The organism is Streptomyces sp. NPDC020917, from assembly GCF_044333795.1.
In the GTDB taxonomy this organism is placed as follows: domain Bacteria; phylum Actinomycetota; class Actinomycetes; order Streptomycetales; family Streptomycetaceae; genus Actinacidiphila.
The window spans coordinates 1-57671 of the sequence record NZ_JBIRRR010000005.1; the positions used below are offsets into that span (position 1 = coordinate 1).

44 protein-coding genes (1 of these 44 running past the window's edge) are annotated in these 57671 nt (G+C 71.9%); 21 read left to right on the forward strand and 23 right to left on the reverse strand.

The window, feature by feature from the left end; genetic code table 11:
* Positions 1 to 146 precede the first annotated feature (146 nt).
* Positions 147 to 479, reverse strand: coding sequence for a DUF6191 domain-containing protein (locus tag ACH4TG_RS12330; protein ID WP_398242149.1), 333 nt, complete (start codon positions 477 to 479; stop codon positions 147 to 149).
* Between the two features lie 183 nt (positions 480 to 662).
* Between ACH4TG_RS12330 and ACH4TG_RS12335 the strand changes: the two genes are divergently transcribed.
* On the forward strand, positions 663 to 3296 hold the full coding sequence (locus tag ACH4TG_RS12335; protein ID WP_398242150.1) for a glycoside hydrolase family 9 protein: 2634 nt from the start codon (positions 663 to 665) through the stop codon (positions 3294 to 3296).
* A gap of 93 nt (positions 3297 to 3389) precedes the next feature.
* Here the strand turns inward: ACH4TG_RS12335 and ACH4TG_RS12340 are convergent, their stop codons facing one another.
* Positions 3390 to 4217, reverse strand: a complete 828-nt coding sequence (locus ACH4TG_RS12340; RefSeq protein WP_398242151.1) for an alpha/beta fold hydrolase — start codon at positions 4215 to 4217, stop codon at positions 3390 to 3392.
* Between the two features lie 170 nt (positions 4218 to 4387).
* Positions 4388 to 4756: a hypothetical protein gene (locus ACH4TG_RS12345; protein WP_398242152.1), complete on the reverse strand. Its 369-nt coding sequence runs from the start codon at positions 4754 to 4756 to the stop codon at positions 4388 to 4390.
* 138 nt (positions 4757 to 4894) lie between these two features.
* Between ACH4TG_RS12345 and ACH4TG_RS12350 the strand changes: the two genes are divergently transcribed.
* Positions 4895 to 5236, forward strand: coding sequence for a DUF5713 family protein (locus tag ACH4TG_RS12350; protein ID WP_398242153.1), 342 nt, complete (start codon positions 4895 to 4897; stop codon positions 5234 to 5236).
* A 23-nt stretch (positions 5237 to 5259) separates the two neighbouring features.
* Here ACH4TG_RS12350 and ACH4TG_RS12355 read toward each other — a convergent pair whose 3' ends face one another.
* A complete protein-coding gene (locus ACH4TG_RS12355) occupies positions 5260 to 6270 on the reverse strand; it encodes a hypothetical protein (RefSeq protein ID WP_398242154.1) in 1011 nt (336 codons plus the stop codon).
* Positions 6267 to 6842 carry a GNAT family N-acetyltransferase gene (locus tag ACH4TG_RS12360; protein ID WP_398242155.1) on the reverse strand — a complete coding sequence of 192 codons (576 nt, stop codon included), beginning with the start codon at positions 6840 to 6842 and terminating at the stop codon, positions 6267 to 6269. Before ACH4TG_RS12360 ends, ACH4TG_RS12355 begins: the two co-directional genes overlap by 4 nt.
* A 230-nt stretch (positions 6843 to 7072) precedes the next feature.
* Here ACH4TG_RS12360 and ACH4TG_RS12365 point away from each other — a divergent pair, with 230 nt between their 5' ends.
* On the forward strand, positions 7073 to 7615 hold the full coding sequence (locus ACH4TG_RS12365; RefSeq protein WP_398242156.1) for a GNAT family N-acetyltransferase: 543 nt from the start codon (positions 7073 to 7075) through the stop codon (positions 7613 to 7615).
* Here ACH4TG_RS12365 and ACH4TG_RS12370 read toward each other — a convergent pair.
* On the reverse strand, positions 7599 to 8111 hold the full coding sequence (locus ACH4TG_RS12370) for a universal stress protein (RefSeq protein ID WP_398242157.1): 513 nt from the start codon (positions 8109 to 8111) through the stop codon (positions 7599 to 7601). The genes ACH4TG_RS12365 and ACH4TG_RS12370 overlap by 17 nt on opposite strands.
* A gap of 334 nt (positions 8112 to 8445) precedes the next feature.
* On the opposite strand from ACH4TG_RS12370, the gene ACH4TG_RS12375 reads away from it, so the two are divergent.
* The gene (locus tag ACH4TG_RS12375; protein WP_398242158.1) at positions 8446 to 9585 is read left to right on the forward strand and encodes a universal stress protein; all 1140 of its coding nucleotides are present in this window, start codon (positions 8446 to 8448) and stop codon (positions 9583 to 9585) included.
* 112 nt (positions 9586 to 9697) lie between these two features.
* Complete coding sequence (locus tag ACH4TG_RS12380) at positions 9698 to 10057, forward strand: DUF6204 family protein (protein ID WP_398242159.1); 360 nt, start codon at positions 9698 to 9700, stop codon at positions 10055 to 10057.
* A gap of 16 nt (positions 10058 to 10073) precedes the next feature.
* Here the strand turns inward: ACH4TG_RS12380 and ACH4TG_RS12385 are convergent, their stop codons facing one another.
* The 3 genes from ACH4TG_RS12385 to ACH4TG_RS12395 form a co-directional block, all read right to left on the reverse strand.
* Positions 10074 to 10406 carry a DUF4253 domain-containing protein gene (locus ACH4TG_RS12385; protein ID WP_398242160.1) on the reverse strand — a complete coding sequence of 111 codons (333 nt, stop codon included), beginning with the start codon at positions 10404 to 10406 and terminating at the stop codon, positions 10074 to 10076.
* Positions 10407 to 10498: 92 nt separating this feature from the next.
* Positions 10499 to 14041 (reverse strand): alpha-N-acetylglucosaminidase TIM-barrel domain-containing protein, encoded by a 3543-nt coding sequence (locus tag ACH4TG_RS12390; protein ID WP_398242161.1) that lies wholly within the window; start codon positions 14039 to 14041, stop codon positions 10499 to 10501.
* A gap of 270 nt (positions 14042 to 14311) precedes the next feature.
* The gene (locus tag ACH4TG_RS12395; protein WP_398242162.1) at positions 14312 to 16636 is read right to left on the reverse strand and encodes a glycosyl hydrolase family 18 protein; all 2325 of its coding nucleotides are present in this window, start codon (positions 16634 to 16636) and stop codon (positions 14312 to 14314) included.
* 338 nt (positions 16637 to 16974) lie between these two features.
* Here ACH4TG_RS12395 and ACH4TG_RS12400 point away from each other — a divergent pair, with 338 nt between their 5' ends.
* Entirely contained in the window at positions 16975 to 17460 is a 486-nt protein-coding gene (locus tag ACH4TG_RS12400; protein WP_398242163.1) for a hypothetical protein, read from the forward strand.
* 23 nt (positions 17461 to 17483) lie between these two features.
* Here the strand turns inward: ACH4TG_RS12400 and ACH4TG_RS12405 are convergent, their stop codons facing one another.
* Complete coding sequence (locus ACH4TG_RS12405) at positions 17484 to 18371, reverse strand: helix-turn-helix domain-containing protein (protein ID WP_398242164.1); 888 nt, start codon at positions 18369 to 18371, stop codon at positions 17484 to 17486.
* Between the two features lie 75 nt (positions 18372 to 18446).
* Between ACH4TG_RS12405 and ACH4TG_RS12410 the strand changes: the two genes are divergently transcribed.
* On the forward strand, positions 18447 to 19340 hold the full coding sequence (locus ACH4TG_RS12410; RefSeq protein WP_398242165.1) for an alpha/beta fold hydrolase: 894 nt from the start codon (positions 18447 to 18449) through the stop codon (positions 19338 to 19340).
* Positions 19341 to 19560: 220 nt separating this feature from the next.
* Positions 19561 to 20118 carry a hemerythrin domain-containing protein gene (locus tag ACH4TG_RS12415; RefSeq protein ID WP_398242166.1) on the forward strand — a complete coding sequence of 186 codons (558 nt, stop codon included), beginning with the start codon at positions 19561 to 19563 and terminating at the stop codon, positions 20116 to 20118.
* Between the two features lie 13 nt (positions 20119 to 20131).
* Here the strand turns inward: ACH4TG_RS12415 and ACH4TG_RS12420 are convergent, their stop codons facing one another.
* Positions 20132 to 21025 carry a helix-turn-helix transcriptional regulator gene (locus ACH4TG_RS12420; RefSeq protein WP_398242167.1) on the reverse strand — a complete coding sequence of 298 codons (894 nt, stop codon included), beginning with the start codon at positions 21023 to 21025 and terminating at the stop codon, positions 20132 to 20134.
* Between the two features lie 135 nt (positions 21026 to 21160).
* On the opposite strand from ACH4TG_RS12420, the gene ACH4TG_RS12425 reads away from it, so the two are divergent.
* Both ACH4TG_RS12425 and ACH4TG_RS12430 read left to right on the forward strand, forming a co-directional pair.
* Positions 21161 to 22033 carry an oxidoreductase gene (locus ACH4TG_RS12425; protein WP_398242168.1) on the forward strand — a complete coding sequence of 291 codons (873 nt, stop codon included), beginning with the start codon at positions 21161 to 21163 and terminating at the stop codon, positions 22031 to 22033.
* Positions 22034 to 22182: 149 nt separating this feature from the next.
* Positions 22183 to 25041 carry a discoidin domain-containing protein gene (locus tag ACH4TG_RS12430; protein ID WP_398242169.1) on the forward strand — a complete coding sequence of 953 codons (2859 nt, stop codon included), beginning with the start codon at positions 22183 to 22185 and terminating at the stop codon, positions 25039 to 25041.
* Between the two features lie 106 nt (positions 25042 to 25147).
* Here the strand turns inward: ACH4TG_RS12430 and ACH4TG_RS12435 are convergent, their stop codons facing one another.
* Entirely contained in the window at positions 25148 to 28270 is a 3123-nt protein-coding gene (locus ACH4TG_RS12435; RefSeq protein WP_398242170.1) for a GH92 family glycosyl hydrolase, read from the reverse strand.
* 425 nt (positions 28271 to 28695) lie between these two features.
* Here ACH4TG_RS12435 and ACH4TG_RS12440 point away from each other — a divergent pair, with 425 nt between their 5' ends.
* A complete protein-coding gene (locus ACH4TG_RS12440; protein WP_398242171.1) occupies positions 28696 to 29247 on the forward strand; it encodes a GNAT family N-acetyltransferase in 552 nt (183 codons plus the stop codon).
* 92 nt (positions 29248 to 29339) lie between these two features.
* A complete protein-coding gene (locus tag ACH4TG_RS12445; protein ID WP_398242172.1) occupies positions 29340 to 29723 on the forward strand; it encodes a VOC family protein in 384 nt (127 codons plus the stop codon).
* Positions 29724 to 29830: 107 nt separating this feature from the next.
* On the opposite strand, the gene ACH4TG_RS12450 is transcribed toward ACH4TG_RS12445, so the two are convergent.
* The gene (locus tag ACH4TG_RS12450; RefSeq protein ID WP_398242173.1) at positions 29831 to 30286 is read right to left on the reverse strand and encodes a VOC family protein; all 456 of its coding nucleotides are present in this window, start codon (positions 30284 to 30286) and stop codon (positions 29831 to 29833) included.
* Positions 30287 to 30349: 63 nt separating this feature from the next.
* Between ACH4TG_RS12450 and ACH4TG_RS12455 the strand changes: the two genes are divergently transcribed.
* Together ACH4TG_RS12455 and ACH4TG_RS12460 are read left to right on the forward strand one after the other, a co-directional pair.
* Positions 30350 to 31096, forward strand: coding sequence for a VOC family protein (locus ACH4TG_RS12455; protein ID WP_398242174.1), 747 nt, complete (start codon positions 30350 to 30352; stop codon positions 31094 to 31096).
* 56 nt (positions 31097 to 31152) lie between these two features.
* Complete coding sequence (locus ACH4TG_RS12460) at positions 31153 to 31641, forward strand: nuclear transport factor 2 family protein (protein WP_398242175.1); 489 nt, start codon at positions 31153 to 31155, stop codon at positions 31639 to 31641.
* A 53-nt stretch (positions 31642 to 31694) separates the two neighbouring features.
* Here the strand turns inward: ACH4TG_RS12460 and ACH4TG_RS12465 are convergent, their stop codons facing one another.
* The gene (locus tag ACH4TG_RS12465) at positions 31695 to 32150 is read right to left on the reverse strand and encodes an SRPBCC family protein (protein ID WP_398242176.1); all 456 of its coding nucleotides are present in this window, start codon (positions 32148 to 32150) and stop codon (positions 31695 to 31697) included.
* A gap of 46 nt (positions 32151 to 32196) precedes the next feature.
* Here ACH4TG_RS12465 and ACH4TG_RS12470 point away from each other — a divergent pair, with 46 nt between their 5' ends.
* Entirely contained in the window at positions 32197 to 32811 is a 615-nt protein-coding gene (locus tag ACH4TG_RS12470; protein ID WP_398242177.1) for a TetR/AcrR family transcriptional regulator, read from the forward strand.
* 181 nt (positions 32812 to 32992) lie between these two features.
* On the opposite strand, the gene ACH4TG_RS12475 is transcribed toward ACH4TG_RS12470, so the two are convergent.
* From ACH4TG_RS12475 to ACH4TG_RS12500, 6 genes are all read right to left on the reverse strand, one after another.
* Positions 32993 to 33730, reverse strand: a complete 738-nt coding sequence (locus tag ACH4TG_RS12475; RefSeq protein ID WP_398242178.1) for a FadR/GntR family transcriptional regulator — start codon at positions 33728 to 33730, stop codon at positions 32993 to 32995.
* A 201-nt stretch (positions 33731 to 33931) separates the two neighbouring features.
* Positions 33932 to 36280, reverse strand: coding sequence for a right-handed parallel beta-helix repeat-containing protein (locus ACH4TG_RS12480; protein ID WP_398242179.1), 2349 nt, complete (start codon positions 36278 to 36280; stop codon positions 33932 to 33934).
* Positions 36281 to 36392: 112 nt separating this feature from the next.
* Entirely contained in the window at positions 36393 to 37325 is a 933-nt protein-coding gene (locus tag ACH4TG_RS12485) for a carbohydrate ABC transporter permease (protein WP_398242180.1), read from the reverse strand.
* Positions 37326 to 37327: 2 nt separating this feature from the next.
* Positions 37328 to 38230 (reverse strand): carbohydrate ABC transporter permease, encoded by a 903-nt coding sequence (locus ACH4TG_RS12490; protein WP_398242181.1) that lies wholly within the window; start codon positions 38228 to 38230, stop codon positions 37328 to 37330.
* Positions 38231 to 38234: 4 nt separating this feature from the next.
* Positions 38235 to 39626: an ABC transporter substrate-binding protein gene (locus tag ACH4TG_RS12495; protein ID WP_398242182.1), complete on the reverse strand. Its 1392-nt coding sequence runs from the start codon at positions 39624 to 39626 to the stop codon at positions 38235 to 38237.
* Between the two features lie 36 nt (positions 39627 to 39662).
* Entirely contained in the window at positions 39663 to 40751 is a 1089-nt protein-coding gene (locus tag ACH4TG_RS12500; protein ID WP_398242183.1) for an enolase C-terminal domain-like protein, read from the reverse strand.
* Between the two features lie 289 nt (positions 40752 to 41040).
* Here ACH4TG_RS12500 and ACH4TG_RS12505 point away from each other — a divergent pair, with 289 nt between their 5' ends.
* The 3 genes from ACH4TG_RS12505 to ACH4TG_RS12515 all read left to right on the forward strand — a co-directional run bounded on the left by ACH4TG_RS12505 (position 41041) and on the right by ACH4TG_RS12515 (position 47718).
* Positions 41041 to 41922 carry an amidohydrolase family protein gene (locus ACH4TG_RS12505; RefSeq protein WP_398242184.1) on the forward strand — a complete coding sequence of 294 codons (882 nt, stop codon included), beginning with the start codon at positions 41041 to 41043 and terminating at the stop codon, positions 41920 to 41922.
* 72 nt (positions 41923 to 41994) lie between these two features.
* Complete coding sequence (locus ACH4TG_RS12510) at positions 41995 to 44298, forward strand: right-handed parallel beta-helix repeat-containing protein (protein WP_398242185.1); 2304 nt, start codon at positions 41995 to 41997, stop codon at positions 44296 to 44298.
* A 264-nt stretch (positions 44299 to 44562) separates the two neighbouring features.
* Positions 44563 to 47718, forward strand: coding sequence for a discoidin domain-containing protein (locus ACH4TG_RS12515; protein WP_398242186.1), 3156 nt, complete (start codon positions 44563 to 44565; stop codon positions 47716 to 47718).
* A 66-nt stretch (positions 47719 to 47784) separates the two neighbouring features.
* On the opposite strand, the gene ACH4TG_RS12520 is transcribed toward ACH4TG_RS12515, so the two are convergent.
* Together ACH4TG_RS12520 and ACH4TG_RS12525 are read right to left on the reverse strand one after the other, a co-directional pair.
* Positions 47785 to 48186, reverse strand: a complete 402-nt coding sequence (locus tag ACH4TG_RS12520; RefSeq protein WP_398242187.1) for a PPOX class F420-dependent oxidoreductase — start codon at positions 48184 to 48186, stop codon at positions 47785 to 47787.
* Positions 48187 to 48344: 158 nt separating this feature from the next.
* The gene (locus ACH4TG_RS12525) at positions 48345 to 52034 is read right to left on the reverse strand and encodes a discoidin domain-containing protein (RefSeq protein ID WP_398242188.1); all 3690 of its coding nucleotides are present in this window, start codon (positions 52032 to 52034) and stop codon (positions 48345 to 48347) included.
* A 395-nt stretch (positions 52035 to 52429) separates the two neighbouring features.
* Between ACH4TG_RS12525 and ACH4TG_RS12530 the strand changes: the two genes are divergently transcribed.
* Together ACH4TG_RS12530 and ACH4TG_RS12535 are read left to right on the forward strand one after the other, a co-directional pair.
* Entirely contained in the window at positions 52430 to 53602 is a 1173-nt protein-coding gene (locus ACH4TG_RS12530; RefSeq protein ID WP_398242189.1) for a UDP-N-acetylglucosamine--N-acetylmuramyl-(pentapeptide) pyrophosphoryl-undecaprenol N-acetylglucosamine transferase, read from the forward strand.
* 421 nt (positions 53603 to 54023) lie between these two features.
* Positions 54024 to 54491 (forward strand): SAM-dependent methyltransferase, encoded by a 468-nt coding sequence (locus ACH4TG_RS12535; protein ID WP_398242190.1) that lies wholly within the window; start codon positions 54024 to 54026, stop codon positions 54489 to 54491.
* 389 nt (positions 54492 to 54880) lie between these two features.
* Here the strand turns inward: ACH4TG_RS12535 and ACH4TG_RS12540 are convergent, their stop codons facing one another.
* Positions 54881 to 55522 (reverse strand): methyltransferase domain-containing protein, encoded by a 642-nt coding sequence (locus tag ACH4TG_RS12540; RefSeq protein ID WP_398242191.1) that lies wholly within the window; start codon positions 55520 to 55522, stop codon positions 54881 to 54883.
* A 546-nt stretch (positions 55523 to 56068) separates the two neighbouring features.
* Between ACH4TG_RS12540 and ACH4TG_RS12545 the strand changes: the two genes are divergently transcribed.
* Positions 56069 to 57671 carry the 5' portion of a GH92 family glycosyl hydrolase gene (locus ACH4TG_RS12545; protein ID WP_398242192.1) on the forward strand. Its footprint extends 2267 nt past the window's final position, so 1603 of the gene's 3870 nt are visible here — the first part of the coding sequence; it begins with the start codon at positions 56069 to 56071; its stop codon lies off the right edge, out of view.

Sequence of the window (57671 nt, forward strand, 5' to 3'; positions counted from 1 at the left end):
GAGCGGGCCGAGCACGATCGACCGGCAGACACCGGATCTAAGGGCCCGGAGGCGAGGGCGCGGCAATAAGGGCCAGGACGTCCACTCTGCGGACTACGGCAACCGATCACGTCCAGCCGATTCGCCCACCCCGCGCCCTCCACCCCTCACGCCCGCATCTCCCCGTCGCCCCGCGCCCTCCTCACCAGGGCGGTACCCGCGTCGAGGTCGATGGTGGTGCGGCGTGGGGGTGCGCCGTCCTCGTCGTCGTCGCGGAGGATCAGCGCGGACTCGCGTTCCTTCAGCTCGTTCTGCTTGCCCGGCGAGACGCTGGCGTGCAGTTGCTCGAAACCGGTCGCCGAGATCTGGCCCTGGCGCCCGCGGCCGCGCCACGGGAGGACCCCGGCCCGGCCCGCGCGCAGCATCAACTGGTCGAGGAAGGCGACGGCGGTCAGCAGGATGACCAGTCCGGGCAGCGTCATGAACACGAGAAAGGCCATGCTTCAGTATGCGGGGCTGCCCGGGCGTGGCCGTCCCCTGCGCGTGCCTTGACGGGGTTCCCACGCGGGAGCGAGCATGTGGGAGCGCTCCCATTCAGCACGTGCAATCTCCACGGCTCCTGCTCCGCCTCCGGCGGTCGCCGGCAGCCCATCCCCCCACTCCTCGTTCTCCCAGGAGGACGCGTGTCCGCAACTCCCCCCACGCCGCGCTCCCGTCTACGGCGGCTGGCCCCACTGGTCCGTCTGCTGCACCTCGGGCGCCCGCCGCGCCCGTCCGGCGACCTGCCCCGCACGCCGCTCCCGCGCAGAAGGCTCCACCGCACCGTCGTGGCGGCCGCCGTGGCCGCCCTGCTCCCGCTCGCCGGTCCCGCAGCGGCCGGCGCCGCGCACGCCGCGGTGGCCAGGCCGGCCGCGGCCGGCTCCTCGTACAACTACGCCGAGGCCCTGCAGGACTCGATGCTCTTCTACGAGTCGCAGCGGTCCGGCGCGCTTACGGCCGACAACCGCGTGGGCTGGCGCGGTGATGCGGACCTCGCCGACGGCCAGGACGTCGACGTCGACCTCACCGGCGGTTACCACGACGCCGGCGACGAGGTGAAGTTCGGCTTCCCGATGGCGTTCTCGATGACGATGCTCGGCTGGGGCGGCATCGACGAGGCGTCGGGCTACGCCGCATCCGGCCAGCAGTCGTACCTGCTGCGGAACCTGCGCTGGGGCGACGACTGGCTGCTCAAGGCCCACCCGTCGCCGAACGTGCTCTACGGCCAGGTCGGCGACGGCAGCAGCGACCACGCGTTCTGGGGGCCGGCCGAGGTGAACCCGGAGCCGCGGCCCGCGTACAAGATCGACGCCTCCTGCCCTGGGTCGGACCTCGCCGGGGAGGCGGCCGCGGCGCTGGCCTCCTCCAGCATGCTCTTCTCGTCCCAGGACCCGTCGTACGCGGCCACGTTGCTGACCAACGCCAAGCAGCTGTACACCTTCGCCGACACGTACCGCGGCACGTACGACAAGTGCATCACGGCCGCCCAGGGCTACTACAACTCCTGGAGCGGGTACTGGGACGAGCTGGTCTGGGGCGCGCTGTGGCTGTACCGGGCCACCGGGGACAGCACGTACCTGTCGAAGGCCGAGACGTACTACGCGCAACTGCCGAAGGCGCAGCAGACCACCACTCCCGAGTACAACTGGACGCTCGCGTGGGACGACAAGTCCTACGGCGACTACGTGCTGCTCGCCGAACTCACCGGCAAGCAGGTCTACATCGACGACGCGGAGCGCTGGCTGGACTGGTGGACGACCGGTGTGGGCGGTCAGAAGGTCGCCTACTCGCCGGGCGGCGAGGCGTTCCTGGACACCTGGGGATCGCTGCGGTATTCCGCCAACACCGCTTTCGCGGCACTTCAGTTCGGCTCGTGGCTGACCGCGCAGGGCAAGGACGCCGCGAGGGCGCAGACGTACCACGACTTCGGCGTGCGGCAGATCGACTACATCCTGGGCGACAACCCGCGGCACGAGAGCTACGAGATCGGGTTCACCAACTCCGGTACCAGCACGGCCTGGCCGCAGAACCCGCACAACCGCACGGCGCACGGTTCGTGGGACCAGTCGATGAACGACCCGGCCGCCACCCGGCACCTCGACTACGGCCTGCTGGTCGGCGGACCGGGTTCCGCCGACGACGGGTTCTCCGACGAGCGCTCCAACTACGTTGAGACCGAAGGGGCGTTGGACTACAACGCGGGCTTCTCCGGCGCGCTGGCCGCGCTGACGGACCAGTACGGGGGCACGCCGAGAGCGAACTTCCCGCCGAAGGAGACGCCCGACGCCCCCGAGGAGTACGTGCAGGCGGCGCTGAACACCTCGGGCGCGAACTTCTACGAGATCAAGGCGCAGGTGGTCAACACCTCGGGCTGGCCGGCCCGGCACCTGCTGCACGGCTCGTTCCGCTGGTACTTCACCCTGGATCCGGGCACCACCCCCTCCCAGGTCACCCTCACCTCGCCGTACAACCAGTGCTCGGCGCCGACCGGCCCGACCCCGTACGCGGGCAGCGTCTACTACGTGACGGTCAGCTGCGAGGGGCAGGACATCGCGCCCGCCGGGCAGTCCGCCTTCCATCGCGAGGTCCAGTTCCGGCTCACCTTCCCCGGCGCGCACAACCCGGCGGGTGACTGGTCCTACCAGGGCGTGCCGACGACGGCGGGCGCGACGCCGGTGACGGTCGATCACGTGGTGCTGTACGACGGTTCGACGCAGGTGTGGGGCAGCGCGCCGGCGGGTGACGGCGGAACGGCGGCCGGCGGCACGTCGTCGGGCACGACCGCTGGAACGTCGTCCGGCACCACGTCGGGCACCTCCTCAGGAACATCCTCGGGGACGACCTCGGGCACGTCCTCCGGGACCACGTCCGGCAGTTCGTCCGGGACAACGTCGGGTGCCACCACGGGCGCCTCGGGAGGTACGGCCGACGGCGGCACGGGCACTCCCCCGCCGGGTGCGGCCTGCCGGGTCACCTACACGCTGACCAACCAGTGGTCCGGTGGCTTCCAGGCCGACGTGGCGGTCGCCAACACCGGCGCGAACGCGCTGAACGGCTGGACGCTCACCTGGACGTTCGGCGGGGACCAGCACATCGCGAACGCGTGGAACGGTACCGTGACGCAGTCCGGCCAGCAGGTCACCGTGCACGACGCAGGATGGAACGCCGCGCTGCCGTCCGGCGGCAGCGTCGACATCGGCTTCACCGCGTCCTACAGCGCCGGCAACGCGCCCCCGCACGACTTCGCCCTCAACGGCACGTCCTGCACCACCGCCTGACGCCCACCCCGCGCGCCCGGCCGCCCCTTCCCACTCCCAGGGCGGCCGGGCGCGCGGGCTTCCGTCGCAGCCCACGCGGCGCCAGATGCGCCCTCAACTGCCTGCTGTGTCCGTTCCGTTCGTGTCGAGATCGCTCAGGAAGCGGGTGATCGCGGCGTGGAGGGCGGCAGGTTGTTCGAGGTGGAGGTCGTGGCCGGTGGCCGGGATGCTGAGGGCGGTGGTGGCGGGCCTGCGGGTGAGCATCCCGGCGACCTCCGCGGGGCGGATGATGCCGGACTGCGCGAGAACGAGAAGGGTGGGGCAGGCCACTTGGGTCCATTCGGGCCAGAAGGCCCGGCGGGTGTTCTCGGCGAGCGAGCGGACCATCACGTCGCGGTCGAACCGGGGCCGCCATCCGCCGTCGCGTTCTTCCAGGCCGGCGGCCCAGCCCTCGCCGACGGCGCCGCCACCGAGGAAGGCGGCGGCCGCCTCCTGGGTGCGGAACGGGACGGGCCAGCTGTCGAGCCACCGGCCGATGTCCTCTGCGACGCCGGGGTTGGGGCCGCCGGCACCGGCTTCGACGAGGACCAGCGCGCGCACCAGGCCGGGGTGCGCCGCGGCGGTCAGCATGGCCGTGTGCCCGCCGAGCGACTGGCCGACCAGGATCGGCCGCTCCAGGGCGAGTTGGTCGATGACGGCGGCGACGTCCGCGACATAGGCGGCGCGGGACACGTCGTGCGGGTGGCGTTCGCTGGCCCCGTGGCCACGCTGGTCGACCGCGACGACCCGGTGGCCGGGGCTCAACCGCCGGGCCAGCTCGTCCCATTCACCGCAGTGCCCGGCCAGCCCGTGCAGCAGCACGACGGGCGCGCCCGGCCCGCCCCAGTCCCGGCACGCGAGCCGCACTCCGTCGCACTCCACCGCGCGCTCGCTCCACGCCACGCCGCACCTCCCGAGTGATCGCCTCCGTCCGATCCCATCACGGGGACCGGCGCCCGCCGAGCACGGGGCCGGGGCGTTACGCGGACGGCGCGGCGCCCGCGCGCAGATCATTGTGGAAGTGCCCGCTGCCGTCCGGATCGCGGTGTAGGTCCGGTGCCTGACGCCTCGGCTCAGTCCTGCCAGTCCAGTTGAGGTTCGGGGATGCCGATGGAGCGCGCGTACGCCTCCGCCTGCCGGCGGCCTTCCGGCTGCTTGCGGGGGTAGCGGAAGACCTTGCCGGCGAAGACCACGAACGCCTCGGCGCCCGTGGTGTAGTTGACGTACCAGCCGCCCACCGGGGCGAGGTTGTCGGCCAGTCGGCCGGCGAGCCGCTCCGCGTCGGCCTCCTCTGCGGCGAAGTCCAGCAGCGTCCACTGCCGTGGCTGCCCGGCCGCGGCAGTGGACACCTCGATTCTGGCGATCCTGGTGACCGTCAGCGGGACTCCCGCCAACGTGGCCCCGACCCGCAGGCTTTCCGCGATCAGCACGCCTTCGAGCACCGTTCCTCCTCGCCGTGGACCCGGTGAGGGTAGCGGAAGGCACCGACAGCGGCAGCTGACGGCGGTGTCGGTGGCGGCGTGCATGATCGACGCCTCGGGCCACGGAAGGGCCCGGATCACCGAAGGGCGAGAGGCATCATGGCGATCACCAACCAGCAGGCGGCCCGGCGGGAGTTCCTGGCGGTGCTGTTCGAGGACGCGTACTACCCGGACGAGGTCGTCGCCAAGGGCCGGGCGATCCTGGTGCGGCTGTGCGAGCGCATCGAGGCCGAGCAGCCGCGGGATCTGGCGGCCCTGTACCTGCTCACCCACGCCGCCACGGAGGAGTTCAACCTGCTGGAGGCGGAGTTCGACGCGGTGGGCAGCGAGATCGAGACGGTGGCGCGGGAGGAGATAGGCGGGGACTTCTGGTTCGTCGCGACCGCCTACGGCTTCGCGGACGCCGACGCGGAGGAGCTGATCGCACCCCGGGAGTGGTGAACGGCCCACCCCGGCACGCCCCGTCAGAGGAGGAGCACGCCGAGCAGCGTCGGGTGGGCCGGACGGGCACGGCTCCACAGCTCGCGGTCCGTCGCGGTGCGCGCGGCCAGGACGACGCGCCGCAGGGCGGCCCGGTGCGCGGCTGCGCCCGCGGTGGCGGACCGGTCGGACCCGGACCACATCCCTCCGGTGACGGTGATCGTCACCCCGGAGCGCTGCAGTACGTACCCCACGGCGTCGTCCGTGCTGCCGCGGTACCACAGACCGGGCGCCTCCCGGACACACGGCGGGTTCTGCGTGCCGCTCGCGTCGCCCTCGGCCGTCAGCACCGGCCCGCAGGGATCGGCGTACCCGGGCCGCACGGCCTCGGCGGCCAGCCACGCGTCGGACGGGCCGACGGGAACGGTGAACATTGCCGTCAGCGTCGTCCCGTCCCAGACGTACCGCTCCTGCCGCATCCCCGGGAAGCGGACCACCTGGGCCACCGACCGGGACGGGACGCTCGTGGTCCGGACCCACTCCCGCGCGGCGACGTGCTCCTGCAACGCCCGTAGCGGGACGGCGAGTCCGAGCAGGACGGCGAACCCCGCGACGGCCGTCACCAGGGCCCTCCGGGAGCGGAGCAGGGCGGCCGCGGAGACCAGCAGCGCCGGGGCGGCATACAGCAGGCAGCTCAACACCCCCCAGCGGAAGGGAACGACCTCGGCCAGTGCGGCCATCGCTGCGGTGTCGGCGGCGAACACCGCAGCCAGCGCCGCCTTCGGACTCGCCGGCCAGGCACCGCGCGCCGCACGCAGGGCAACGGCGAGCACGGGTACGGCGACCAGCAGCCCCAAGGCCACCACCGCCACGGCCACCGTCTCGCGCGTCCCGTCCCCGGGTGCCGCCCCCGCCCACATCACCAGGCCGGCAACCGGCAGCGCCCCCGCCACCGTTCCGGCCAACCCCAGCACCGCGACCGCACGCCAGGCCGCCCGAGCCGGCGCGACGACGCCGGGCGCGAGGCGAAGGCCGCCCGCGGCGGTGCCGCTCATACCCCCGACTCCGCGGCGTCCTGCCCGGGTCGGGCTCCGCCGCCGGCCGGACCGCGCAGGGCGTCGGTGGCGTGGACCCGGACGGGCAGGCCGGCGTGGACGGACTCCTTCTCGAAGGGGAGGCCGATCTTGGCGGCGACGCGCTGTGACGGCGTGTTGCCGGGCCGGATGATCGCGACGAGGCGCCGCGCGCCGAGGACGTCACGGGCGAAGTCGCGGCAGGCGCCCGCCGCCTCGGTGGCGAGACCTCTGCTCTGGAGGTCCGTCCGCACGTGGTAGCCGACCTCCAACTCGCGGACGCCGTCGACCTCTTGCGGGGTCAGGCCGCAGTCACCGGCGAACTCGCCGGTGTCCCGGAGGGTGATCACCCACAGCCCGAAGCCTTCGTCCCGGTACAGGCGCCGGTTCCACGCGATCCACTCCACGGCCTCCTCCCGGGTCCTGGGACGCGGGTAGTGGCGCATCACGTCCGGGGCGCCGAGCAGCGCCGCCATGTCGTCGAGGTCGTCCTCGGTCATCTGCCGGAAGGCGAGCCGCGCGGTGGGCGGCGGGACGACGGGGTGGCGGGGCACGGATCCTCCTCGAAGTCTTCGGGCAGAGCCACGGAAGCCTAGCCCGCCCGGCCGCGCGGGCCCACCGAGTTCTGCCGAGGCCGGGTCGGCGCCGGCCACGCCGGGCCCGGGCACGTCGAGTGTCCTGCCCACGCCGGGCCCCGGCACGCCGCGCATGCCACACCCGGCGGCACCCGCCCCCACACGTGGGCTCCGCCGGCGCCCTCCCGCCCGTCGAGCACAATGCATCCATGCGCATCAGAGCCGTACGCCCGACCGAACTCCCCGCCCTCCAGGACATCGAGCGGGCGGCCGGGGAGTGCTTCCGGGACGTCGGCATGCCCGAGATCGCCGAGGACGAGCCGCTGCCGGTAACCGAGTTGGCCCGATACCGGAGCGCCGGCCTTGCCTGGGTCGTGGCGAACGGGACCGACGCCCCGGTGGCCTACCTGATCGCCGACCGGGTCGACGGCAACCTGCACGTCGAGCAGGTCTCGGTGCACCCGGACCACTCCCGTCGCGGCCTCGGCCGCTCCCTGCTGGACCACCTGGCCGCGCACGCAGCCGAGGAGGGCGCGCCCGCCCTGACGCTGACCACGTTCACCTGCGTCCCGTGGAACGCCCCCTACTACCTGCGCTGCGGTTTCACGTTCATGGACGACGAGCAGGTCGGCGACGGCCTGCGGGCCATCCGCGCGCAGGAGGCCGCCCACGGCCTGGACCGCTGGCCGCGCACGTGCATGCGGCGGGAGCTGGGACGGCTCCGGGCCGGGCCGGTCAGGCCGCGTGCCTGAGCGGCGGCTCGTCCAGCAGCCTGGAGGTGCGGCCCAGGTCGCGCATCAGCTCGGACGGGGGGACGGCGAGCACCGGGCAGCGCGCGTGCGCCAGGCAGTACCGGGCGACCCCGCCGTGGAAGAGGCGCGGCAGCCTGCGCTGCCGGCCGGTGCCGATCACCAGCAGGTCGTCGGGCCGGTCGGCGAGGCGGGTGAGGGCCCATCCGGTCTCCCCGCAGGCCGTGGCCAGGCAGACCCGCAGATCCGGCGGGCATCCGCCGAAGGCGTCGAGGAAGGCCCGCTCCAGGCGGCCGGCGGCGGCCTTCTCGCCGTCCCGCAGCAGCGGCGGCGGCCAGGGCGCCCTGCGGTAGCCGAGTTCGCAGGCCGGGGGCGTCCAGGCCAGCACGGCCAGGACCTCGGCCCCGCGCCGCCGCCCCTCGTCGACCCCCCGGTGCAGCGCGGTCAGGTTCCGCAGCGATCCGCTGACCCCGACGACGACTCTCCCGCCCTGTGCCACCGCTGTGCTCCCTCTTCCCGTCGCCGCCACGCCGCGCGCCGTCCCCCGGCGGCCGTCGGCGACCGCCCGGTCCAGGCAACACCTCCCGCGCCGGGCGGGCGGCCGTCCTGACGCGATCCGTACGGGACCGGGCGGCCGTCTTGACGGGGCTCTGACGCCTTGACGGAGCTCTGACGCCGCACCGCGCCGCGCACCGCGCGTGGACGGCCGGCCACGCTGCGCAGGCGGGTCGGGGCGGGCTCCCCGCCGCGGCTCCGGGTGGACGACCATGGATACAGGGCGTCCCGGATCCGGGCCGGGCCCGGCGCCGGGCCGCCGGAATGGGGTGAGCGCGGTGCGCGGCATTCTGCGGGTGTACCTCGGAGCGGCTCCCGGCGTGGGCAAGACCTACGACATGCTCGCGGAGGGCCACCGGCGGGTGGGGCGGGGCACCGACGTGGTGATCGCGTACATGGAGGACTACGGCAGGCCGCTGACCCGGCAGATCGCCGAGGGCCTGGAGATCGTGCCGCGCCGGCCGCTGGAGTACCGCGGCTGCGACTTCACGGAGATGGACCTGGACGCGGTGCTCGCCCGGCATCCGGAGGTCGCGCTGGTCGACGAGATGGCGCACACCAACATCCCCGGCTCGCGCAACGAGAAGCGCTGGCAGGACATCCACGAGCTGCTGGCCGCGGGCATCCACGTGATCACCACCGTCAACATCCAGCACCTGGAGTCCCTCAACGACGTGGTGGAGCACATCACCGGCGTCAAGCAGCGGGAGACGGTGCCCGACGACGTGGTCCGCGGGGCCGACCAGATCGAGCTGGTGGACATGTCGGCGGAGGCGCTGCGCCGCCGGATGGCGCACGGCAACATCTATCCGCAGGAGAAGATCGAGCAGGCGCTTGCCCACTACTTCCGGGCCGGGAACCTCTCCGCGCTGCGGGAGATCGCCCTGCTGTGGGCGGCCGACCGGGTGGAGGAGGCCCTGCTGCGCTACCGGCACGACCACGGCATCCAGCAGCCGTGGTCCACCCGGGAGCGGGTGCTGGTGGCCCTGTCGGGCGGGCCGGAGGGCGACACGCTCATCCGGCGTGCCAAGCGCACGGCGTCGCGCGGCGCCGGCGGCGAGTTCCTCGCCGTGCACGTCGATCCGGACGACGCGCTCGCGTCACGCTCCGGGCGGCTGCCGGAGACCCAGCGGGCGCTGGTGGAGGAGCTCGGGGGCACCTGCCACGTCATCGCGGGCGAGGACCCCGCCCGGACCATCCTGGACTTCGCCCGCGAGGTCAACGCCAGCCAGATCCTGATCGGCGCGACCCGCCGCAGCCGCCTGCACCGGCTGTTCAGCCGCGGGATCGGCGAGACGCTCATCGAGGGGTCGGGCGACGACATCGACGTCCTCGTCGTCACCCACGCCGAGGCCGCGCACGGCCGGCTGCTGCGCCGCCGCAGCGGGGGCGAGGAGCCCTCTGGGGAGCCCTGCTAGCCGCCTGGCCGCGGGGGCGACTTCGGGCGCGCACGGCGCGCGGGCCGTGCGCGGGCCGCGCTGGGCGGATATTCGATGGAGGGCGCCGGCCCCGCCGGTTAGGGTCGCCCGGGTGAGCACCCGAACCTTCCGCATCACCGTCCGCGGCGTCTTCGACGGCCTCAGTGCCGAGCAGCGCGCGGAACTGCTGTCCCATGCAGCGGAGCACGACATCCTGGGCGCCGCCTTCACCCCCGAGGGCCACCTGTCCTACGACATCGCGGCGCGTCCTGCCTTCACGTTCCGCTTCCAGGACTCGGGCGAGGAGGAGGCCGACATCCTGCCGGCCACGGAGCGCGCCGAGACCGCGGCGGCCGGCTGGCTCACCGAACGGGGCTACGGCTTCAAGAACCTCCGCTCCCAGGCCGAGGACCTCTCCCAGGCCCCCCTCGGCAAGCGCCGGCGCCGCGCCGCCTCCCAGCCCCCGGCCTGACCGGCCCACCCCGCCGTCAGTCCCACCAGACCGACCACAGCGGGCAGTCGACGAGCGAGGCTGCGTACTCGGGATACGGCACCGTGCCGTCATTGATGTTGTCCGCCCCCGTCAGCACGTGTTCCAGCGCCAGGTGGGTGGCTCGGGCGACGTCCCTCGGCGGGCGGGCGACCGACACGTGGACCCAGTCCCCGGCGCGCCGCTCCAGTCGACCGGGGATGCCAACGGCTTCGGCTGGTGGGCCGGTAGGACCGCCATTCCCGTTCCAGCCGTTCGGGCAGGTCCATGGCGTCGTCCGCCGCCAGGTCGCCCGGCCGATCGGGGGGGGTGCGGGGTCGGACATCCACATGTGCCCACGCTCGCTGCGGCCACTGACAGCGCAGCCTGCCCGCAGGCAGGGACCGGCCGCATCAGGCCGGCCCCCACCCGTCACACGGGCGGTCAGCCGCCCGCCGCGCCGGTCACCGTCACCTCCGCGAGGTGGAAGGAGGAGTTGGCCGAGTTGCTGAGGCCGATCACGCGGACGTAGCGGGCGCCGGCCGCGAGGCCGAACGTGTCGCCCGCGTCCGTGGCGACCGCCGTCGTGTTCTTGCCGCCCAGGGCGAACCAGTGGACGCCGTCGAGGCTGCCGGCGATCGTGTAGGTGTAGGCGCGCTTGCCGTCGACGTAGGTGCGGACGTTGACCGCGGACAGGTCGTGGGCCGCGCCGAGGTCGACCTGCCACCAGGTGTCACCGGAGTTCATGGTGCTGCCCCAGTACGCCTTGTTGGTGTGATCGCCGTCGACGGCCGCGGACGGCGGGCTGCCGGCCTCGGAGGACAGTGCGCTGGTGGGCCTGCCCACGCTCAGCACGGTGTCGCCGCCGGTGTCGCGCGCGGTGAACGGTGTGACGGACAGCCCGTCGAAGCGTGCGGCGCCCAGCTGGTGGGTGCTGGCGTCGACGGCGGTGAACAGCAGGCCGGCGTCCTCGGCGGCGACCGCGCCGGCCACCCGGGCGGAGCCGACCCGGGTCCAGTTCGTGCCGTCCTGGCTGCACCAGCCGGTGAAGGTGTCGCCGTCCCGGCTGATCCTCAGGTGGAGGGGTCCGCCCGCGGTGAACCCGCCGCTGGTGGTGTAGTGGTCGAGCTTCCCGTTGCCGTCGGCGTCCCACATGAAGTCGCAGCCGTGCTCGGGTGTGACGGCCAGGTTGGCGTAACCGGCGCTTCCGGGCGTGGACAGGTCGGCGCGCACGACGAGTCCAGCCCTGGACCACGGACCGCTCGCGTCCTGGTCGAGCACCTCGGTGGCGACGGCCTGGCCCGAGGACAGGGCCTGCGGGGTGTACACCGTGCCGTACTCGTCCGTCGAGGAGCCGATGTCGGCGCCGCCGCCCGCGAGGGCGAACACGCTGCCGTGCTGGGCGAATTCGACGGGCGCGGAGGAGGCGGTGCGGTACGGCGCGGACACCGGTCCGCTCACCATCGTGTCGGTGGTGGCGGTGACCGCGCCCTGGTGACCGCCGGAGTTCCAGTGGACGTCGGCGGTCAGATGGGCGAGGTCGGCGGGGGTGGCGCCGGCGGGAAGGGTGACGTCCCAGGCCGCGGTGGCGGTGCCGGCGGCGGGCACGGCCGCGGATGTCGCGCCGTCGGCGCGAACGGTGTAGCCGGCGGGGGCCGTCAGCCGGAACTGCGCCGGTCCGGTGGCGCGCAGGACGTTGTCGTTGGTGAACGTCGCGGTGACCTTCAGGGTCGCGCCGGGCTGCGCGGCCTTCGGATCGGCGGCCAGCGCCAGGTGGCCGGCCGGGTCGGCGGCGATCTGCTGCGCCACCGCGTAGGCGTCGCCGGTGGGCGTGGTCCGGAAGCGGTTGTCCTTGGTGACCCAGGTGGACGCGACGGCGCGCCAGTCGATGAGCTGTACGGGGTCGCCGGTCGCGAGGGCGGTGTGCAGGGAGGCGAAGAACATCCGCCAGCGGGGGCCGTAGTAGTCGCCGACGAGGCCGTTCCACTCGCGTCCCGCGTAGTCCTGGATGGGGTGTTCCTCGGACCAGATGGACACCAGGGTCCGCAGGTCGTACTCGAGTGCCGTGACCTCGGCGGGAGTTGCCGCGAGCGCGGCCGCCTCCTGCTGCCACACGCCGAACAGGGACGTGGCGTCGCCGGCCAGCAGCCGGTCCATCAGGTCGAGTTCGTTCATCCACTGGGCGCTGAGGGTGTCGAAGGACGCGAGGTCGCCGGCGTTGTACGCCTGGCGGATCTCGGGCAGCAGGGTCTTGGTGTCGTTGGACACCACCTGGCGGCCGACGTCCACGATGTCGTACCGGTAGGCGGTGCTGTTCCTCGACTGGGGTCCGACCTGGAGGAGTTCGCCGAGGGCCTGCTGGACGGCGCGGGGGTCGTACGGGAGGGTGCCGGCGGTGGCCAGCAGGCCGGGCTGGATGGAGAACAGGCTGCTGGTGTAGCGGGTGCCTGCGTTGCCGGGCCACGCGTAGGCGGTCCTGCCCAGGATCTGCCAGGCCGCCACGGCGTGCGGGTCGGCGGTCCCGTAGCGGGACGTGGCGTACGCGGCCATCCAGGTGTCGACGTCGACGGCGGCCGGCTCCCACGCCAGGTCGGCGAAGAACTCGACGGCGACGGGGTTGTTGTCGATGGCCTCGGGCATCATCGCGATGCCGTTCAGGGCGGTGCCGGGCTTGGCGAGCCAGTCATGGAACTTCTGGTTCCAGATGGTCATGCTCGCGCCCATGTTGGTGTTGCCGCCGAAGTCCCAGATGGAGCCGAAGGCGTAGGGCGTGCCGAGGTAGTCCTGGTCGCGGTCGACGGCGCCGGTGGTGTCCGAGTTGCCGTCGAGGACGAGCAGCCGGGACTTGTCGACGGCCTGCAGGGTCTCCTGGCGCGGGTTGCTCTCCCAGCCGAGGATCGCCCAGATCGCCCCGGGATGGGCCCGGTCGAGGGCGTTCTGCACCGCGCGGGAGGCGTCGCCGACGTCGACGTCGCCGGGCCTGCCGCCCTCGTGCAGCAGGTCCATCTTGTACATGGTGCTGTCGCCGAACAGCTGGCTCTGCACGGCGTAGAAGCGGTCCGCGATCCGGTCGAACAGCGGGGTCGTCGGGTTCAGCCAGTCGGGGCGCGCGAAGCCGTTCCAGGTGCCCTGGGGGACGGTGTCGGCGCCGGGGTTCTTGTCGGCGAACTGCGTGGGGACGGTGCCGTAGTAGCCGGGCAGCACCGGGGTGAGGCCGAGCTGCCGCAGGTAGTCGGCCATCTGCCGGCCGAGCACCGCGCGCCGGTCGATGAGCTGCTGGCTGATCGGGCTGCCCTGGCAGCACATGTTCTGCAGCAGCCACCAGGACTGGTGGCCGGGCTGCGGGATCCAGGCGCGCATCTCGTCCGCGGTGTAGCCGAACTGCAGAAACGTCTGCTGGTAGACGGCCTCCTGGCCCTCGTAGAGGAGGACCTCGTTGATGCCGTTCAGGGCCAGGACGTCGATCCGCCGCTGCCAGTGCGGCCAGTCCAGGTAGGCACCGGCGTAGCCCTCGTTGGTGTCGTTGAGGGCGAAGCGGTGGGTGACGTTCGCGGTGCGGGCGATCGGCGCGGTCGGCAGCGGCAGGCGCTGCGGGAGGTTCACCTGGTCGCCGTTGAGCGAGAGGTCGGCGTGCGCGACGGTGCGCAGGTAGGTGCCGAAGCCGGCGAGGATCGTGCCGGGGGTGGTGCCGCTGATGCGCAGCCGGCCGTTCACCGCCTCGATCTGGTAGCGGTCCTGGCCGGACCCCTTGTCGAGGCCCTGGAAGTCGATCTGCGCCGCGGGCTGGGCTCCGACCAGCCGGGTGATCGCGGCCTTGGCGGGGGCGGTGTCGACGGCGGCGGACGCCGCGGCGGCGGAGGGTGCGGCGAGGGCCGCGCCGGCGGCGAGCCCGCAGAGCACGGCGAGGGCGGTGAGGGTGGAAAGGAGTGCGCTGACGAGTGCCGGCCTGCCGCGGGTGGGGCGCGGTGGAGAGAGGTGTCTGGACACGTGTCTCCTTCATCTGGACGAAACCGTGAGCAATCGAATCGCCGGAGGGCGTGGACAGCCGGCCTCCGGCCCACGGTTCCTACCCTGCTGCGGCCGCCGAGTCGATCCCCCGCGCGGACTGGGCGCGAACTCGCCCGTGCTCGTGGCCCACTCGGACCAGGCCCCGGGGCCCGCTGCCGGGGCCTGCTGGCCGGCATCACGGGGCCGGGGCCGCCCGGGCGGGTACCCGGGCGGCCCCGGCGGCCGCGCTGCTCGTTCAGGGTGTCGCCGTCAGTTCTGCAGCCCGGTGGTGAGGGCGCTGAACAGCGATCCGCTGGGGGTGTCGCCCGACATCTCCCAGATCATGGCGCCCAGCAGGTGCTTGGACTTGATGTACTGGGCCTTCTTGCCGATGGACCAGGCGTCGTCGAAGGACCACCACTGCCCGCCCGCGCCGGTGTAGCCGTACGTGGCCACGGTCTGGTCGTTGTGGTAGACGGTCAGGCCCGGGACGCCGGTGATCAGGTTGTTGTAGCCGCGGGTGCCGGCCTCCTCCGCGAACTGGCCGGGTGCGGCGCCGTTCGCGCTCTGCCACTCGCCGTGCGCCCCGCCGTCGGCGACCTGCTGCCAGCCCCGGCCGTAGAAGGGCAGACCGATGGTGAGCTTGCGGGGGCTGACTCCGGCGTCGAGGTAGGTCTGCACCGCGTGGTCGATGCTGAAGTCGTTCGGGTAGGGCGAGTTGGGGTCGGGGTAGAGGTTGGCCTGGTCGCCGGTGCGGTTGGGTTCCCAGGAGTTGTCGCTGCCCGAGCCGTGGAAGTCGTAGCCCTGGATGTTCTCGATGTCCAGGTTCTTGGAGACCTGCGCCAGGTCCCAGCCGGCGGCGATCTTGTTCGGGTCGGCCGGGGTGAAGGCGGTGAGCAGCTTGTGGTCGCCGCCGAGCGCGTCGAGCTCCTTGCGGAACTCGGCGATCAGGGCGGTGAAGTTGGCCTTGTCGGAGGTGCTCCAGTGGTTGCCGGGGTGGCCGTCCGCGGAGCCGGGCCACTCCCAGTCCAGGTCGAAGCCGTCGAAGATGCCCGCGGCCACGCCCGGCCCGCCGGCGCCCTCGGTCTCCGGCAGGTTGCCCTTGATGTACATGTCGATGCAGGACTGCACGAACTTCTTGCGGGAGGCGTCGGTGGCGGCCACGTCGGAGAAGTACTTGGAGTAGGTCCAGCCGCCCAGCGACATCACGACCTTGAGGTTCGGGTACTTGGCCTTCAGCTCCTTGAGCTGGTTGAAGTTGCCGCGCAGCTTGCCCCAGCCGTCGTCGGCCTGGCCGTTGACGGACTGCGAGGCGGGGAAGGCGCGGCCGTAGTCGGCGTCGGCGTCTCCGGCGCCGTCACCCTGGTTGGGGTCCTCCGGGTCCTGCGTGGTGCCCTTGGTCACTCCGTTGAGGCAGGTCAGGTTGGCCGGGTCGATGTTGCCGAACGCGTAGTTGATCACGTCCAGCTTGGCGGCGGCGCCCGAGGTGTCGAGGTTCTTCACGAAGTACTGGCGGCCGTAGATGCCCCACTGCACGAAGTAACCGACCTTGGCGTAGCCGCCGTTGCCCACCGCTTCCAGGGTCGTGACGGTGACCGCGTTGCCGGCCGGGGAGGCGTTGTCGGCCAGGTCGCGGGCCTTGACGGTGAAGGTGTAGGCGGTGGCGGGCGCGAGGCCGACCAGGGTGGTGGTGCGGGTGTCGGCGGGCACCGTCGCGGCGAGCGTCGAGCCCTGGTAGACGTCGTAGGCGGCGACGCGGATGTTGTCGGTCGCCGCGTCCCAGGACAGCTGCACGGTGCTCGACGTGACGGTGCCGGCCCGCAGGTTGCCGGGCGCGGTCGGCGGCACCGTGTCGGTGGACGGGTCGAAGGTGGTCGCGGTGACCGGGGCACTGGCGGGGCCGGTGTTGCCCCGGGTGTCCTTGGCGCGCACGGCGAACTGGTACGACGTCGCCGGCGACAGGTTCTGGACGGTGGCCGTGGTCGTCGCGCTGGAGGCCACGACGGTGTCGCCCTGCAGCACGTCGTAGGACGCCACGGGGAAGTCGCCGGTGGCGGCGGCGGTCCACGACAGGCTCACCGTGTGCGCGGTGGCGTCGGCGACGGTGACGCCGCTCGGCGCCTTCGGCGGCACGGCGGGGCTGCCGTCGCACTTGTCGCCGTTGATCAGGCACCCGGTCGGCGCGGCCAGGGGGCCGCTCGCCTGGAAGGTGTAGCTGTACGGGTAGGTGGAGCCGTTCGCCGGCACGATCGCGTTGTAGTAGGCGGGCGTGACGACGACGTGGGAGCCGGTGACGGTGCTGGTGCCGTACATCTCGCTGGTGATCTTCACGCCGGCCGGGAGGTCGAACTCCAGGCTCCAGCCGTTCACGGCGGCCGAGGTGCCGTTCTTGACGACGTAGGTTCCGGACCAGGACGAGCCGCTGCCGCTGCTGCTGAACTCGGCGGTGAGCGCGCCGGCGGCGTGCGCGGCGGGGGCGTTGAGTCCGGCGAGTCCGGCCAGCGACAGGGCCAGGGTGGTGAGTCCGGCGGCCAGCCGGGCGCGCAGCCGCGCCGGCCGGCGGGGAGGTCTGGGCGTTCTGAGTCCTGTGAACACGGCTCTCCTTGGTGTGGGGGATGGCCCCAGGACGGCTTGGAACGGCCTGACTCCCGCTCCACGCCGAACTGTTGGGTTACCTGTCAACCAGGACAGCCGAGGTCCGCACCGACCGGCAATGGGTCGGACGAACAATTGGACTGTACCAATCGGGGCGCCGCGGACCACGTCACGCGTGTTGCCGCAGATGAAAAGGGACTAGACCAATTGCCGTAATTTTACCGGCTCTTGACTGTTCGTGGAATCCGGGAACTGCGGGGCGCCGGTCCACTACGCTGACGTGCGTGACCACGGGGGCGGAATCAGGGATAGGTGCCGGACCGGATGCCGGGACGGCGATGACAGCACGCGGCCGGCTGGCGCCGGTGGCCCACCGGGCGGGCTGGATCGCCGGCGGGCTCGCACTTCAACTCGCCGGGCTCGGCGGCCCGATCGCGTACGTGGTGACCCGCGCCAAGCACGAGAGCATCGGCGGCCTGCTCACCGTCGCCACGGTGCGCCTCGCCTGGCACGAGTCCGTCCACGAGCGGAAGGGCATCGCCCTCCTCGCCGCGGGCGCGATCGTCTTCGCGCTCGGCAGCGTCCTGCTGGCCCGCCCCTTCGTCAAACGCCGCCTGACCCTGCTGGTGGCCGTCCCGCTCGCGGCCGCCTGCGGCGCCCTGATCCTCGGCGTGGCCGCCCTCGTCGTGACCCTGGTGGTCCTGATCTCCGAGGCAGGCGGCGACGTCGGCAACCTCGGCAACATCCCCGGCGGCGGCAGCGGCGGTTCCTCGGAGAAGAACGCCCCGCCCGCTCCCCCCGGCCCCGCCGGCCCCGGAGCCTGACCCACCGATCAAGACGGGGCGGCTCAGCGACCGGGCCCGCCGATGGCTGCCCGCTGGGCTGGGTGCGCCGAGCCGGGCCACGCCAGCCCGTCGACGGTCAGGAACGGCTCGCCGGCCACCGCCGCGGGCGTCACCCCGGCGAACTCCATGACGTCCCGGTGCAGGTGCGGCTGGTCGAAGTAGCCGCTCTCCGCGGCGACCCGGGCCGGGCCCTCCCCCGCCACCAGGCGGTGCACGGCGTGGTCGAACCGGACCAGCCGCGCGGCGCTCTTGGGCGGCATGCCGACCTGCGCGCGGAACCGCGACCACAGCCGCTTGCGGCTCCACCCGACCTCGGACGCCAGGTCCTCGACCCGCACCAGGCCGCGCCCGGCGAGGATCCGGCGCCAGGCCCAGGCCACTTCGCGATCCACCCGCGGCGGCGCCCCCAGCCGGCGGGCGAGCACCGCCTCCGTCACGGCGAACCGCTCCTGCCAGGTCGGGGCCTCCTCCAGCCGCTCGCGGACGCCGGCCGCCTCGCGGCCCCACAGGTCGTCGAGGGACACCACCCCGCCGGCCAGTTCGTCCGGGCCCGCCCCCAGGACCGCGCCGGCGATCACCGGTGACAGGCGCACCTGCACGCACTCCACCTGCTCGCCCCACGCCCGGACCGCGCCTCCGGAGCCGAACCCCGACCCCGCCACGAGACTGCCGCACTGCCGCCGCCCGGAGCCGTCGTCCACGGCCGCCTCGCTCGGCCCGAACAGCAGGATCAGCATCACCGCCGGGTGCGGGACGACGCGCAGGCCGTCCACCAGGGAACGGGGCACGCCGAACGCGGCCATGTCGACGCCGGCCAGCCGGCAGGGACGCTGCGGACGCGCCACATCCCACGCCGCAGACCCGTCACCTTCACTAGCGGTGGGCCGCATCCCTCCATGCTACGCACCGCGGGACGCGGAACATTCGTCCAAGAACGCAGGGGCCGGCGCGGTGACACTGGACCCATGACACCACCGGACACCACCCCGCACCTTCCCCCGCACCCCCTCCCCGGTGACGGCGCCCACCGCCGCGGGCTGGCAGCCGAGGACGTGCTGCTGCACCTCGGCGCCGGCGACATCCACGTGCGCCTGGACGGACGGCGCGACGCGCCCGTTTTGCTGCTCATCCACGGCTCGGCGTCCTCGACCCTGTCGTGGCAGGCACTCGTCCCGCTGCTCACCGGCTGCCACCGTGTCATCGGCATCGACCTGCTCGGCCACGGGCGTTCGGCCGCACCAGCCGACGGGGACTACTCCGTGCCCGCGCAGGCGCGGACGGTCGCCGAGGCGATGGACCGGCTCGGCGTCCAGCGGGCGGTCGTCGTCGGCCACTCCAGCGGCGGCTACACCGCGGTCGCGCTTGCCGAGCAGCGGCCGGACCTCGTGACGGCACTGGCCCTGATCAACACCGGGCCCTCCCTGGACGCGTTCCTCGCCCCGGCGTCCGCGGTCATCGACCCGACGCGGTGGCCGCCGACCGACGAGCAGATCCGGCGGTTCGCCAGTTCCGCGTTCCACACGGGCTATGAGATGCCGCAGGAGTTCGTCGACGAGCTGCGCGGGATCGACCTGCACGCGGTGACCGTGGCCATGCGGGAGGGCGTCGCCTATCTGAGCCCGCGGACGCTGCCGGAGCGGCTGCCGGCCCTCGGCAAACCGCTGCAGGTCGTCTTCGGCGACCAGGACCAGCGGTGGCGGCCCTCGTCCGCGGCGGACTACCGCGCCGTCCCGGGCGCGCGCGTCGCCTGGCTCCGCGGGTCGGGTCACACGCCGATCCTGGAGGACCCGGTGGGCACCGCGGCGCTCCTCCTCGCGTTCGCCGAGGACGTCAACGCCGATCCCGAGACGGGCAGGTGAGACGGCGCTGCGGAGTGCGGCCCGCGGTGCCGGCACGGGCGTCGCGGCGAGCGATCGGCCTCCGCCGGTACCGACGCCAGCCCTGCGGGCCGGCGTTCCGCCTCCCGCGCCACCGCGGCTTTGCCTGCCGGCACAGGCCGTGATCTGCTGGCTCCAGCATCGCGTGCCGGTGGCGGACCGCGCCAGGCATGGAGGTGCGGAACCGAAGGGACCGCCGTCCATGGCATCCCGCAACGGCGACCGCGTGACCGCGCTGAGCCGGCAACTCTCCCAGGCGCACCGGGAACTGCGCCGCCGCATCGACGACCTCAGGACCGGACTCAGCCAGGACCGGCCCGCCGGCGACGCCCTCGTCACCCACTGCCTGGCGTTCTGCTCCGCGCTGGCCTCCCACCACGAGGGCGAGGACGTCGGCCTGTTCGCCCAACTGCTCCGCGAGCGGCCGGACATGGCGCCGACCGTGGCCAAGCTCGTGGAGGACCACGGCCTGATCTCCGCCCTCCTGGCGCGGGTGCGCCAGCTGGCGGCCGCTTCGGCCGCGTCACCCGTCCCGGCCGCCCTGGCGGAGATCCGGCGCGAACTGGACGGCCTGGTCGCCGTGATGGAGTCCCACTTCGCCTACGAGGAGCGGGCTCTCGGCCGGGCCCTGGACGGCCTCGCCCCCGAAGGCGGCTGGCCCGACGCGGTGTTCCGGTTCGGGACGGACTCCCGCTTCGGGACGGACCTGCGGTTCGGGACGGACTCCCCGTTCGGCGCGGCACCCGGCGGCGCCGACTGAGCACGCGTGAACGTCACGGCCCGGATGCCGGGCGGCGGCCACCGGCCCGCTCGGCGCGGTCCTCGGCTCCCTCGGTGTGGTCCTCGGGCGCCGCGGTGGACGCCTGCGCCACGAGGTCATCGAGCGAGCGGGCCGTCGCCGAGCCCGGTTCGGCGTGGTAGATCGCCAGGATCTGGCCGCCGGAGTCGGCGAGCGGCAGCTTCTCCCGGCGCAGTTCGAGCATGCCGGCCCGGGGATGGCGCAGCCGCATGGAACCGCCCGCCAGCGGGGCCACGTCGTGCCGGGCCCACATCCGCCGGAACGGTTCGCTGGCCAGCGACAGCTCCCCCACGAGCTGGACCGTCCGCGGGTCGTCGGCGTCACCGCCCACGGAGGCGTGGAACCCGGCGACCATGCCACGGGCCGCCTGCTCCCAGTCGGGGTGCAGGTCCCGCTCCACGGGGTCGAGGAAGAGCGCCCGCAGCCGGTTGACACCGGGCCGCAGGGACGGTGCCACGGCCGTGGCCAGGGCGTTCGCGGCCAGGACGTCGAAGCGCCGGCTCTCCACGAACGCGGGCAGGTTGATCACGTCGAGCAGCTGCCGGATCCCGCTCGGCACCACCTCGCGGCGCGGCCGCCGGGTCGAGGCGGGGCGTGCGGTCGACAGGCTCAGCAGGTGCCGGGTGGCGGCGTCGTCCAGCCGGAACACCCGCGCCAGCGCCTCCAGCACCTGCGGTGACGGGTTGCGGTCGCGGCCCTGCTCCAGGCGGAGGTAGTAGTCGGCGCTGATCCCGGCGAGGGTCGCGACCTCCTCGCGGCGCAGCCCCGGCGTCCGGCGCACGCCCATGACCTGCAGCCCAACGTCGGCCGGGTCGATCAGCTCGCGCCGCGCCCTCAGGTACTCGCCCAGCGCGTTCGGCCTGCTCATGTCCTCGAGCCTACGGTCCCGCCGGGCATCGTGCCTGGTCCCCTCACTCCCAGGATGAGCGGGGCCGAGGCTGTGCCCGGACCTGCTGGTTAGCGTGGCAGAGCTCCCGGAGACACCGGCGAGCGGAAGGGCATCATGACTGGCAGCGAGCTTCCCGGCGGCACCTACCGCATGGGCGACCTCACCCTCACCCGGTTCGGCTACGGCGCCATTCAGCTGGCCGGGCCGGGCGTCTTCGGCCCGCCCGCGGACCGCGGCGCGGCGGTCGACGTGCTGCGCGCGGCCGTCGACCTGGGTGTCCGGCACATCGACACGGCCGACTTCTACGGCCCGCACGTCACCAACGAGATCATCCGCGAGGCCCTGGCGCCGTACCCGGACGGGCTGCACATCGTGACCAAGGTCGGCGCCCGCCGCGACGACCGGGGCGGCTGGCCGCACGCCCGCACGCCGGCCGAACTGGTGCAGCAGGTCCACGACAACCTGCGGCGTCTCGGCCTGGAGGCGCTCGACGTGGTGAACCTGCGGGTCGGCGGTCTGGACTCGCCCGAACCCGGCTCCATCGCGGAGCAGTTCGGCGCGCTCGCCGAGCTGCGGGAGCAGGGGCTGATCCGGCACCTGGGCCTGAGCACGGTCGACGCGGACCAGCTCGCGGAGGCGCAGGCGATCGCGCCCGTGGTGTGCGTGCAGAACTTCTACAACATCGCCAACCGGCGGGACGACGCGCTGCTCGACAGCACCGCCCGGCAGGGCATCGCGTTCGTGCCGTACTGGCCGCTGGGCGGCATGTCGCCGTTGCAGTCGGAGGCGCTGCACAAGGTCGCGGCGCGGCTGGACAGCACGCCGATGTCCGTGGCGCTGGCGTGGCTGCTGAGGCGCTCGCCGAACGTGCTGCTGATTCCCGGCACCTCGTCCGCGGCGCATCTGCGCGAGAACGTCGCCGGCGCCGCGCTGGACCTGCCCGACGACGCGGTCGCCGAGCTGGAGGCCATCGGCAGCGGGGAGTAGCCCGCTCCCCCGCACACGAGAACCGATCACGCAGGCAATCTTCCAGTGATGTGCCGGGAATTTTCTCATCATGCACAGAACCTTGCGGGGTCCAGTAGCGGTCTGTACGGTCGGGGCGCCGGTTTCCCATGTTCCTGAAGGAGCTTCAGATGCGGGCGATCCCCCCACCCCTGCGCGGCCTGCGCCACGTCGGGCGCAGGTCAGCGGCGACCGCCCTGGCGGCGGTCGGCGCGATATGCCTGACCGCGGTGCCTGCGGGCGCCGCGTCGCACCGGGCGCCTGAGCCCCGGGCGGCGAGCGAGGCAGCACCCCACGCGGCGTCCGGCGCGGCGCCGCACGCGGCAGCGGCGGTCGGAGCGACGACGCCGTTCCGGACCTACGAGGCGGAGGCCGGCAGTCCGGGCGGCGGCGCCACGGTGACCTCGCTGACGGCGCCGCCGGCGACCCAGTACTCCAGCGCCGCCCTCGAGGCGTCCGGGCACGCGTACGTGCACCTGGGCGGCGCGGGCAGCTCCGTGCAGTGGACGAACACCACCGGAGCGCCCATCAGCTTCCTCAACGTCCGTGCCAGCATTCCGGATTCGACGTCCGGCGGCGGCACGACCGCGACGCTGGACCTCTACGTCAACGGGGTGTTCCGGCAGGCCCTCAACCTCAACTCCAAGCAGAGCTGGGTGTACGAGGGCAACAACAACTACAACACCAGCGACAACCAGAACCCGGCCGACGGCAACCCCCGCGTCTTCTGGGACGAGTCGCACACGTTCGTCACGGGTGCCGCGATCCCGGTCGGCGCCACGTTCTCGCTGCAGAAGGACGCGGCGAACAGCGCGTCGTTCTACGACGTGGACTCCGTGGACGTGGAGAACCCGCCGGCGCCGCTGACGCAGCCGGCCAACTCCGTGTCGATCACGGACTGCGGCGCGGTCTCCGACGACAACCCGACGAACGGCGCAGCCGACGCCCAGGCGGTGGACAGCCGCGCGGCGATCCAGAACTGCATCAACCAGGCGCAGACGCAGGGCAAGATCCTCTGGATCCCGAAGGGCACCTTCTACGTCAAGGGCACCACGGGTCTGACCGCGCAGGGCATCACCATCGCGGGCGCCGGCATGTGGTACAGCACCATCTACCGCGACGTACCGGTCCCCAACAGCACGCCGCTGGCAGCGCTGTTCGACGTGACCTCCTGCACGGTGCAGAACTTCCACGTCGACGCCAACGCGGTCAGCCGCAGCACGATCGGCGGCGACGGCGGCGCGATGGACACCACCGGCACCAACTGGGTGGCCGACGGCATCTGGACCCAGCACACCATGTCCGGCTTCTGGGCCTCGGGCACCGGCGGGACCGTCCGCAACAGCCGGCTGACGGCCATCTGGGCGGACGGCATCAACGTCAACAACGTCTCGATGGGCGCGGACACCGGGAACAACCTGACCGTCACCAACAACTTCGTACGCGGCACCGGGGACGACGCGATCGCGATCAACTCCGTGCACTACAACACCAACGGCGACGGCTCGCAGACGTTCTACAACCCGATGACGAACATCACCGTCACCAACAACACCTCGATCGCGCCGTGGGGCGGCAAGGGCATCGGGATCTACGGCGGCAGCGGGCACCACGTCAGCGACAACTACATCAGCGACACCGCCCGCTACATCGGCCTGGGCGCGGGCCGGTTCGGCGTCAACGGCAGCGACCTGCTGTCCGCGACGGTCTCCGGCAACACCGTCGTGCGCTCCGGCGGCAACGCCTACAGCCAGGGCCAGCCCGCGCTGCACATCGGCAACGGCGGCGACGGGCAGAACACCGGCACCGTCGACCACGTCACCGCGACCGGCAACACCGTCACCGACTCGCTGTACGACGGCATCGGCTTCTCCACCTCGACCAACACCGTGCTGCAGAACAACACGGTCACCAACCCGGGCCGCAACGGCATCGCCATCGCCCCGCCGTTCTACCCCGCGCCGACCGGATCGGCCTCGATCACCGGCAACACCGTCACGGGCCTGCACCCCGGGGCCACGTCCTACGTCAACAACTCCAGTGGATTCACCGCCACGTTGAGCGGCAACAACTGGGAAGCCGCCCCGCCCGAGGGCCCGTACGGCGGCACGCCCGCGGCAGTCCCCGGCACCGTCCAGGCGGAGAACTACGACACCGGCGGCCAGGGCGTCGCGTACAACGTCACGAGCGTCAACGGCAACGCCAACGGCTACCGCGCGGACGGCGTGAACCTGGAGGCCACCTCGGACACCGGCGGCGGCTACGACCTCGGCTGGACCGGCGGCGGGCAGTGGTTCCGTTACACCGTCGACGTCGCCACCGCCGGGACGTACACCGTCGGCCTGCGGGTCGCGGCACCGGCGGCGGTGAGCGGCGCCCTGCACCTGTCGGACGCGTCCGGCAGCAACCTCTCCGGTGCGGTGAACCTGCCCGCCAGCGGCGACTGGCAGACCTGGGAGACCGTCGACACCGCGGTCACCCTCCCCGCCGGGCGGCAGGTCCTCACCCTCAACCAGGACAACGGGGGCTGGAACGTCAACTCCCTGGCATTCAGCGCGGGTGGCGGAACGCAGCCGCAGGTCGACCTCGCCGCGGGAAGGCCGACGAGCGAGTCGAGCCACACCGACGTCTACTCCTCGTCGAACGCCACCGACGGTTCCCAGTCCACCTACTGGGAGAGCGCCGACAACGCGCTGCCGCAGTGGCTCCAGGTCGACCTGGGCGCGGCGCGCAGCGCCTCCAGGATCGTGCTGCAACTGCCCGCGGGCTGGGGCGCGCGGACCCAGACGCTGTCCGTGCTGGGCAGCACCGACGGGACCGCGTTCAGCACCCTCAAGTCCTCGGCGGCCTACGCCTTCGACCCGGCGGCGAACAACACCGTCACGATCACCTTCCCGGCCTCCACCCAGCGCTACGTCCGGCTGAACATCACCGCCAACACCGGCTGGCCGGCCGGCCAGATCTCGGGATTCCAGATCTGGGCCACCTGATCCGGGGCGGTTCCCGCCGGCCGAGCCGGGAACCCCCTGACGCCAACGGCCCGCTCATGGCGGGCCGTTGGCGCGTGAAGGCGCAGTGCTTCACAGGTTCAGCGCGTCACTGGTCGTCCGGGCACAGGTGCAGCGCCAGCACGTTCCCGCCGCTCACCGTGACGTGCACCCGGCCGAGGGTGCCGGTGTCGCCGCCGTTGGCGACCCGGAAGTCGGTGCCGGCGTTCTCCCCGTTGTGGAAGGCCGCGTCGTCCACCGTGAACGTGGCGGTCTTCCAGGTGTCGGTGCCGGTCTTCGCCACCGGCGCGGAGTTCTTGTACGTGTTGCCGACCGCGTCGTACTGCAGTGTCCAGTTGCCGGTGCCGTGGTCGTAGTAGTCGATGGTGACGGTCGCGTGGTACGGACCGCCGCCGGGGACGATCGTGTTGTCCACGTCGAAGTACTCGTACGGCGAGCTGCCGGTGGTGGAACGGCCGGACCGGCCGCCGACGGTGACCGGCACGGTGTGGCCGTCGCCGTTGTCGCGCAGCCGCAGCCCGCACTCGGTGTCGGTGCTCCCGAGGGTGTCGCAGGCGGTGGCCGTGGCGTCGGCGGCGGGCACCGTCACCACGACGGCCCCGCCCGGCAGGCCGGCGCCCGAGCCGGCGGTGAAGGACACCGTCACCGGGTGGTAGCCGGAGGGCGTGCCGGCGGCCACGGCGATGGTGACCGGCACCTGGCCGGTGGCGCGAGTGGTCAGGTCGAGGGTGCCGGAGGACGGGGTGACGGTCACGCCCGGGGTGTCGGAGGCGGCCGTCCAGCGGACCACTCCGGCCTTTCCGGCCAGTTGCGAGACACCGACCGTGGCCGGCAGGGTGCTGCCGCCGGGCATCACCTGGGTGCCGGTCGGCGTCAGGTAGCCGACGGCGGGCACCTCGTGGTCGCGGTAGGACGGCGGGGCGTCCTGCGGCGCGGTGCCGCGGTGGGTGTCGGGCCGGGTGGACATGTCCACCGACAGCGCGCCGCCGCGGGTGGCGAACGAGGCGGGGAGCGCGTTGCCGTCGTACCGCCGTCCGTCCAGGGTCATGGCGGTGATGTAGGGCGCGTCGGTGGCGGCCTTCGGAGCGTCGAGGGTGATGGTGCGGCCGTTGCCGAGGGTGATCACGGACCGCTTGAACAGCGGGCTGTTCAGGGCGAGCGTCGGGGTGCCGGGAGTGGCCGGCATCATGCCGAGCGCCGCCCACACGTACTCCGAGGAGAGCGCGCCGTTGTCGTCGTTGCCGGGCAGCCCGTCGGGCGCGGTGGTGAACAGCTCGTTCTCGAAGCGGCGGGCGACCTCCTGGGTCTTCCACGGCTGGCCCACGTAGTCGTAGACCCACGGCGTGGTGGTGTCGATCTCGTTGCCCGCCCAGTCGTACGGCGCGTTGCCGCCGGCGTTGAGCTGCGCGAAGAAGGAGTCCAGCCGCGGGATCACCGCGCCGGCGCCGCCCATGGCGGTGACCAGCCCCGCGATGTCCTGCTGCACCGAGAAGTTGTACTGGGCGGCGTTGCCCTCGTCGTAGCCGTCCTGGCCGAAGGCGCCGGCCGGCGGTGTCTGGTAGCCCGGGCCGGCCGGGAAGGCGCCATTGTCGTCGCGGGGCCGCAGGTAGCCGGTGCTCGGGTCGAAGATGTTCTGCCAGTTCTGGCCGCGCCGCGCGTAGGTGTCGGCGGCGGTGCGGTCGCCGACAGCGGTGGCCAGGCGCGAGATGGTGAAGTCGTCGAGCGCCCACTCCAGGGTCTCCGAGGCGCCCTGCAGCCCGTGGTCGCCCTGCGACGTGGCGTTGTTGGGGGCGTAGCCGAGGCGTACGTAGTCCTCGACGCCGGGCCGCTCCACCCAGCCCCAGCCGACCTTCTCGGAGTGGTTGGCGGCCTTCTCCATGATCGGCAGGGCGTCGCGGATGTCGACGTCCTTGGCGCCGAAGGCGACGTACTGGGCGAACAGCGGTACGCCGTTGTCGCCGTTCATCACGTTGCCGGTCATGTTCTGCGAGGGCCACTTGGGCCACCAGCCGCCCTGCTGCTGGGCGTCCCGCAGCAGGGAGTTGGCCATGTCGCCGGCCCGCTCCGGGTACAGCATGGTCTGCAGCGGGGCCAGCGAGCGGTAGATGTCCCAGTCGGAGAACGTGGCGTACTGGTGGTGGCCCTCGGGCACCTGGTGGACCGCGTCGTCGAAGCCGATGTACCGGCCGTCGGCGTCGTCGAACACGCTCGGCGACTGGAGGCTGCGGTAGAGCGAGGTGTAGAAGACGCTCAGCTGGTCGTCGGTCCCGCCGCCGACGGACACCTTGCGCAGCGCGTCCCGCCATGCGCGCCGGGTCTGCGCCTGCACTCGCCCGATGTCCCAACCGGGGATCTCTGCGGCCCGGTTGAGGGCGGCGCCGGCGGTGCTCACGTACGACATCCCGATCTTGGCGGTGACGGTACGGTCCTTCGCCGTGTCGAAGGTCAGGTACGCGCCCGAGCCGGGGCCGTCCGCGCTGGAGGCCCCGGGGGTGACGGCGCCGCCCTGCCAGGTGCCGTGCGCGGTGAACGGGCGGTCGAAGGTGATGTCGAAGTACATCGTGTACGTGCTGTTGTTGCACAGGCCGTGCGGCGTGGTGGTGCCGGCCAGTTCGTGGTCGTTGACCACCTGCACCTGCGCCGCTAGGTCGCCACCCAGGCTCGTCCCGGATTTCACCAGTACCTGCGCCTGGCTGCCGGCCGGGTAGCGGAACGAGGCGATGCCGGTGCGGGTGGTGGCACCCAGCTGCACCTGCACGTCGGAGTCGGTGAGGTGCACGGCATACGAGCCGGGCGCCGCCTGCTCCTCGTCGTGCGAGAAGTGCTCGGTGCGGGCGGCCGGGTCGGCGCCGACCGCCCCGGTCACCGGCAGCACCGGGATGTCGCCGAACGACGAGCAGCCGCCGGAAAAGTGGTCGAGGCTGAAGCCGCGGATCGCGGTGTCGTCGTAGTTGTAGCCGGTGCCGCCGGAGGTCGTGTCCGGGCTGAACTGCATCATCCCGAACGGCGCGGTGACACCGGGGAAGGTGTTCTCCCAGTCGGCGCCCTTCTTCGTGCCGATCATCGGATTCACGTGGCCGGTGGGGTCCTTCACCACCTGCACGTGCCCGCCGTCCGCGGCCACCGCCGCGGGCGCGGTCGCCACGCAGGCCGCGAGCACCGCCACCACGGTGCCGAGTCTGCTCCAACTGCCGCGCAGTCGTCGTGCCATGACGCTCCCTGATGAGAATGGTGCGTGGGCGTAAACTAACTAGCTTGACATCGTTGTCAATTCGTGCTCCGGCAGTGTGGCGCCGAGGTGAGGCGGCGTCAAGGAGGACTCCCCCCAGGTCGGCACACGGAATCCGGGGAGTGCCGTCGGCGAGGGCGGCCATCGCGTGGTGGCCACCCGGCACGCGGACGGCTGGCGGCCGCGGCCACGGGCCGGCCCCGGCCGGGTGGCGTGTGGCTGCAGTCCCCGGCGCGTCGCTGCGAGGGGCGCGCCGGTGCGCAACCGGAATGAGCGGCGAACGTGTCGCGGCCTCGCCGGGCGTTGCCTCGGTGGGCGCGGCCGCCCGGTGAGGTGGGGCCCGGGTCGTGCGGTGATCGCTCGGCGGGCCTTGATCGCTGCCGAGAGCGCCGACTACGTTGTCCGGCATGACCGAGATCGACCCCGTCACCTGGCCGCCTGCCCCGATCACGACCGCCCGGCTCGTGCTCCGCGAGTCCGAGGCCCGGGACCGCGCGGCGTCCATCGAGCTGGCGGCCTCCCCCGAGGTGAACACCTACGTGGGCGGCGCCCGGCCGCGGGACGAGCTCGAACGCGCGGTACCCGAAGTGCCCGGGCGGCGCCCCGGCTTCTTCGTGGTCGAGCTCGACGGGGCGATGATCGGCTACATCCAGCTGCTCGACCGGCGCGACGCGGAGCGGCCCGGTCACGTCCGACCGGAGGGCGGGGAGGCCGAGCTCGGCTACATGTTCCTGCCCGAGGCCTGGGGGCAGGGGTACGCCGCCGAGGCGTGCACGGCGGCGCTCCGCTGGTTCGCCGTCGCGTTTCCCGGCGAGCCGGTGGTGCTCACCACCCAGGCCGCCAACGCCCGTTCGATGCGGCTCGCGGCGAAGCTGGGGTTCGTCGAGGTGGAGCGGTTCGAGGAGTGGGGCGCCGAGCAGTGGTTCGGCGCCTGGTACCCGGGCACGCCGTCCGGCTGAGTTCGCGCCGGGCCCCCGGCGGCGGCTCCCCGGGGCCCCGGGCGTGCGCAACCCGGTGGCGTCGGGAGGGGAAATCAGGGAGGCTCGCGCGCATGGTCTCGGTAGTGCAGAACGTGGCGATCGACTGTGCGGATGCCTACGGGCTGGCGCGGTTCTGGAGCGCGGTGACCGGCCGTCCGCTGCACCCGGAGGACAAGCCGGGCGATCCCGAGGTGCAGGTGCTGCTGCCGGAGGGCCCGGTCCTGTACTTCAACCAGGTGCCCGAGGCCAAGACCGTCAAGAACCGGGTCCACCTGTGCCTGCGCCCGGAGACCTCGCGGGACCTGGAGGTGGAGCGGCTGCTGGGCCTCGGCGCCACGCTGGTCACCGATCGCCGGAATCCCGACGGCTCCGGCTGGGCGGTCCTCGCCGATCCCGAGGGCAACGAGTTCTGCGTGCTGCGCAGCGAGTCCGACCGGGCGGCCATGACGTCCTGACCGCGGGCGTCCGGGCGGTGTGGGTTCGGCCGCATGCCGGTCGCGGCGGTCCGGCGCGGCGGTCGGCGCGCCGGCACGGGCCCCGCGACCGGACGGCTCCCCGGCCGCTAGACCACGCAGAACTCGTTGCCTTCCGGGTCCTGGAGCAGCGCGGCGTAGTGCCCCGTGTCCGGCTCGTCGGTGATCCGCAGGACGCTCGCGCCGGCCGCGGTCAGCCGGTCCACGGTGGTGGTCACCCGCTGCCTGCGGTCCGCCGACGGGACGTCACGCCCGCCGCCGACCTTCAGGTCGAAGTGCAGCCGGTTCTTGGTGGCCTTGGCCTCCGGCACCTGCTGGAACCACACGCGCGGCCCCCGCCCCGCGGGATCGACGATCGACTCCGGGGTGGCCCCCGCATCGTCGGGCAGCTCCTCCGCGGGCACCCCCATGGCCGACCAGTACTCCCGCCACGTGGCATGACCCCCCGGCGGCGGTTCGGGGACGTATCCCAGGGCCTCGCTCCAGAACGCCACCAGCCTCTGCGGGTCGGCGCAGTCGATCGTCAGTTGCAGCGTCATCTCCATGACCGAACCCTGGCAGAGACGTCTGACACTGCCCTCTGCGGTCGATTGCATAGGATCACCGGCATGGCGCTGCGACCGGTTCATGTGATCATCAAGGCTGTGGACAACCCGGCGATCGGCCGGTTCTGGGCGGAGGCGCTCGGCTGGACCGCCTACAGCGGGGAATCCGGCGTGACCACCTATGTGGGGCCGGCCGGCGGCCTGGTCTGGCCGGACCCGGTCGGCCTCGGCATCGACGTGGTGACCGTCCCCGAGCCCAAGACGCCGACGAAGAACCGCGTGCACCTCGATCTCGCCACCACCTCCGCGGCCCACCAGGCGGAAACGGTCGCGCGCCTTCAGGGTCTCGGTGCGACGCCCGCGGACGTCGGGCAGGGGGACGTGCCGTGGACCGTCCTCGCCGACCCGGAGGGCAACGAGTTCTGCGTGCTGGAGCCCCGGGAGGTCTACCGGGACACCGGCCCCATCGCCGCGGTGGTGGTCGACTGCACGGATCCGCGGGCCATGGCCCGGTTCTGGGGCGAGGCCACCGACTGGACCGTGCACGAGGTGACCGACGATCAGGCGGTACTGCGCTCCGCCCGGGGCACCGGCCCGTACCTGGAGTTCCTCCGCAACCCCGGCGGGAAGACGGTGCCGGACCGCGTCCACCTCGACCTGCTGCCGTACCCCGGTGACGACAAGGCGGCGGAGGTGGAGCGGCTGCGGGCCCTCGGCGCCACCGACCTCGACCTCGGCCAGGGCGACGTCCCGTGGACCTGCCTGGCCGACCCGGACGGCCACGAGCTCTGCGTCCTGTCCCTGTCCTGACCTCCGTCCCGGCCCGAAGCCCCGCGCCGGACCGCCCTCAACCCTGGAGCCCAACCGTGTCCTCGTCCTCCGCCACGCCCGCCGATCCGCTGCCGAGCCACCGGGCGGTCGAGAACCTGCTCGCACGGTACGCGGAGCTCGTGGACGACGGCGATTTCGCGGGGCTCGGCCTCCTCCTCGCGGACGCCACGTTCGTCGGCAGCGGCGCGCCGGTCAGCGGCAGGGAGGCGATCGAGAAGATGTTCCAGGACACTGTGATCGTCCATGACGACGGCACACCGCGCACCCAGCACGTCACCACCAATTTCCACGTCGAGGTCGAGGAGCGGGCCGGAACGGCGGTCGCACGGTCGTACGTCACCGTGCTGCAGGCGCTGCCCGACCTGCCGCTGCAGCCCGTCGCCGCCGGCCGGTACCGCGACCGCTTCGAACGCCGCGACGGGCAGTGGCGTTTCGTCGAGCGCCAGGTCGACATCCGCCTCGTCGGCGAGGTGAGTCACCACCTCAAGGCCGCCGCGGGACGCCGGGCCGTGTCTGACGGATAGCCCGTCCGCCCGCAAGGAGCGGGGCCGCCCCGGCCCGGGCCGGGGCGGCTGTGTCAGGCGGCGGCCGTGTGGGCGGTCAACTCGGCGGCCAGCCGCCGCATGACGGTGCGGTTGGCGCGCCGCATCGTCGCCCGGACGACGGGCGCCAGGAGCCGGTCGGCCAGCGGCGCCCGCTCCCAGGCGTACGTGAACGACACGCGGCTGCCGCCTGCCGCCGGCTCGACGGTGTAGACGCCGCGGGCCACCCGCCGGCCGCCCGCGCTGACGTTGCGTTCGACGATGCTCCGCGGCGCCTCGGCCTCGACGACCTCGATGGTCACGTCGGTCCTGACGCCGCCGAGCGCCGCGGTGACCTCGGCGCGCGAGCCGACGCCACGATCGGGGCCGCTGTAGCGCCAGTTGGTCATGTAGTGGTCGGTGAACCGCTCGTGGTGCGCCATGACGTCAAGGAAGTCGTAGACCTGAACGGGCTTCTGCGGTACGTCGATCGACACGGTGACGGGCTCCATGTACCGCATGGTACATGGACCATGTACCACTTGGTACAGTGGTGCCATGGCCGTCACCGACCCCCCGCACGCGCAGCCCCGCGACCCCGGCGCGCGCGGCACGGACGGGGACCGGCGCGCCAGGCTCGTGGACGCCGCCGTCGATCACGTCGCGGCCCACGGCATCGCGGATCTGAGCCTGCGCCGGCTCGGCGCCGCGATCGGCGTCAGCCACCGCATGCTGATCCACTACTTCGGCTCCAAGGAGCAGTTGCTCGTCGAGATCGTCCGGACCTCCGAGCAGCGCCAGCGCGAACTGCTGTCGCGCCTGCGCCTGGACCCCGGCCTCGCACCGGCCGACGCGGCGCGCAGCCTCTGGCGCCAGCTGACGGATCCTCGGCTCGCCGCCCAGGAAAGGCTGTTCTTCGAGATCTACGGGCAGGCGCTGCAGGGCCGCCCGGAGGCCGTCCCGGTCCTCGAGGGCGTCGTGACCGACTGGCTGGAGCCGCTCGTGGCCGCCGAGGTCGAAGCCGGCACCGACCCGGCCTCCGCCCGCAGCCGCGCCAGGCTCGGCCTGGCCACCGTCCGCGGCCTGCTCCTCGACCTGCTCGCCACCGGCGACCGCGACAGCGTCGACGCCGCGATGGAGGAGTTCCTCCGGCTGTACTACGGCGAGGCGTGAGCATCCAGCTGGGGAAGCATGCTGGGAGCGCACCCGGCCCGTGGACGCCTGCCCCCGGTCCCCGACGCGGCGACGGTCGACGGGTGGCTCGATGGCCCGGGCTTGCTGCGGGGCATCGAGCGCTCCACGATCCGCTCCTACCCCGGACTGCCGGCGTTCCACGCCGCACGCCGGGGCGTTGTCACGCCTGCGTAGGCTCGCGCTGGAAAACTCGCCGTCCGATCTCGGCCTCGTAGCCGCGTCGCGTCCGCTCCAGATGGGCCAGTGCCGCCTTGCCGGCCGCATCGGCGTCGCCTCGGCGGATGCTGTCGAATATGGCCGTGTGTTCCTCGAGTGCCTGCACCGCCAGGTCGGCTGAACCGTGGGCCACGGCGTTGGCGGCCCGCTGTTGAAGGCGCATGGAGGCGCCTGCCGAGTCGACCAGGAAGTCGTTGTGCGTGGCCCGGGCGATCGCCGCGTGGAACATCTCATCGGCCCTGCTGAGGTGCTCCCGGTCTCGGCTCGGAACGTGGGCGGCGTACTCGGCGAGAGCGTTTTCGATGGCCATGAGCTCGGCGGGGGTGCTCCGCTTGGCGGCGAGTTCCGCGGCGGCCTTCTCCTGGATCGCACGGAACTCGAAGAGCATCATGATGTCTTCGATGTACTTCGGGTTGAATGTGTTGGTGAGCCCCGGCGAGAAGGAGGGGCCCTCGGCCACGAAGATGCCCCGCCCGCGCTGTGTGACGATGCGGCCTTTGGCGGCCAGTGTCTTCAGGGCGTCACGGGCTATGCTGCGGCTCACGCCGAGCATCGCGGCGAAGTCGGCCTCGGTCGGCAGCCTGTCGCCGGGTCCGAGTCCGTTGCCCTTTATGTGTTCCAGGATGCGGTCCGCGGCCACCGAGTAGCCCGGTCGGTAGGCCTCCTGGCCGTCGGTGGCCATGCCGCTCCCCTGTGTCATCGTCTTCTTCGCTCCGCCCGCGTCGGCCTGGTCGGTTACTATTGAGTATGGCTCATCCTACGACGGCGAGCCATGCGCGCAGGCGCGTTCCGGATACACCGGGATGCTGCGCTACGGCGTGGCTGCCGCCGGATTCACCTCCCGCGACAGCCACTGAGTATGCCGACTGTGTCGGACTCATCATCAACTGGATTTTGCGGACCTGTACTGTCCCGTCACGCTGAACTCCTGAACGCCGACGAGTCCGCCGGCGTTGGCGTTCTCCACGTAGAGCCGGATCTTCGTCGTGGCCAGGTTGTTCGCCGGCCGGTAGACGACCTGCCCGGGACCGGCGAGCGTCTGGTACGGCATGATGTCCGCCCATTGGTTGAGTGAGCTGTTCCAGCGCTGGACCTTCCACGCCGTGGCCTGGTAGGTGCCGTTGCCGTCCTGCGACAGGCGGAAGGTGAGCGCCCGGTAGTCGGCCGGGAAGTCGTACTCGATCGAGGCCGTGTTCGCCGTCCCGCCCTCCTCGCCGGTCTCGACGACGCCGTCCCACAGCTTTGCCGGCTGGGCATTGATCCATCCGCTGGCGTCGCGGGCGGTGGCGTAGTCGGCCAGGTTGGAGACCGGGACGTGCCGGAGCAGTCGGGCGTAGGCCGGCTCCAGCCCGGCTCCGCTGATGATGCCCTGGGCTTCGGCGGGCCAGGCGGTGTCAGAGGAGACGTGCGGCGCGCCGTCGACGTCGAAGATGAAGTAGGTGTAGTTGCTGCCCGTCGCCGTCGTCGTGTAGTTGTGCGAGGCATAGACGCTCAAGGGCGAGCGGACCGGGGATGCAGCGAAGAACAGCCCGCCGTCGGCGACGTTGTAGTCCCAGCGTGTCTGGTACGACTGGTTGTCGCTCATGTAGGCGCGTCCGGTCGTCACACCGTGCACATAGTTGTGGTCCACCGAGCTGCCGGGCCAGGCGCCGAACGAGTAGATCGATCCGGAGTCCCTCATGCCGAACGACTTCTTCGTGCCGGCGTTGTAGACCTCGTTGTAGCTGAACGTCGTACGGCCGATACCGTCCGCTCCGGCGTACAGGCCCGTCTCGTCGGCCATGCGCTGGTGGATCCCGGCGTAGGCGGTGTTGAAGACCAGGTTGTGAGTGACCGTGACGGCGTAGGTGTTCATCAGGCTGATACCGGTGGCCTGCCAGAAGTCGTCACCGGTGTCGTACACGACGTTGTCGTCGATCTTCGCGTACTCGGTGCGCTGGTCGGCCGTGACAGCCAGGTCCTCCCAGCGACCGGCGATGATTCCGGCCGCGGTGGTGTTGTAGAAGAGGTTGCCTGTCACAGTGGTGTGGTCGGCGCCGTTCAGCAACTGCAGGCCGCCGTTCGCCGAGTAGCGCACGGTGTTGCCGATGAACGAGATCTGATCGGTGTTCGTCAGCTTGATCTGCCCCGGGACGTTGGTCGTGTAGACGTGCCTGTCCGGGTCCCCGTACATCGCCTCGGCCTGGGAGCCGCCGAAGAACGTGGAGCCGGGCCACATCCAGTTGCCGTGCTCGAAGGTGATCCCGGTGACCTCGATGTCGTGGGCCTTCGACGTCCCGCTCGTCCCACGGACGTCGACAAGTGTCTCCACGACGGGCACGGAGGCGTGGGCGGTAGCCATGCGCTCGCCGGCCCGAGGGTAGTAGTAGAGCCGATGCGTGGCCTGGTCCAGGTACCACTCGCCGGGGCTGTCGAGTTCCTGGAAGGCGTTCTGGACGTAGAAGGTGTCGTTGAACGCCAGACCGGACCCCGCGTCCAGCCGGGATTGGAACCACGGCTGCTGGAGGTAGACCCTGGCGTTGGCGCCGTCGCTGGTGATCCGGGTGACGGGGAAGTAGTCCGCCTTGAATCCGGCGCCCTGGTGGACCAGCCGCAGATCGGTGACGTTGCTGTAGTCCCTGATGGCCGAGGCCGGGAACACGATGCCGTCGTACACCCTGCCCGGGTTGTCGGGGTTGCCCGGGTTGGGGACGGAGGTGTCACGGAAGAACGACGTCCCGGCGATCCCCTTGCCGGTGGCCAGTTGCGCGCGCACTCCGCCGACGTACAACTGCCGGAAGTAGCTCGCATAGCCCGCCGTGGTGGGTACGTCGGCGACCCAGTAGGGCTGCCCGGGCACCTGGGTCCAGCCGGTGACCGCCTTGCCGCCGTCGACGATCGGCGCCTCGCCCGGGTACGCGGCCCAGATCACCTTGTGGCCGTCGGATCCGGAGTCGGCGTCGGTCAGGCTGAAGGTCTGGGTCCGGGTGTAACGGCCTCCGCGCAGGCAGACCGTCAGATCGCTCGTCATGTGCTGGTTCAGGTTGTTGGTGCGGATGTAGTCGCGGGCGTGTTCCAGCGTTCGCCAAGGGGCTGTGACCGTGCCGGGGGCCGAATCGCTTCCCGCCGGCGACACGTAGTAGTTGCAGGACGAGGGGGCCGAGCCCGCGGCCGCGGCCGCATGCAGGGCCCCGAGCGGCAGTAACGCGACTGCCATCGCCAGGGCCAGGGCCAGGCTTCTTGCACGTGACATGGTTGTCCCTCGGTCAGGAGGTTCTGCCGGACAGGAAGGCCGGCAGATGGGGTTGGGCGATCCGTGTTCCGTCCGCGGCGCTTCGCGACCCGTGGCCGGCGCTCAGCCGGCGTCAGCCTTTCGTGGCGCCCGCCGTCATCCCCGTGACGAGGGCGCGTTGGGCGAACAGGAAGACGACCAGCACCGGGACGGTGGTGATCAGCGCCGCCAACGCGATCTCCGGACGGTAGATGTCTGAGATGCCGCTGGCGGAGTTGAACAGCGGGGAAGAGGTCAGCAGGTTGCCCAGGCCGACCTGGGCCGGGTACTGGTCGCTGGAGGGCAGCATCACGTACGGCAGGAAGAAGCTGTTCCAGTTCTGGACGAAATTGAAGAACGCCACCAGCGCGATGACGGGCTTGGCCAGCGGCAGGGCAATGGCGTGGAAGACGACCCACTCGTTGGCGCCGTCGATCCGAGCCGCTTCCAGAAGGTCGTCGGAGACCGTCGCGGCGTAGTAGGTGTAGGTGAGGTAGACCCCGAAGGGGAAGAACGAGAACGGCAGGATGACCGACCAGATCGATCCGGTGAGCCCGACCGCGTCCATCTCCAAATACAGCGGCAGCACCAGCGTGGCCGCCGGCATCAGCATGACCATCAAGGTCAGCGTGAGCAGCAGCTTGCGCAGCCGGAACCGGGTCATCGCCAGGGCGTAGCCGGCCGGGATCGAGGTCGCCAGCGTGATGGCCAACGCGGCGAACGAATAGATAGCCGAGTTCTTGATCCATGTGAGGATCGCGTGGGACTGGAAGGCGTAGACGTGGTCCCAGGCGGCTCCCAGGCCGTGCCAGGAGCCGAAGGCGAGCGGGGCGCCGCGGACGATGTCGCCGTCACTGCGGGTCGGGGCGAGCAGGATCCACGCGATCGGCACCACGAAGAAGAGCAGGAAGGTGGCGACGACGATGATCCAGACGATACGCGCCAGTATCGTCCGGCGCTGCGTCACGTGACGGCCAGCCGTCCGGGTGTTCGCGGAGCAGCGCCTGGTGTCGAGTGCCGTGGTCATGGTCAGTCCTTGTCGAACAGTCGGGCTCTGAAGACCACCAGGGCCGCACACGCGATGCTGATCACCAGCAGGATGACCGCGAGCGCCGCCGCTCCGTTGAAGTCGCCGGCGGCGAAAGCGAACTGGTAGCTGAGCTGATTCGGCGACCAGGAGTCCGGGACCTGGCCGGAGCTGGCGATCCCGACCAGCTGCGGTTCCACGAACAGCTGGGCGCCGCCGGCGAAGGCGAGGATCAGCATGTAGGCGATCCATCTGCGCAGCATTGGGATCTGGACGTGCCAGGCGGTCTGGAAGGAGTTCGCACCGTCGAGGCGGGCGGCTTCCATGACCTCGTCCGGGATGCCGTTGAGCGCCCCGTACATGATGAGAATCCAGCCGCCGGCCCCCGTCCAGAAGGCGATGACCACGAAGATCACCGGGAGGTGCGACGGGGCGATCACCTGGTTGAAACTGCTCCATCCTGCGGCGCGCAGCAGCTTGCCCACGGGGCTCGCGACCGGGTCGAGCAGGATCAGCCACAGCACCACGCTGGAGGCGCCCGCGAACGCCCCGGGCAGGTAGTACAGGAACCGGATGACCCGGGTTGCACGTCGCATCCTGCCGTGCAGCATCAGAGCCAGGGCTATCACCAACACCATCAAGGTGACCAGCCATTCGGCCAGGAACACCACGATGTGGCCGAACGCCGGCCCGAACCGGTAGTCGTCGACGACCCGGGTGAAGTTCCCCAAGCCGACCAGCTGTCCGGCGGAGTTGGTCACCGACATCCACAGGGCATAGCCAACGGGTACCAGACCGAACGCGGCCAGCAGGACCGCGTAGCCACCGACGAAGGCGTACCCTGCCTTGGACGTGCGTTGCGTGCGCGAGCGCCGGGAGCCGCGCTGAGCATGCGAGATTGTCACCGGATCAGTGCTCCACCGTGTAGCCGAGCGACTTGGCCTTGTTCTCGATCGCGGACTGCCAGTCGGCCAGTCTGGACGTGATGGTGTGGCCCGCGGTAATGGCCGGCACAATCGTCGTGCCGTAGATCGATTCCTGCGAGAACGGTGCCGACTGCGTCCAGCCGGACCAGATCTTGTCGGCTGCGCTGGTCAGCACGGGCCCGATGTCGTTGGCGAAGTATCCCGACGCCTGCTGGTTCTTCAGCCATCCCGCGGCGGCCGGCCGGTAGGCCGGGTAGGTGCCCTGGCTCGCGGTGAAGCCCGGATCCTGCGTCACCCACTGGACGAAGTCCAGATCGGCCTTGAGGTTCTTGCTGTGCGAGGAGACCATCCACATCCCGCCGCCCACAGCTCCGGTGTGGCTGGTGGGGTCGTCGCCGAAATTCGGTGGCGGCGCGGCTGCGACCTGGCCGGCGGGCGTGTGGTAGGCGCTGGCGAACACTACCTGGCCGTACCACGCCGGCCCCGGCATCATCAGGATCTTGTCGGCGGAGTTCTTGATGAATCCGGTGTCGAACTTGCCCACCTTGCCCAGCGCGTTGGCGGCCAGCAGCCGGTCGAGCAACCCGGCCATCTTGGTGCAGTGCGGGTCCTGAAGGTTCACTTTGACGGTCTTGTCGCCGGTCACCTGGTTCATCGGGCACTGGGCGCCGTAGAAGTAGATCTCCTCGGCCGATGTGCTGCCGACCTCGCCGACCAGATATCCGGGGTGCTCCTTGGCCACGCGCAGCCCGAGCTGCTCCCATGCTTCCCAGGTAGTGGGCACGGTGTAACCGAACTTGTCCATGAGGGACTTGTTGTACCAAAGGACGTTCTGCGCAAGGTCGTTGCGCAGACAGTAGATGTGTCCGTTGAACGTGCACAGGCTCATCGCCCCGCTGGCGTACTTCGTGAGCGTGTCCTTGCTGATCAGGTCCCCGATCGGGGCGGCGAACGGATGGGCTCCGGAGGCGGCCCAGGTCGGGTCCTGGATGCCCGGCCATACCACATCGGGCCAGCCGGACCCCGTGCGGTCGAACAACTGGACCTTGGTCTGCAGGTCGTTGGCGCCGCCCGCATCGCCGCTGTAGGTGACCATGTTGATCTTCACACTGGGATGTGCCGCCTGGTAGGCCTTGACCGCGGCCACCCGGGTCGCGTCGACCCAGATCGTGATCGGGCTGCTGTCGTCCTGGGTGACCGGCTTGAACGCCGCTGCACCGGGCGACGCCTTGGCGGCCGGAGGGGTTGCGCTGCCGCATCCGGCGGCGGCGACCGCCATGCCGGCCAGTACGGCGGCGAGAGCTGTACGGGCACGTCGGCGCGGAACTCTCGTCGAACCGGGTGTCGGCGTGGAGTGGACTGCGGTGGTTCTCACGGCGGCTCCTTGGTGTCGGGGATCGACCGGTCCCTGTCAGATGCGGTGGACGTACTGCTCGAGGTCGGTCGGGTAGTCGGGGCCGGGGGCGAGCCCGATTCCGGGCTCCGTCGGCGCGGCGACGTTGCCACTGCCGTCGATGCCCCACTCCCTGCACACCCGGTTGCTGGTGACCAGTGACTCGTAATACGTGGTGTTCGGAATCGCCATGCACAGATGGCGTGCGGCGATGCCGCTGCCGTGGACCTCGGCGCGCAGCCGGAAGGCGTCGGCCAGATGCGCGATCCGCATAGCGCCGGTGATGCCGCCGCGCAGGCCCGAACTGGTGCGCAGATATGAGGCACAACCGGAGGCGACGTAGTCGGCGGAGCTCAGATGCGCTCCTGGCACTGTCTCAGCGACGTTCAGCGGCACGCTGACCCGCTCGGCGAGCCATTCGTACGACGTGATGCTGTACTCGCGGATCGGTTCCTCGTACCAGAGGTAATCGGCTTCGGCGAGGGCATGTCCGACGTAGACCGCGTCGGGCAGGTCGAAGCCAGCGGAGCCGTCGTACATCAGGGGCACGTCCGGTCCGACGTGCTCGCGCAGTTTCACGGCGAGCTTGGCATCGGCGTTCCTGTCGCCCCAGGCGTGCAGCTTGATCGCCGGATATCCCAGCTCGAGGCACTGGTCGGCGACGTCCAGATATTCAGCCACCGTCCCGAAGGTGACGGTGGAGGCGTAGGCCGGGATCGACGTGCGGTAACCGCCCAGCATTTGCCACGTCGGGACCCCGGCCGCCCGTCCGGCGAGGTCCCACAACGCGACGTCCACCAGGCCGAATAGATGGATCGGCAGGTACTCGGTCCGGTCGATGTTCCACAGCCGTTCCCACAGCCACTCGCGCTGCAGGGGGTCGCGGTCGACCAGTTCGTCGCGCAGGACGCGGTCGACCAGGCTGCGCAGCGCCAGATCGGAACCCGGTTTGCCGGCCGCGGAAACGCCGGCGACCCCCTCGTCGGTCACGATGCGCAGGACGCCCACCTCGCCGCCGGCCGGGCCGCGCAGACCGTCGCGCCAGCGGTACGGAGGGTCGGGCGGCGGCACCCGGACGGAGAAGGCTTCCACTTCCGCGATACGCACCGGCATCACCTATCTGCTATTAACCGGATCCATTGAGGAATTAAGGAGCAATTACACATACACATATGGGGAGCGAGCGGCCAACGTAGCACCCGACCCCGGCTCCAGCAAGAGGTCCGTCGGACCTTCGCTCCCGAGGGAAGATCAGCAACTCAGCCGCTTTGCAAGGGTATTCCACCAGCAATTGCGGGTTGGTACCGTGAGGCGGCCATCGTCTTCAAGCTCGTTCATGACAACCCAATAGCCCACATTAACCCTACTCATTAAGGGACAAGGAGGCGCGTGTGCGATGCCGGATCAGCCGTGCCAGACCACCGACGTTCCGCCACCGGCCGCACTGGACGGGATCACCGAGACCCACGTCCACCTGTGGGACAAGGCCCTGATCGAGTACCCGTGGCTGGCGCGCTGGCCGCACCTAGGCGAGCGGGTCGATGCCGAGCGCCTCGCCGCGGACCTGCCGCCGCTGTCCGCGGCGGTGTTCATCGAGGCCGCGGCGCGTCCCGATCTCGCGGCGGCCGAACTGGACTGGCTGGCCGGGCAGGCCGGCCGGTGCCGGTTCCCGGTGCGGATCGTCGCGCAGTTGGTGCCGGGCGGCGGAGCGTGGTGGCTGGACCAGCCCGGCGCCGACCTGGTCGGCGGCGTCCGCCGGGTCATGCACCACGCAGCGGACGGAGCACTGCTCGGCGAGGACTTCACGGCCGACATCAAGGCGATCCGCGATGCCGGCCTCGCCGTCGACCTGACGGTCCGCCACGGACAGCTTCCGGAAGTCGCCGAGCTCTGCCGCCGCGAGCCACGCACCGTGTTCGTCCTCGACCACCTCGGCAAGCCGGCACCGCACGAGTTCGGTTTCAGCCGATGGGCCGCCGACCTCGCTGTGGTGGCCGCGAACCCGAACATCGTCTGCAAGCTGTCCTCGATCGCCGTACAGCCCGGCGATCCTGCCTTCCAGCCCGATGTGGCGGCGCATCATGTCGCCTTCGCGCTGGGTGCGTTCGGCGCCGAGCGCTGCCTCTACGGCACCGACTGGCCGGTCTCGACCCACGCGACCAGCTTCGACCAGTGGCGGGGCGTGGTGCGCTCAGCGCTCGAAGCACTGTCGCCCGGCGAGCGCGATGCGGTCATGCGCGAGAACGCGCTCCGGGTCTACGGGTTCAACACCTCCTGATGGTGCTCGACCTTCCTCCGGTTCCGGACGCCGTGGTCCGGTACCACTTCCTCACGCTCAAGGAGAAATGCGATGAGATTCAGACGGAGATGGGGATCCGGCCTTGTGCTGGGTGCGGCCGCGCTGCTGCTTCCCGTAGGAGCAGGGCCGGCGACGGCGGCGCCGGTGCACAAGTCGTGCACGTACTTCGTGTCGCCGAGCGGGGACGACTCGGCGGACGGGAGCCTGGGCAGGCCGTGGCGGACGCCGGAGCATGCCCGGGACTTCATCCGCGACCACGGTGTCAACCGGGACATGACGGCGGATGTGACCGTGTGTCTGCGCGGCGGGCACTACACCGAGACACAGACCTTCCAGCTCACGGCCGCCGACTCCGGCTCCAACGGCCACAAGGTCGTCTACGCCGCCTACCCGGGTGAGACCCCCGTCATCGACGGCGGCAAGGCCGTCACCGGATGGACCCAGGTGCCCGGTCGGCCGTACTGGAGCGCGGACGTCGATCCCTCGGCCGGCTACGCCGGCTACTTCCGCCAGCTGTACGTCAACGGGGTGCGGGCCCAGCTGGCGATGAGCAAGGGGATCAACGGCACCGGCCTGTTCCGCGACGCGCCAGCGCCCGCCCCGTACGCCGGTGTGACCTTTCCGGTGTCGGCGCTGAAGGCCTATACAAACGTCACCGACCTGCGGCTCATGCACCGCGGACACGGTTTCAAGATGGACTACTTCCCGGTCACGAAGATCGTCGACGACGGGACGACGGCGAAGGTCTACCTGCAGCAGCCGTACTTCCAGTACCGCACGGATGCCGGGTCGGTCGGCGGGAAGGACACCTACTACGTCGACAATGCCTTCCAGGAGCTGGACAACGCGGGCGAGTGGTACCTGGACCAGGCCGCGCACAGGGTGTACTACTACCCGCGAGCGGGCGAGGATCTCTCGAAGCTGGACGTTCATGTCCCGGTGGTGGAGACCCTGGTGAACGTGCAGGGCAGCGGTTCCGACGCAAAGGCGCACGACATCACCTTCGACGGCATCACCTTCGAGTACGGCAACTGGCAGCTGCCGGGGACCACGTTCATGGGCGGCACGCAGGCCGAGGCCATGTACGACGCCGGCTCGGGCTCGACCTTCTATGCCACGAACGTCCCCGGCCAGATCAAGTTCACCGACACCGACCACGTGGACTTCGTCGGCAACACCGTGCGTTACTCGGGCAACGGCGGCGTGCAGCTGCGCAACGGCGTGCACAACACCCACGTGACGGGAAACCTGCTCTACAACCTCACCGCGGCCGGGGTCATCGCCGGCCGCTGGGAGGATCTGAACGTCACGCCGGCCGAACGCACCGAGTACGACACGATCAACGACAACGTGGTGTACGACACCGGCGACGACTACTTCCAGGGCACCGGCATCAGCCTGATGAACACCTACGCCGTCACCGTCACCCACAACCTCGTCTACAACACCGGGTACTCCGGGATCCACCAGCGGATGGCCGACGAGCTGGGGCTCTACGCCGGGCCGGACGGCATCGGCAAGACCACCATCAGCTACAACTGGGTCTACAACGGCGGTACCAAGCGGCAGTGGGGCATGACGGACTCCGGTTCGATCTACTCCTTCGGCGCCTGGCCCGGCACCGTTGTCGACCACAACTACGTGTCGGCGTGCAGCAACGGCCATGCCTACGGGAGCGACAACCAGTCGTACCAGATCAGGTGGGACTACAACGTCGGCGACCGCGGCGATTTCTCGGCCGGCAACCCCGGTCGGAAGCCGTATTCCATCTATGCTTCGCACAACTACTCGACCGTAGCGGCGGCCCAGGGGTACTTCACCTTCGACGGCGACGGCCCGCCGCACATCTACCCCGACGCCAACTGGCCGGCCGAGGCCCAGGCCATCATCGCCGGCGCGGGGCTGGAGCCCGCCTACGCGGGCCTGCGATGGCGACTGCCTTCCTACAACCTGGCCGACTACGCGACTTACACCGCCTCCAGCGGATGGACCGCCAGCCGGCCGGACATGCTGTGGGACGGCGTAGTCGAGACCGGCGAGGCCGGCGGTACCGCGAACGAGGCCTGGGTCGAGTACGACTTCGACCACGACTACCGCGACTTCGAGTTCCGGATCCAAAACGACAACAACGGCAGGAACATGATCACCAGCTGGAAGGTCCAGCGCTGGAGCGCCTCCCGGAACCAGTGGATCGACATCATGCCGTACCAGTCGATCGGCACCCACCAGCAGGTCTCCTACCAGGCGCCGCACGGCCTGGCGACCACCAGGATCCGGCTCTACGTGAAGAACGACAACCCTGACGGGGTCGTCGGAGTCGAGGAGTTCCAGGCCACCGGCCAGCTCAAGGGGTAAGCCGGACGCCTGGCTCTGACCGAGGTGGCCGCCACGGTGACGGCGGGTGGCGGCCACCCGTGCCCGGCTCGCCCCCCCGACACCCGTCCGGCACGTCCACCCCACCTCCCCCATCCCACCATCCCCGCCCCGCACGCCACCGCACAGGGGTTGACGGCATCGCCCCGTGATGCCAAGAATGACCGACAGTTGACAACGTTGTCTAAGGGTGCCGGCGGGACCGGCGCCGAGGTTGGAGCCACCGTGCAGCACCGCGCAGCCCCGATGAGCCGTCGTAGATTCGCCCAACTTGCAGGGATCACGGCGGCTTTGGCCGCCATGCCGGCCACGCTGGCGACCGCGTCGCCGGCCCGGGCCGCGGACGGGACCGGCGCGGCGCCCCGCGGCATCGTGCCCTCGACCACGCCCCCGGACGCCGTCGCCGCCACCTACCACCAGGTCCTGCTGCGGCACACCCGGTGGACCGAGACGCAGTGGGACGCGGCGGCGGGCCACTACAAGGCCACCGACTTCAACTTCGCCGTGGTGCTCGGGCACGCCCTGCTGCTGACCCGCGGCGGCTACGACGCCGAGGCGGCCGGGATCGACGAGGCCACGCTGCGCTCGCGCACCCTGGCCACCCTCACCCACTTCGCGTCCTCCAACCGCCTGAACGGCGGCGCCGAGTGGGGCAAGACCCTCTTCTTCGACACCACGTTCCAGCTGTACTTCGTGCTCGCCGCCCGGCTGCTGTGGGACGAGCTGGACGAGGCCACGCAGCGCAACGTCGACTCCCTCGTGCGCCAGCAGGCCGCCTACACCACCTCGCTGGGCTCCGGGAACGACCCGCTGTCGGGGTCGTGGACGCCGGACGGGCTGCGCGGCAACCACGTCGGCGACACCAAGCTGGAGGAGATGGGCGTCTACGCCCAGTCGCTGGCGCCCGCTCTTGCCTGGGCCTCGGACGACCCGCGGTACGCCGACTGGGACGGCTGGTACGGGAGGTGGAGCCGCAACGAGACCGGCCTGCCGGCCGCCGACCTCGCCAACCCGGCTGTCGTGGACGGCGTCGCGATCAGCGACAACACCGCGGAGAACCTCTACGACACGTTCATCGTGGAGAACCACGGCTCCTTCGGCCCGCACTACCAGTGCGAGTTGTGGCGCACGTCGGGCCGCAACACCGTGCACTTCCTGGCCGCCGGCCGCCCGCTGCCCGAGGTCCTCACCGCCCAGCCGAACGCGGACCGCCTGTGGGCCTCCACGCTGGCGGTGATGAGCGACTCCGGCGAGCCGCTGATGCCGATGGTCAACGACCGCGAGCACCTGTACGGCCGGGACGTGATCCCGATCGCGTTCCTCGCCCAGGTGCTGGGCGACCGGGCGGCCGCGCGCGCCGAGGTGGCGCTGGCCGAGCGGCTGCCGGCCTACCAGGCGTACGCGCCGGTCGACCGGATCACCAAGTTCTCGGGCGAGCCCAAGTACGAGCCCGAGGCGCGGGCGGAGCTGGCGATCAGCTACCTGCTGCACGAGTGGCGCGCCGCGCAGAGCGAGAGCGTCACCGCGCTCACCGCCGAGGAGCTGTTCCGCCGGGCCTCCGGTGTCACCGACTTCGGCACCGGGCCCGGCCTGGTCGCCCACCAGTCGCCGCGGGCGTGGGCGGGCGCGGTCACCAAGCCGGGCTTCGTGAAGTTCTGCTGGCAGCCGGCGCACGACGACTGGCTGTTCTCGCTCAGCGGCAGCACGCCGATGTTCCTGCCCGCCACGACCGGCAAGGTCGCGGGGCGCGCCGTCGCCACGTACACCGGGCTGCGGGACGGTCTGGACGCCAGCGCGGTGCTGCTGGGCCTGGACAGCGGCTACGCGGGCTTCACGACGCTGCCCGGCGGCGAGGTCGTGTACGCCACCACCGGCACGGGTGCCGGTGAGGGGCGGATCGAGGTGTTCAACCTGACGATGCCGGGAGTCGCCGGGCTCGTCGGCAGCCGCACCTACACCGCCGCGGAGGGCTCGGCCGCGGTCGCCTCCGCAGACTCGGGCAACGCGGGCAACCCGACGGCCGGGCCGCGTGTCGACTCGCTGACGTTCGCCCGCGGCACCCACCGCTACCTGCGGATGCTGGGACGGCGCGGCAACCCCAAGTACGGCTACTCGCTGTACGCGTTCGAGGTGCGCGACGGTGCCGGCGGCACCGACCTCGCGCAGGGCCGGGTCGCGACCGCGTCCTCCGCGGACAGCGGCAAGGGCGCCGCGCTGGCCGTGGACGGCAACGCGACCACGCGCTGGGCGGTGTCGGTCGGCGACCGCACCCGCGCGGACAGCTGGCTGGAGGTGGACCTGGGCTCGCCGGTCGCGGTGGACCGGGTGACGCTGAACTGGGAGGCGGCCGCCGGCCAGGCGTACACCGTGCAGGGTTCCAGCGACGGTTCGACGTGGACCGATCTGGTGGAGTACCCGCCGGCCGATCTGAGCAGCACCGGCGGCTGGATCAGCGTGGACGGCCGGGCGGGCTTCGTGGTCCGCGGCGCGGCCAACCCCCTTGCGGTGTACGGCGACACGGTGCTGCTGTCGGACGGGCCCGCGGAACCGCTGCTCGTCGAGGGTCTGCCGGACGGCGACCCGGCGGCGGTGCGCGCGGCCGCGGCCCTGCCCGCGCCCACGACCGGTCACGACGCGGTGCGGGCCTCCACGGCCGGCGGCCACCTGAGCCTGTTCAACCTGTCGGGCGCTGCGGTGTCCACCGACGTCGCGCTGCCGCAGGACACCCGCGCCGTCACCCTGTACGCGGGCGGCCAGACCGTGACCGCGCAGGGCACCGCGTTCCACGCGTCGCTGGGCGCGGCGACCGCGGCGGTGGCGCCGGCCCGGGCCGTGCTGCGCGCCGTGAGCGGCCGGCTCCCCGCGGGGCTGAGCGCCGAGGTGCGGGACGCGGCGACGGTCGTGCTGCGCGGCCCGTCCTGCCGGGTGGAGGTCGCGGCGCCCGGCGGCCGCGCGGTCAAGGTGACGGTGAGCGCGGGGCAGGCCCGTACGGTCGCCCTGCCCGGCGTCGCGCCCTACCCGCTGGACGACCTGGCCCTGGGGCGCGTGACGTTCCCGACGTCGCCGCTGCCGGCCGGCATGTCCGACCCCGGCGCCGCGGTCGACGGCGACCCGGGCACCTCGTGGACGCCGGGACCGGGCGGGCGGATGGTCGTCGACCTGGGCGCCGTCGTCCCGCTCGGCACCCTCGTCGCGCACTGGACGGCGGGCCCGACCCCCGCGGCCCGCATCGAGACCAGCGCGGACGGGCTGACGTACCAGCAGGCCGGGACGCTCACGGGCCGCGGCCCGACGGTGTCGCTGCAACTGTCCGGGCAGGCGCGGTACGTGGCCCTGGCCGTCCCGGACGACGCGGCGCGCCTGCCGCGACTGGTGTCGCTGACGCTGACCGGCGCGCGCTGAGCGCGGCCCGCGCGGGTCGCCGGCGCACCGGACCCGGGCAGGACGCGGCACGCCCGGTCCTGACGGTCAGAGGGAGCCGACGACCTTGCGCGGGGTCACGCGGACGACGACGCGCTGCGCGTCCTCCTGGGAGGCCGGGTTGAACTCGGCGTAGTCCTTCCCGGTGTACTTGCGGGAGAGCTGGTTGATCAGCTCGGGGCCGCCCTCCGTGGTGAGGGCGGCCGTTCCGCGCACCTCGGCGTAGGTGTAGGGCGAGTCCGCCGGGTTGATCAGGATGTTCACCCGCGGCTCCCGGCTGAGGTTCTTGTACTTGCGCCGGTCCACGGTCGTGGAGAACAGCAGGTCGTCGCCGTCCCGCATGAGCCACACGACGGACTGCTGCGGGCTGCCGTCGGGCTGGAGGGTGGCCACGATCGCGAAGACGGTGGTGTCGTCCACGAGCTTCTTCAGTGCTTCCGACAGTGCCATGGGGGCCCTTCCTCGATGAACGGTGGTCGTGAAGATCGGGACTCACGGTAGACGACGCAGGGCCCGGAGCCGGCAGACCGCGACGGCGGCGGACGGGGGGATTCCCCCGTCCGCCGCCGTCGTTGGCGGCCGGCGCGCCCGTGCGCCGGCCTCCCGGGTCAGTTGCCCGGCCGGTCCGAGACCGCCGCGGTGCCGTAGCCCTGGGCCGTGACCTCCAGCTCCCCGGCGGTCCACGCGCCGGTGTCGGGGCAGGAGATCGTCACCGTGCGCTGCTCGCCGGGCAGCAGCCACAGGTAGTTCTCCGAGTACTGCGCCGGCAGCACGCGCTGCTTGGTGCGGTGGCTGCGCAGCGACAGCCGTACCATCGGCGCGACCGCGGTCCCGGCGTTGCGGACGGTGAGGACGCTCGTCAGGCGGCCGTCGCGCGCCGTGACCCGGCCCCTGGTCAGGCGCAGGTCGGCCCCCGACAGCTTGTTGAGCGCCTGAAGGTCGGCGGCCTTGTCGCTGCGCCAGTAGGTGTTCTCCGACAGGACGGTGCCGTCGGCCGCGCTCAGCCGCAGCCGCAGCAGGTGCACGCCGCTGCCCGCGGTGACGGTGAAGGCCGGGGCGGTCGCCGACGCGGGGACGTCGACGGTCTGCCGCTGCGGGGCGGCCAGCCGGTGCCCGGACAGGTCCAGCACCTCGGCCGTGACGACCGCGCCGTGCAGGGCGTCCGCAGTGTGGTTGACCGCGAGCACGTCGCCGCTGCGCGGATCCGCCTGGACGTGCAGCGCCTCGCAGCCGCTGCGGGCGCCGTAGTAGCTGCCGTTGACGTCGAGGTCGTAGTCGTAGGTCTGCCAGACCGTGCTGTGCCAGGCGGGGTTGGACATCCACAGCAGCAGACCGCTGGCGTCCTTCCACAGGTTGGCGTTCCACGCCTCGAACATGGCCCGCATGGACTCGTAGTTGACGAACTGCGCCTTGGCCGCGAACTCCTCCAAAGACGAGGACTCCCCCAGCCGCTCGTCGATCGCCGCCTTGTAGTTCTGCGGGTACTGGTTCCCCTTCGTCGACCAGTCGTGGTAGTTCCAGACCGTGCTGATCGGCCAGCCGTCCTCGTCGCCCACGAGGTTCTGCATGCTCTCGGCGACCGAGACCGTCGGGATGCCGATCTCGGTGTGGAAGCCGAACGTGCCCGCCCCGTACGTCTGCGCGGAGTAGTACTGCTTCGGGTCGATCCACGCGTAGGGCCCGCCGCCGCTGACCACGCCGCCGGCCGAGTTGCTGACGTAGCGCACGCCCGGGTGCTCGGCGGCGACCGCGTCATGGGCGCCCTGGTCGATCTCCCCCGACGGAGTGCCCTCGTTGGCGCCGCACCACACGGCGATGCACGGGTGCGACCGGTAGCGCAGGATGGTGTCGCGCACCTGGTCGAGGTAGACGGCGTGGTTCGGCGGGTCCAGGAACCACGCGTTCCAGAAGTCGTTCCACACCAGCAGCCCGTTCTCGTCGCAACGGGCGAAGAACTCCTCGCGGTTGCTGCTGCCGATCCAGTTGCGGATCATCGTGAAGTTCATGTCGCGGTGCATCCCGACGACCGCCTCCATGCGGCCGCCGCCCATGCGGCGCAGCAACTCGTCCCAACCCCAGTTGCCGCCGCGGCACATGACCCGCACGCCGTTGACGCTGATCTGCAGCTGGTGCGGCCGGTTGTCGACGGCGAGCGCGTCCTTCCAGGTGCTGCCGTCGTCGGAGACCTGCACGGTGAACGTCAGCGCGTAGGCCGTCTCCCACACCAGCGTGAGCCGGTCGAAGGACCGGGTCTGGCCCAGGTCCACCTGGATCCACTGGTCGTCGGTGTAGTTCGAGGACCAGCGGGTCTGCGGGTCGCCGTCGACCGCGTTGCCGGGCGTGTTCGAGGAGTTGTCGTTGGAGGACGACGTGGCCGCTCCGTGCAGCGCGAAGTCGGTTCCCGGGTCGGCGCTGTCCAGCACCGACAGGGTCCACAGGGAGATGCCGAAGCCGGTGGCGCGCTTGCCGCCCTGGATGCGGACGTAACGGGCCTGCTGCGCCGGGATGTCGACGGTCTGCTCGGCGTGGTTGGCGCCCGGCGCGAAGGTGATCGGGTTCTCCGACGCGTACGCCATCTCCCGAAGGCCCACCCGCACGGTGCGGGTGTCGCTGGTGGCGCCGCCGACCGCGGCGGTCACCTGCAGGTCGTGCAGCGTGGGCGCGCCGTAGCCGTTGGGCCACCACAGCTGCGGGTTCTTCAGGCGCAGCGCGGCGAAGTCGCCCGGGGCGAACACCGCGTCGACGCTCTTCCCCGCATCGACCTGCACGTCCTTGCGGACCCTGACCCCGCTCAGCCGGGCCTCGACGGTCACCGTGCGGGCGGTGGACGCCGCGTTGCGGACCGGCACGGTCACCGTCACCTCGGCGGTCGACGCGTCCGGCGAGGCGGGCAGCACGGTGTCCACGCGGACGTCGCCGATGACCGCGTCGCCGGTGGCGCGCAGCCGCACGTGGTTCCAGATGCCCATCACGCGGTCGCGCACCGCGGGCATCCAGTCCCAGCCCGAAACCGCCAGCAGATTGGGGCTGTTGAGCATCATGATGTTCGAGCCGGCGTCCGCGTAGGAGCTGCCGTCGGCGCCCTTGTCGCCGGGGCTGCCGGGGTACGGCATCGGGTCGATGCGCACAGCCAGCACATGGTCCTTGCCGCCGGCCAGCGCGGCGGTGACGTCCAGCGCGGTGCGCGCGGTCGGGTGCGCCAGGTCGCCGGCCTTGGTGCCGTCGAGCCAGATCTCCGCCTGGTGGTTGATGCCGTCCAGCTCCAGCCACACCCGGTTGCGGGCCTGCCCGCCGAAGCCCTGCGGGAGCCGGAACGTGCGGCGGTACCACCAGGAGTTGCGGCTCAGCGCCTCGGGCACGCGGAGGTTGTCGAAACCGCGCACCGGATCGGGCAGGTGCCCCTCGGCGACCAGCGACGCCAGGATCGTGCCGGGCACCTGGGCGCGCAGCCAGCGCGAGGTGTCGACTCCGGGCGCCGAGACGAGCGCGCCGTCGTCGGTGCCGGCGAACTCCTCGAGCGTCAGGTTCCAGCCCGACTCGATCGGCACCGTGCCGTCGTCCGCCACCTCCAGCGCCGGCACCGGCCGGGCGCCGCTGGTCCACTCGGTCCAGCCGCCCGCGGCCGGGCGGTGGCCGAGCTCGGTGCCCAGCACCTGGAAGGAGTTCAGGCCCAGCGGGTTGGGGTTGGACAGCGCCGTGCCGACCATGCGGATCCAGCGGGTGGTCACCGGCGTGTCGAGGACCACCTCCACGCTGCCGCCGGTGCTCGTGGTGCCTTCCTGCACCTTCGTCCAGTCCTTGCCGTCCGGTGACGCCTCGATCCGGAACGCCGTGGCGTAGCTGGACAGCACCTCCCAACCGGTCGTGCCGTTGCGGGGGTTGACGTCGTCGGCGGGCTTGAACACCGTGTCGCCCTCGGCCGCCTCGAAGACCAGCACGACCGAGGTGACGCGGCAGGGGCCCTGGAGATCGACCGCGACCCACTGCTGGCCGTCGGCGTCCGCCGCCCGCCAGCCGCTGCCCTTCGGACCCGACTGCGCCATCCGGTCCACGACGAACGCGCCCGGCACCGGCCCGTACGCGGTCGAGGAGACCGTCACCGGCCGGTAGAGCGCCAGGTCGCCGGCGGCCCCCGGGCCCCCGCTGCCCGGTCCCGCGGACCCGGACGCGGCGGCGGCCCGGCCGGCGAACGCACCGGTCAGGCTCACGCTGGCGAGTACGGCGGCCCCGGAGCGCAGCATGGCGCGGCGGGAGGGGCCGTCGGTCGGGTCTCTGTCCTCGGTGATGCCGTCGGGCATGGGTGCTCCTTGGTCCGGACGCGCCGGGCGGCCGCGGGAGGACCCGCGGGCTCACCAGCGACGATGTGACAACGTTGTCAGCTTCGAATGCGCACCATGCTGGTTGCCGATTCCGGCGGCGTCAAGACCCGGGCGGGGGCGGGAAGCTGAGCCGCCGGAACGTTCTCGGAACACCACCGGCACCCGGCCGGCCGCGGACCCTCGGGTTCCGCCGCCGCCGGGCGCGGCCGTGCCCATGGCGGCGTTCTCGCAGGCCGGACAGGGACTGAGCGTGCGTCAGACCTGGGGCGGACACGGCAGCCGACGGCGGGGCCAGGCGACGGATTGCCGTTCCCCGCCGTCCATGGCCGCCGGGAGGCAGCCGGACCGCGGAAGGCAGTAGGGTGCGCCGGGTGATGAATGCTCCCACGACGCCGCGCCCGTTCCGCCTGATCGTCACCGGTGGCGGTACCGGCGGCCACACCTATCCCGCGCTGACCGCGATCCGAACGCTGCAGGGCCGCCTGGCGGCTCAGGGCGGAGCCCTGGACGTCCTGTGGATCGGCACGCCCGACGGCCTGGAGGCCCGCGTCGCGCCGGCCGAGGGCATCGCGTTCACCACCGTCGCCACCGGCAAGATCCGCCGCTCGGCGAACCCGCTGAAGATGGTGTCCCCGGCGAACATGCGGGACATGGCACGGGTGCCGCTCGGGGTGGTCCAGGCCCGGAAGGTCGTCGCGGACTTCCAGCCGGACGTGATGCTGGCCACCGGAGGGTACGTGGCCGTGCCCGGCGGCATGGCCGCGAAGATGCGCGGGGTCCCGCTGGTGCTGCACGAGCAGACCGTCCGCCTGGGGCTCGCCAACCGCAGGCTCGCCGGCTCGGCAACGCGGATCGCGGTCTCCTCGGAGTCGTCGCTGCCGCTGCTGCCGGAGTCGGTCCGGGGCATCGCGGTGGTCACGGGCAACCCGGTCCGGCCCGAGGTGCTGGCCGGCCACCCCGACAAGGCCGTCCAGGGCCTCGGCCTGCACGCCTTCGACCGCCGGCTGCCCACGGTGTACGTCACCGGCGGCGCCCAGGGCTCGCAGCAGATCAACGACCTCGTCCAGGCTGTGCTGCCCTGGCTCCTGGAACGGGCGAACGTCGTCCACCAGGCCGGGCCGGCCAACGTCGACCGGCTCCGGCACGCGGCCGCCGCGCTGCACCCGGCGCTGGCCGCCCGCTACCACCTGACCGGCTTCGTCAGCGCCGAACTGCCCGACGTCCTCGCGCTCGCCGACGTCGTCATCTCCCGCAGCGGCGCGGGCACCCTCGCGGAGCTCACCGCTCTCGGCAAGCCGGCCGTGTTCATCCCGCTCGCCACGTCGGCCGGCAACGAGCAGGCCCACAACGCGCAGCACCTGGCGGATGCGGGGGCGGCGGTGACGCTCGGCGGTGACGTCACCCCCGACGCGCTCGTGCGGGCGGCGGGGCCCCTCCTCACCGACCCGGGGCTGCGGGCCGCCATGGCCGGGCGGGCTCGGGCTCACGGTCGTCCGGACGCGGCGGATCGTCTCGTCGACGTCATCCTCTCCGCCGCTTCGCGCTGACGCGCCTTCGCCCGGAAACGGTGCGGCCTTCGCCTGCCGGCCCGGGGTGCCTCGCGCTGCGCGTGGCCGCCCGCACATCTCGTTCTGGCCGCTCCGCATCCGGGGTGCCCCGGGGTCCGGGGGTGCCTCGCGCTGCGCGTGGCCGTCTGCTGGTCTCGTTGTGGCTTGTCGCGCTGGGGGTACCTCCCAGGCGAAGCGCTGGGGGACCTCGCGCCCCTGTCGGTGCACCTTCGGTGGGTGGGGTCGGGGCCGCCACGGGAGTGTCTCCTCGGAACTGTGCGTGCGGGTACTTTCGTGGGGTGGGCCGGGTGTGTGCACAGTTCCTGCGGGGACACTCCCGCACCGTCCCCTCCCGGGCCGGCCCCCGTCTGCAGGAGGAATGGGCTGGGCATGGCGCGGGGCGACGGGATAGAACCGAGCCATGCCTAGCTTCGAGGTCACACCGATAGGGACGGTCAGGAACGAGCGGACGGACGTCCAGAACACGGACAACTGGGGAGCCGTCCGCAGCACGATCACCGTCGACGAGCGTTTCGGCGAGGCGTGCCTCCAGGGGCTGGAAGGCTTCTCCCATGTGGACGTGCTCTTCGTCTTCGACCAGCTCCCGGAGCGCGACGACTACCGCGAGCCCCGCCCCTACCGCGGTCGTTCCGACCTCCCGCCTGTCGGCGTCTTCGCCGACCGCGGCCCGCGCCGGCCGAACCGCATCGGGGTGACGAGCTGTGCCATCGAGTCCGTCCGCGGCCGCGAACTGACAGTCGTGGGCCTCGACGCCCTCTCCGGCACCCCCGTCATCGACCTGAAGCCGACGATGAGGGAGTTCCAGGCCGTCGACGTCCAACAGCCGCAATGGGTCAGCGACCTGATGGCGGACTACTTCCGGCCGTAGAACGTCACGCCTCGGCGAGCGTCTGCACCTCGACCCCCACCGGCCTGCCCGCGGCCGACGAGACCTCGGGAGGGGGTGGGGAGGAGGGGTCCCCGCAGGAACTGTGCATCCCCCCGGCCCACCCAAAGGAAGGGGCCGCACGCACAGTTCCGAGGAGACCCGTCCGGACGGCCCCCGACCCCACAACCGTGCGGCACGCCCCCAGGGGCGCGGGGAACTGCGCGACCAGCCACGACGGCGCGGCAGACGGCAACGCACCCCCAGGGGGCAGAACGGGCCCCGCAGGGGCGCGGGGAACTGCGCGACCAGCCACGACGGCGCGGCAGACGGCAAGCCAACCTAGAGAGGCAAGTGCGGCCACCACGTGAACCCGGAGCACCCTGGAACGTTCAGGCTCGCCGGGCGAAGAGAACGGCCTGGGAAGCCCCCTCGTCCACCCCGAGAAGCATCTGCGCCTCAACCTCGAACCCCACCTCCCGCAGCCACGCGCTCACAAGCTCCGGCCGGCGCCGGTGTACATGAACCCTCATCGGGTGACCGCCGTACCCCTCGGTCTTCAAGCGTGAGGCGTCGCCGACGTGAAAGAGCAGCTGCAGCGGCCCACCGGGCCGCAGCACCCGGTGGAAGTGCGCCAGCGCACGCGACACCTCACCGTCGGGGACATGGATCAGGGACTGCCACGCCACCAGCCCGGCCACCGAGGCATCGGGCAGGTGCAGGTCGGTCATCGAGCCCACCTCGAACCGGAGGCCGGGGTGGTCGCGCCGGGCCACGTCGATCATTCCCGGAGAGAGGTCGATCCCGAAGGCGTCGAGCCCGAGGGCGTTCAAGTGGGCCGTGACGTGCCCGGGGCCGCAGCCGATGTCCGCGACAGGGCCGCCGCCCGCGTCCCGGACGCTCTCGGCGAAGAGCGCGAGCGCCGCGCGGATGTAGTGCTCACGGGCGATCGCCTCGCGCACCAGGTCCGCGTAGTCGGCCGCGACCGTGTCGTAGGAGGCGCGGGTGTCGGCAAGCCAGTCGTCCGTCCACATGCCCGATCACGTTAGCGTCCCGTCCGGGGAGGCTGCGCCCCACGCGGCCTGAACGGTGAACGTCCCGACGCCCGCCGGGACTCCCGAGGTCCGGCAAGGTTCGCCGGTGGATCGAGGGCAGGCTGGAGCTGCGATCGGTCGTCCCGCTGCGGAAGCGGTGCGTGCCCCTGCCGCCGCAGGGCAGCGCGCTCCGGGCAGCGGGGACAGGCCGGTTGGGCCGCAACGACGCCCGACGGGCCCCGCGTCCGCGGGAGTCGAACCCGCACGACGTCAGGGGCCGCCCCGCCGGCCACCGCGTGTGCGAGCCGTGCCGCGACCGTTGACACGCCGTCAAAGGGGTCGCAAGACTGGCCCCCGCCGCTTCGTTGAACCGATTCATCCGGCTCGGCGGAGGTGGCGTCTCCCCATGCCCGCCGCCGCGGCGCGCCTTCCGCGAGTTCGTGGCCCGGGTCTCATCACAGGATGACAACGTTGTCGAGCAGAACGAGGAGCCTGGCCGTGGACGTGCCCGCGCATCGGCGCCCTGGCGTGAAACGCCGTACCAGAATGCCGATTTCCGTCACCGTGGCAGCGCTGGCCGGCGCCGTGCTGTCCGTGCTTCCGGCACAGGGCGCGCTCGCGCAGCCCGCGCCGGGCTCGCCCGCGCGCGGCGCCTTCACGACGTCGTTCGAGCCGGCGGGTCCGGCGCCGGACTGGCAGGACACCGCGGACACCGGCCAGGGCGGCGGGCCCGCGGTCTCCGGGGTCTACCCCGACTCGGGTGCCGGGCTGCCCGGTTCGGTGATGGCCGACGTGACCGGTGTGGCCGCCAGCGACGAGGTGCCGCCGGACCACGCCGCCTCCCGCGCCACCGACGGCGACCTGGGCACCTCGTGGCAGGCCGCCGGCTCGTCGCCGGACCTGACGCTCACGCTGAAGTCCGCCGCCGAGGTCACGACGTACGCGATGAGTTCGGCGTCCGACTGGCCCGAGCGCGACCCCAAGGCGTGGACGCTGCAGGGCTCGGCCGACGGGCAGAACTGGCAGACGCTCGACACCGAGAGTGGCCAGACCTTCGGGCAGCGCTCGCAGACCCGGCTGTTCACCGTGCGGCATCCGGGGTCGTACAGCCGCTACCGGCTGGCGATCTCGGCGAACCAGGGCGACGGGCACACGCAGCTGGGTGAACTGGTTCTCGCCGCGGCGCCGTCGGGGGATCAGGGGATGACGGCCTCGGTCGGCGACGGCCCGGCGTCCAGCCCGACCGCGAAGACGCACGCCGGCTTCACCGGCACCCACGCGCTGCGGTACGCGGGCTGGCAGCTCGCCGGCCACGGCACCGCGCGCGACCGGATCTACCAGGTGTCGCTGCCGGTGAAGCACGACACGCAGCTGTCGTACGACATCTTCCCCGAGTCCACCGGCAAGGACTTGGGGTACCCGAGTTCGTTCGCCTCGGTGGACCTGGCGTTCAGCGACGGCACCTACCTGAGCGACCTGGGGGCGACCGACCAGTACGGCAAGGCGCTGAGCCCGCGCGGCCAGGGCGAGGCGAAGGTGCTGCAGACCGACCAGTGGAACCAGGTCCTCGCCGACATCGGCAAGGTCGCGGCCGGCAAGACGATCACCCGGATCCTGGTCGGCTACGACAACCCCGGCGGGCCCGCGCACTTCTCCGGCTGGCTCGACGACATCCAGGTGGCGACGGCCCCGCCGAGCGACGACTGCGCGCGCCCGTCGACGTGCGTGATCACCACGCGCGGCACCAACTCCTCCGGTGACTACTCGCGCGGCAACGACGTGCCGGCCACCGCCCTGCCGCACGGTTTCGACTTCTGGACGCCAGTCACCGACGCGGGTAGCACCGGGACCCTCTACGCGTACTCGCGCGGCAACGACGCCGCCAACGAGCCGGAGTTGCAGGCGCTGTCGCTCAGCCACGAGCCCAGCATCTGGGTCCAGGACCACCAGACGTTCCAGGTGATGCCGTCCACCTCGGCGGCCCCGGCCACCGCGGACCGCGCGACCCGCGCGCTGCCGTTCAGCCACGCCAACGAGACGGCCAGGGCGGACTACTACGGCGTGACGTTCGACAACGGGCTGCGCGCCGAGATGACGCCGACCGACCACGCCGCGGTCATGCGCTTCACCTTCCCGTCGAAGGACGGCA

What these genes read in the sequence shown, in the direction of transcription:
- ACH4TG_RS12330 (WP_398242149.1), bottom strand. Translation starts at nt 479, where the DNA reads ATGGCCTTTCTCGTGTTCATGACGCTGCCCGGACTGGTCATCCTGCTG.
- ACH4TG_RS12350 (WP_398242153.1), top strand. Translation starts at nt 4,895, where the DNA reads ATGGCGATCACCAACCAGCAGGCGGCCCGGCGGGAGTTCCTGGCGGTG.
- ACH4TG_RS12355 (WP_398242154.1), bottom strand. Translation starts at nt 6,270, where the DNA reads ATGAGCGGCACCGCCGCGGGCGGCCTTCGCCTCGCGCCCGGCGTCGTC.
- ACH4TG_RS12365 (WP_398242156.1), top strand. Translation starts at nt 7,073, where the DNA reads ATGCGCATCAGAGCCGTACGCCCGACCGAACTCCCCGCCCTCCAGGAC.
- ACH4TG_RS12385 (WP_398242160.1), bottom strand. Translation starts at nt 10,406, where the DNA reads ATGTGGATGTCCGACCCCGCACCCCCCCCGATCGGCCGGGCGACCTGG.
- ACH4TG_RS12400 (WP_398242163.1), top strand. Translation starts at nt 16,975, where the DNA reads ATGACAGCACGCGGCCGGCTGGCGCCGGTGGCCCACCGGGCGGGCTGG.
- ACH4TG_RS12405 (WP_398242164.1), bottom strand. Translation starts at nt 18,371, where the DNA reads ATGCGGCCCACCGCTAGTGAAGGTGACGGGTCTGCGGCGTGGGATGTG.
- ACH4TG_RS12410 (WP_398242165.1), top strand. Translation starts at nt 18,447, where the DNA reads ATGACACCACCGGACACCACCCCGCACCTTCCCCCGCACCCCCTCCCC.
- ACH4TG_RS12415 (WP_398242166.1), top strand. Translation starts at nt 19,561, where the DNA reads ATGGCATCCCGCAACGGCGACCGCGTGACCGCGCTGAGCCGGCAACTC.
- ACH4TG_RS12420 (WP_398242167.1), bottom strand. Translation starts at nt 21,025, where the DNA reads ATGAGCAGGCCGAACGCGCTGGGCGAGTACCTGAGGGCGCGGCGCGAG.
- ACH4TG_RS12425 (WP_398242168.1), top strand. Translation starts at nt 21,161, where the DNA reads ATGACTGGCAGCGAGCTTCCCGGCGGCACCTACCGCATGGGCGACCTC.
- ACH4TG_RS12430 (WP_398242169.1), top strand. Translation starts at nt 22,183, where the DNA reads ATGCGGGCGATCCCCCCACCCCTGCGCGGCCTGCGCCACGTCGGGCGC.
- ACH4TG_RS12435 (WP_398242170.1), bottom strand. Translation starts at nt 28,270, where the DNA reads ATGGCACGACGACTGCGCGGCAGTTGGAGCAGACTCGGCACCGTGGTG.
- ACH4TG_RS12440 (WP_398242171.1), top strand. Translation starts at nt 28,696, where the DNA reads ATGACCGAGATCGACCCCGTCACCTGGCCGCCTGCCCCGATCACGACC.
- ACH4TG_RS12445 (WP_398242172.1), top strand. Translation starts at nt 29,340, where the DNA reads ATGGTCTCGGTAGTGCAGAACGTGGCGATCGACTGTGCGGATGCCTAC.
- ACH4TG_RS12450 (WP_398242173.1), bottom strand. Translation starts at nt 30,286, where the DNA reads ATGGAGATGACGCTGCAACTGACGATCGACTGCGCCGACCCGCAGAGG.
- ACH4TG_RS12455 (WP_398242174.1), top strand. Translation starts at nt 30,350, where the DNA reads ATGGCGCTGCGACCGGTTCATGTGATCATCAAGGCTGTGGACAACCCG.
- ACH4TG_RS12465 (WP_398242176.1), bottom strand. Translation starts at nt 32,150, where the DNA reads ATGGAGCCCGTCACCGTGTCGATCGACGTACCGCAGAAGCCCGTTCAG.
- ACH4TG_RS12470 (WP_398242177.1), top strand. Translation starts at nt 32,197, where the DNA reads ATGGCCGTCACCGACCCCCCGCACGCGCAGCCCCGCGACCCCGGCGCG.
- ACH4TG_RS12475 (WP_398242178.1), bottom strand. Translation starts at nt 33,730, where the DNA reads ATGGCCACCGACGGCCAGGAGGCCTACCGACCGGGCTACTCGGTGGCC.
- ACH4TG_RS12480 (WP_398242179.1), bottom strand. Translation starts at nt 36,280, where the DNA reads ATGTCACGTGCAAGAAGCCTGGCCCTGGCCCTGGCGATGGCAGTCGCG.
- ACH4TG_RS12485 (WP_398242180.1), bottom strand. Translation starts at nt 37,325, where the DNA reads ATGACCACGGCACTCGACACCAGGCGCTGCTCCGCGAACACCCGGACG.
- ACH4TG_RS12505 (WP_398242184.1), top strand. Translation starts at nt 41,041, where the DNA reads ATGCCGGATCAGCCGTGCCAGACCACCGACGTTCCGCCACCGGCCGCA.
- ACH4TG_RS12510 (WP_398242185.1), top strand. Translation starts at nt 41,995, where the DNA reads ATGAGATTCAGACGGAGATGGGGATCCGGCCTTGTGCTGGGTGCGGCC.
- ACH4TG_RS12515 (WP_398242186.1), top strand. Translation starts at nt 44,563, where the DNA reads ATGAGCCGTCGTAGATTCGCCCAACTTGCAGGGATCACGGCGGCTTTG.
- ACH4TG_RS12520 (WP_398242187.1), bottom strand. Translation starts at nt 48,186, where the DNA reads ATGGCACTGTCGGAAGCACTGAAGAAGCTCGTGGACGACACCACCGTC.
- ACH4TG_RS12525 (WP_398242188.1), bottom strand. Translation starts at nt 52,034, where the DNA reads ATGCCCGACGGCATCACCGAGGACAGAGACCCGACCGACGGCCCCTCC.
- ACH4TG_RS12530 (WP_398242189.1), top strand. Translation starts at nt 52,430, where the DNA reads ATGAATGCTCCCACGACGCCGCGCCCGTTCCGCCTGATCGTCACCGGT.
- ACH4TG_RS12535 (WP_398242190.1), top strand. Translation starts at nt 54,024, where the DNA reads ATGCCTAGCTTCGAGGTCACACCGATAGGGACGGTCAGGAACGAGCGG.
- ACH4TG_RS12540 (WP_398242191.1), bottom strand. Translation starts at nt 55,522, where the DNA reads ATGTGGACGGACGACTGGCTTGCCGACACCCGCGCCTCCTACGACACG.